This is a genomic window from Actinomadura sp. NBRC 104425 (assembly GCF_030269545.1).
In the GTDB taxonomy this organism is placed as follows: domain Bacteria; phylum Actinomycetota; class Actinomycetes; order Streptosporangiales; family Streptosporangiaceae; genus Spirillospora; species Spirillospora keratinilytica.
Genome location: NZ_BSTN01000031.1, coordinates 1 through 57,671 on the forward strand (window position 1 = coordinate 1; position 57,671 = coordinate 57,671).

A 57,671-nucleotide genomic window follows, 5' to 3' on the forward strand; every position below is an offset into this window, starting at 1 on the left:
CGAGAGCGAACGCCGCGCCGCGCTTGCGCCCTGGCTGCACATGTACAACCATCACCGCGGCCACACCGCACTCGGCGGCCTCCCACCCGCCAGCCGCGTCACCAACCTGTCAGGACAGAACAGCTAGGCCGCCGACCGTCCCGCCGCCGACCGTCCCGCCGCCGGCCTGGGCGCGCCGGCGGCGGATCGAACCGGCGGGCGGCGCGTCTCGTACTGCCCACCGTCGCTCACCCCCACTGGAGGCACGCGTTGGCTGGTCATTTCGATCCGAGTCTGCTGCGGCGGAAGGCGCACAGCCCGTCGTTCTTCGCGCTGAGCCGAGCGAGCGGGACGGACCAGGCCGACCTGGTCGATTTCTGCATACCGTGCAACCCGTACTTCCCGACGCCGGAGATGTTCGGGCGGCTGGGCGGCATGCTGGAGACGATCCTCAAGTACTACCCCAGCGACGCCGACACGATCACCGCGGAGCTGTGCGGCACGCTCGGCCTGAACCCGCAGACCGTCGCGATGGGCAACGGGTCGACCGAGCTGATCACCTGGATCGACCACCTGCTGGTGCGCGAGAGCCTGGCCGTCCCGATCCCCACCTTCGGCCGCTGGACCGACCAGCCGCTGGAGACCGGCAAGCGCGTCGACATGTACCCGCTGCAGGAGAGCCGCGACTTCGCCCTGGACGTCGACGACTTCGCCGCGTTCGTGCGCGCCCGCGGCTCCCGCACGGCGGTGATCTGCAATCCGAACAACCCCGACGGCGGCTACGTGCACCGCCGCGACGTGCTGCGGCTGCTGGACCGGCTGGTCGACCTGGACCTGGTGGTGGTGGACGAGTCGTTCATCGACTTCGTCGACGCCGAGCCCGCGCCCAGCGTCGCCGGCGAGGCCGCCATCCGCCCGAACGTCATCGTGCTCAAGAGCCTCGGCAAGAACTTCGGCCTGCACGGCGTCCGGTTCGGCTACCTGGTGGCCAACCCCGCGCTGGCGGGCCGGGTCCGCGCGGCCCTGCCGAAGTGGAACCTCAACTCCTTCGCCGAGGTCATGGTGTTCCTGCTGAAGGAGTACCAGGCCGAGTACCGCACCAGCCTGGCGCGGCTGGCCGCCGACCGCCGCGCGATGACCGAGCAGCTGGACTCGCTGCTGCCCGGGCTGAAGGTGTTCTCCTCCCAGGGCAACTTCGTCCTGGCCAAGCTGCCGGACGGCAAGGACGGCGTCCAGCTTCGCGACTACCTGCTGTCCGAGCACGGGGTGTTCGTCCGCGAGTGCGGCAACAAGCTCGGCTCCGACAGCAGCTTCCTGCGCCTGGTCGTGCGGCCCGCGCCGGACGTGCGGCGTCTGCTGACCGGCATCGGCGCCTTCCTGTACGGCACCGACAAGCCCCGGGCGGCGGTGCCGCCGGCGATACCGACGCCGGTCCCGGCGCAGTCCCCGGCGCCGCGCCCCGACGCGCCGCCGCTCAGGGCGGGCGCGGACATGCCGTCCCCGTCCCACCGGGCCGAGCCGCAGTCCACGCCCGCGCCGCGTCCGGAGGCGCCGGCCCGCCTGTACGGGGCGCCCGGGCCGGTTCCGCAGGCTCAGCCCGCCGGCCCGCCGGTGCTGCGTTCGTCCTCCCTGGAGGATGTCTACAGCACCCGGTCCACCTAGGCGCGGGGGCGGCGGGGTCAGCCGGTGAAGTGCCGGGCCTTCCAGGCGTCGAGCTCGGCGCGGGCCGCGGCGAGCCGCTCGGACGTGGCCGACGCGTCGGCGACGACCAGCGCGTAGTGCACCGCCCCGGGGGTGCGGGCCGACGGTGCGATGACCAGCCGGCGCGCGGTGGCCGAGCCGGTCTCCGGCTCGGCCCGGATCACGCCGCCGGACGGCAGGCCGTCCAGGACGCCGAGGTCGCTGACGACGGCCGTGCCCGCCGGCGCGAAGGACTGCGGCAGGTGCAGCTCGGTGGGGGCGCCGGCGGACTCGCGCCACACCAGCACCCCGTACCGGCGGTCCTTCACCAGGGCGGCGACTTCTGGCATGGACGGCGGGACGGTCAGCCACGCCTGCTGCCGCCCGGCGCCGCCGTAGCCGGAGCGCGCCAGGTCCTCGTAGGCGAAGGCGAGGGTGTGCCCGGCCACGGCCTCCGGGTACAACCGGTCCAGCACCCGCTGGTCGAGCCGCAGCGCGACCCGCCCGGCGTCGTCGGTCCGCACGACCGAGTGGTCCTCGTCGTTCCAGGCGTCGCCCTCGGTCTGCACCTTGCCGGGGTTGCCGTTCATGGGCTCGCGGTGGCGTCCGCTGTAGACGTCCCAGTGCCACTGGAGCGCCGACAGCACGCCGCCGCCGGACGCGGGGCGGTCCCACCAGTCCCCGCCGGGGACGCCGTAGTCCATCGCCTGGTACATGCCGCGCACCATCCAGGGGGTGCGGTCGCTGGAGGCGCCGGTCAGCCGGTTGCCGAACTCCGAGACGATGGCGGCGGTGCCCAGTGCCGCGGCCCGGTCGCGGATCCTGTTCATGGCCGCGTCGTAGGAGCCGTCGGACGCCGAGGACGGGTCGAGCGTCATGCGGGCGCCGTCGTAGTAGTGGGCGTTGAACACCATGCGGGGCCCGAGCGTCCCGGCCGACGACAGGCCGCCCTGCTCGAAGAACCCGGTGTTCCAGAACACCAGCGGCTCGACGAACGCGGGTTTGGCCGCCCAGCCCGCGGCGTCCATCGCGGCGCGGAACCGCCGGTAGAACGGCATGAGGTAGGTCTTCTCCCACTCCAGGCCGCTGGCACCGCCCAGGCCGCCGTCGAACGGCTCGTTGAACGGGTCGAAGCCGATGATCCGGTCGAAGGCCTGTGCGGGGAGCTTCCGCTTGAGGTGGGTCATCGTCGCCGTCGCCTGCCGGATGAAGGCGTCCTGCACGCCGACCGGCCCGGCGGAGGTGGTGAGCACGCGGTTGCGCCAGAAGTCGCGGGCGGCCTGGCGGACGGCGGCGTTGGTCATCATGTTCTGCCCCCACAGCAGGCAGATGCCGCAGAACTCCTTGGGGTAGCCGCCCGCGTCGACGACCCACTCGGGCGCGCCGTCGCCGGTGTACCAGCTGTCCTGGTGGAACAGATGGGCCGAGTACAGGTCCTGGTGGTAGTCGAGCAGGACGCGGACGCCCCGGTCGGTGAACGCGCGGATCTGCTCGGCGGCCCGGTCGAGGTAGGCGTGGTCGATGCGGTCGGGGGCGGGCTGCACCCCTTCCCAGCTGATCAGGAACCGGACGGCGTTGGCACCGGTCAGGTCCCGCATGGCCTGCGCCGACGCGGCCGCGTCGGCGGTGCTGCGGAACGGCAGCAGTCCGTTCTCGTAGAGCTTGGTGCTGCCGGAGACGTTGAAGCCGCGCAGTGTCACCTCGCGGCCGTCGGCGTCCCGGAAGACCCAGGACCGCTGCGCGGGCGCGACGGTGATCGCGGCGGACGCGTCGGCGCGTGCCCTCGGCGCGGGCGACAGCGCCGCGGCGACGAGGGCCGCAACGGCCGCGGCGATGAGGGGGCGGGGGCGCGCGTTCGGGGTTCGCATGGCGGGGGCCTTTCGCAAGGGTGGACCACGAACGGGCCCTCCACTGTGCAAGAACCCTCTTGCAGAAGCAAGAGCTATCTTGCAGGCGTGCCTTCTTCCACGCCCTCCCCCACCCGCGAACGCATCATGGACGCAACGCTGGAGCTGGTCCTGGAGCGCGGGTTCGGCGGCACCGCCGTCACCGACATCGAGGCGGCCGCCGGGCTGTCCCCCGGCAGCGGCAGCTTCTACCGGCACTTCCGGTCCAAGCGGGAGGTGTTCGAGGCGGTCTTCGAGCGCGAGCTGGACCGCGCGCGGCGGCACCGGACGGGGTTCGAGCGCGGCCCGGTCGGGGGCGCCGCCGAGGCGGCGCTGACCCGCCGCCTGCTGGAGCAGCTCGACTACCTGGCCGCGATCCGGCCGCTGATCATGCTGCTGGCGCGCGAGCACGGCCGGTTCCCCGAGCTGACCGCCCGGGTGCGCGAGGCGCTGCTGGACGGCGGCATCGCCGACGAGGCCGCGCACCTGGCCCGCGACCTGGACGGCGCGCCCGGCGACGAACCGCTCAGGGACGACCCGCACGCCGTGACGGCCGTCGTGGTGTCCGCGCTGACCGGCTACCACCTGTCCCGCGAGTTCTTCGGCCGACCGCCCGCGGGCGTCGCCCCCGAACGGTTCGCCGCCGCCCTGGCCGCCCTCCTCGCCGCCCGGAACGACTGACCGCCCCGAACGCGGATCACCGTCACCGCGGGGGCCAGCGGGGGTCGCGGCCCGAGAGCGCCAGCGCCCGCTCGAACGCCGGGGCGCCCGCGTCCACCGGCACCGGGTCGGCGAATCCGTCGTACCGCCGGTACATGTCGGCGTGCTCGTCGACGACCCGCAGCAGGAACTCCCCCGCCTCGGGGGTCACGGCGTAGTCCTGCCCGGTGGACACGGCCACGTCCCACCCGTGCACGGCCATCTCCTTGATGATGATCGAGGCGACCTCGGGTGCCGGGCCGACGGCGAAGCCGAGGTCGATCTCGCCCTCCCACACCGCCGGGTCCGCCCAGGCGGCCACGGCCCGGTCGAGCTGCGCCGCGTACGCCTCGCGCCCAGTGCGGATCGGCCGTGAAGTCTCGAGGAGCCCGGGCCGCAGGTGTACGGGGTGAACCGCGGCCTGTTCGTCCGCCGCCTGGAGGGACGCGGGCAGGTGCTGGGGGTGAAGTTCCGGCCCGGCTGCTTCCGCCCGTTCACCGGCGTGCGGGTCGCCGACCTGGCCGACCGCAGGGTCCCGGCGGCGCGGTTCTTCGGGCCGGCGGTGCTGGAGACCTGCCGCGCCGTCCTGCGCGCCGGCGGCCCCGCCGAGATGGTCGCCCGAACGGAGGACTTCCTGCTGCCGCGCCTGCCCGCCCCGGACCCGGTCGCCGAGGAGGTCGCGGGCATGGTGGAGCGCATCACCGCCAGCCCCGCGCTGTTCCGCGTCGACCAGGCCGCCGAGGCGCTGCACGTCTCCGTCCGCACCCTGCAGCGGTTGTTCGCCGAGTACGTGGGCGCCGGCCCGAAGCGGGTGATGCGGCGGGCCCGGCTGCACGAGGCCGCCGCTCGCGCCGACCGGGGCGACGACGTCGACTGGGCCGCCCTCGCCGACGACCTCGGCTACTGCGACCAGTCGCATCTGATCCGCGACTTCACCGCCGCCGTGGGCGTGCCTCCGGCCAGGTACGCCCGCTCGTGAGGGGTCGGCCGGGCGGGTCCTCGTCGCGCAGGTAGTGGTGCAGGTGGCCGGCGCCCTCCAGCATCGCCGTGGCGCACTGCGCCCCGCAGCGCGGACGAGCGGACGCCCAGCCGGGCGGCCACCTCCCCGATGCACAGCTGCGACCGCGACGGCACGGAAGCCGCCGCGTCCGGGCGGGGCGGGCCGTCAGCGCGGGCAGCGCGGCGCGCAGTGTCGCAGTGCGGCGACCGGGTCGCGCCCGCCGTCGCGGGCCTGCGGGGCCGGCCGCGGTTTGAATCCGGGGGCGATCCCCGGGGCGAGGACGCCGGTCGCGCCGCGCGATCCGGCCCATGCGGGGGCGAGCAGAGCGATGACGAGACCGCAGATCACCAGAAAGCGTGTCATACGAACCCCGCAATGACAGTCAGACGACACCTGGTCACTCATCGTAATGCAGCGGTGATCCTGGGTGACGTCGGCGGGGGCGCGGCGCGCCCGCCGTCCCCGGGGTGGGGGCGGCGGGCGCGGGTGCCGCGGCTACATGGCCGTGGCGGCCGGGCGCCGTCCGGCGTGTTCGGCGAGGACGGCCAGGTCGAGGTCGCCGTCGCCGCGGTCGACCGCGCGCCGCACCAGGTCGAGGGCGCACTCGGCGAGCGGCAGCGAGGTCCCGGCGGCCTCGGCCAGCTCGATGGCGTGCCGCAGGTCCTTGGCCATCAGCCGGGTGCGGAACGCGGCGGGCTCGTACCGGCGCTCGCGCATGAACGCCGCGCGGAACGACATCACGGCCGAGCCGACGCCGCTGGAGGCCACGCAGTCCAGCACGGCCTGGCGGTCCAGCCCGGCCGAGCGGGCCAGCTGCACCGCCTCGGCCATCGCCGCGATCTGCGCGCCGATCAGCATGTTCAGCGCGAGCTTCATGGCGGCGGCGGCGCCGGGCGGGCCGAAGTGCCGCAGCTCGCGGCCGACGGTCTCCAGCAGGTCGCGGGCCGCGTCCACGTCGGCGGGCTCCCCGGCGGTCAGCACGCGCAGGTCGCCGGAACGGGCCTGCTGCGGATTGCCGAACACGCACGCCTCGACCCGGCGGGCGCCCAGGCCGGCCAGCCGGCGCGCGGCGTCGCGTGCGAAGTCCGGCGAGACGGTGGAGGTGTCGATCACCAGCGTGCCGGGGGCCAGCCGGTGCGCGGCGTCGCCGAACAGCACCTGCTCGACCGCGGGTTCGTCGGCCAGGCTGACCACCACCGCGTCGGCCCCGTCGACCGCGTCGGCCGCCGTCCGCGCCTGCCGCGCCCCCGCCGCGACGACCGGCGCGGCCTTGGCCGCGGTGCGGTTGTAGACGGTCACCGTGTGGCCCGCCTCCACGAGCCGTGTGGCCATGCCGGTTCCCATCGCGCCAAGCCCGAGAAAGCCGATGACGCGTTTTCGGGTCGTGTCCTTCATTCATGCCCCCCGTCTGCGATGTCCTACTGCCGCGGTCCTACTGCCGCGGTCCTACTGCCGCGTCGCATGCCGCGGCCGGCGGGCAGGGGCCCGTCACGGCGCGAAAGACCGGCCGGGATCGGCACCACGCCCGCCACGTCCTGGGCTGAACGGCGAACGCGCGCGGGCCAGGCGGCCGAGCGCCGTCACACCGACGGCCGGGCGCGGAGCCGGGGCTGGCGGCACCGTCCGTTTCACCGGCCATGTCGACAATGCCCGCGGACACGGCCTTCACACCGGGACCCGGGCGGGACCGGCCGACGATCTCCACGCTGTTTTCCGCCCGGGCCGGCCGGCACACGGCGGCGCGGCCGGAGCGCCGTCCGTCCGGCGGTCCGGCCGCGCCGCGGCATGCCAGGCCGCTAGCCCGCGGTGCCCTCGGCGGCGGTGCTGCGAGCCGGCGCGGCCGGGGAATCCTCCGGTTCCCCGGCCAGGTCCGCCCGGTGGCTCTCCCTGGTCACCAGGACGCACAGGACGGTCACCGCGCAGGACAGGGCGATCAGCAGGGACACGCCGAGCGTGCCGCCGCCCGAGGCGCCGGTCATGCTCGCGAAGAGCACGGGCGCGAAGCCCGCACCGGTCGCGGAGATCTGGTAGCCGAGCGACGCGCCGGTGTAGCGGGTGCGGGTGCCGAACATCTCGCTGTAGAGGGCGGCCAGCGGGCCGAACATGGCCGGGTGCATGACCGCCTGGCCCAGCACGACGGCCAGTGTCAGCAGGGCGGCCGATCCGCTGTCGACCATCGGGAACAGCGGGAAGGCGACCACCGCCATGCCGACCGCCCCGGCCAGCACCACCGGCCGCCGGCCGATCCGGTCGGACAGCGCCGAGTAGCCGACGATCGCGACCGCGCCCAGGGCCGATGACAGCGTCAGCGCGTTGAGCACCGTCTGCCGGGGGAAGCCGGCGTCCACCGCGTAGGAGATCAGGAAGGTGGTGAGGGTGGCCTGGGCGACGAACGCGCCGAACCCGACGCCGACCGCCAGCAGCAGGTTCCTGGGGTGGCGGCGCAGCACCTGCAGCAGCGGCGGCGCCTCGGCGGCCCGGGACCCGGAGGCCTCGGCGAACACCGGTGTCTCCTCGACCTTCAGCCGCACGAACAGGCCGAGCGCCAGCAGCAGCACGCTGAGCAGGAACGGCACTCGCCAGCCCCATGCCAGGAACTGGTCCTCGGTGGTGATGGACGCCGACAGCGTCAGCACGAGGGTGGACACCACCATGCCGCTCGGGGCGCCCGCGTTGGTGAAGCCGGCCCACAGGCCGCGCCGCGACGTGGCGTGCTCGGCGGACATCAGCACCGCGCCGCCCCATTCGCCGCCGACCGCGACGCCCTGCAGCACGCGCAGCAGCACCAGCAGGATCGGCGCCCACACGCCGATGCCGTCGTAGGTGGGCAGCAGGCCGATGAGCGTGCTGGCCGCGCCCATCAGCACCATGGTGACGACGAGCATGCGCTTGCGGCCGAGCCGGTCGCCGAAGTGCCCGAAGACGATGCCGCCGAGGGGGCGGGCCAGGTAACCGGTGGTGAACGTGCCGAGGCTGGCGACGGTGCCGGCCAGCGGGTCGAGGCTGGAGAAGAAGACCTTGTTGAACACCAGCGCCGACGCCGTGGCGTACAGCAGGAAGTCGTAGTACTCGATGACGCTGCCCAGATAGCTGGACAGCACCGCGCGGCGCAGTTGGACGGCTGAGGGCCGCGGCCGGCCGCCCGGCCGCGGTGCCGGCGGGCGCTCTGGGGTGGTGCCTGACATGGCGTGACCTGTCTGCTCGGTGACCGCTGGGAATGACTGTGGCCTGGGCCACACTTGCCGACGAAGGTAAGCATTCATCTCACCGTCGTCAAGACTCTGCCCAATATCACCCCCGGCTACCCTGGCTCCCGTGCGCGACGACGATCTCTACGAGGAGGGGCCCGCCGGGGGCGGCGAGGGCGAGCCCGACGCGACGCCCCGGCCGCAGACGCTGCTGCTGACCTTCTTCGGCGGGCACGTGCTCGGGCGCGACGTGCGCGTGGCCACCTCCAGCGTGCTGGACGTGCTGCGCCGCGTCGGCGTCTCCGAGCACGCGACCCGCTCCACGCTCAGCCGGATGGCGCGGCGCGGCCTGCTGCACCGCACCCGCCGGGGCCGCAACGTCTACCTGGGCCTGACCCCGCGCTCGCGGGAGATCCTGCGCGACGGCGAGCACCGGATCTGGCGCATCGGCGCGGTCAACGCCCGCTGGGACGGCACCTGGACGCTGCTGGGCTTCTCCCTGCCCGAGTCGTGGCAGCGGCAGCGGCACGTGCTGCGGTCGCGGCTGCTGTGGGCGGGGTTCGGCGCCCTGCAGGGCGGACTGTGGATCGCTCCATCCGCGGTCGACGTCTGCGCGCTGCTGGACGGGCTGGAAGCCGCCGAGCACGTCAAGGTGTTCCGGGCGCGGGCACTGCCGCCGACGAACGTCGCCGAGCTGGTGCGCGACGCGTGGGACCTGGCCGCCGTGGCCGCCCGCTACGACCGCTTCCTGCGCCGCTGGGACGCCGCGTCCCCGCCCGGCGTGCCGGACGACAGCCTGGCCCGGCAGCTGCTGCTGGAGACCGAGTGGCTGCAGGTCATCCGGCAGGACCCGCGGCTGCCGCGGGAGCACCTGCCCGCCGCCTGGCCCGCCGAGCGCGCCCAGCGCCTGTTCCGCGGGCTGCACGCCGAGCTCGACCCCGCCGCCCGCGCGATCGCGGCCGAGGTGCTCGACACGATCGCCGAGGAGGAGCCGCAGCCCGCCGGCGCACATTGAGCACTTCCTTGCCATGAACGAGCGCCTGGACGGGGGTTGCCGGGGCTCGGCCGCCGCGGCCGAACGGCTGGACGCCGCCGCCGAGCGGACCGGCCTGGACGGCGGCGGCTACGTCCGCTACCGTCCCGGCGAGTTCCTCGGCGACGAAGGCCGCTGACCTTCCCGGCGGCGGCCGGCCACCGCCGTCCTCGCACCCGACCCCCCGCCCGCGACCTCGGCAGGCGAGAAGCTTTAGGTTAGCCTTGCCTTATTTCATCGCGAGGGACGCGGAGGGGCTGTGTACGCGACTCGGACTGAGGTGGAGGTCGCCGCCGGGCGGTCCGCCGAGGAGGCGCTGGCCCCGCTGGCACGGCGGCTGCGCGCCGCCGTGGACAGCGGGATCACGCTGGGACTGTCGCCCGACCTGGGCGCGTCGGGGGACGGCTGGACGACCGTGGCCGAGCTGGCGACGCCGCCCTACGAGCGGCTCGCCGTGCACATCGCCGACGCCGGCCGCCGCTGGGACGCCCCGCCGCACATCGCGGCCGCCCTGTGGTGGAAGGGCGTGGCGTACTGGACCACGCTTCCGGTCGCGGTCGGCTGGGCGCTGAACCGGCGCGTCCCGCTGCTGACCGCCGACACCACGCTGCTGCGGGCGGCCGAGCCGACGGTCACCGAGATCGCCGCGCGGGAGCTGCGCGCCGCGAGCGGCGACGACCTCGGCGAGACCATCCGCGACACCCTCCTGCGCGGCCTGCACGCCCCGCTGATCGACGCGCTGCACGCGCTCACCCGGGTGGGGCGCCGCGGGCTGTGGGGGTCGGTGGCCGAGGCGCTGGCCGATCCGATCGTGTCGTACGGGCACGACCTGCTCGACGACCCGGCCGACGCCGCGGCCGGCCTGCTGCGCTCTGTCGGCGCGCCGGTGGACGGGCTGATGGAGATCCCGGCGATGCGGCGGCGCACCTGCTGCCTGTGGGTGGCGCTGCCGGGCAAGGACGCCTGCCCCTCCTGCTGCGTGAACAACCGCCCGGGGGACAAGGAGCGCCGCGCCGGTGCGCGGGGGTGAGGTCCTGCGCGACGCGCTCATCGGCCAGTGGCGGTACGCGCTGCCCGGCGCGGTGCTGGCCGCCGGGCACCAGGCCGGCGAGGCGCTGGTGCCGGTCGTGGTCGGCGTGGTGATCGACGAGGCGATCGCACCGGGCGACGGCGGCGCGCTGCTGACCTGGATCGCCGTGCTCGCCGCGGTGTTCGCCGTCCTGTCCTACAGCTACCGGTTCAGCTACCGGCACGCCGAGCGGGCGTCCGAGCGGGCCGCGCACGAACTGCGGCTGCGCATCACCCGCCGGACGCTGGACCCGCGCGGCGGCGCGGAGACCGGGCGGCTGCCGGGCGAGCTGGTGAACATCGCCACCGGCGACGCCAAGCGGGTGGGTGCCGTGCACCTGTCGCTGACCGCCGGGATCGCGGCGCTGGCCGGGCTGCTGTTCGGCGGCGTGGCGCTGCTGCGCGTGTCGGTGCCGCTGGGGCTGCTCGTCCTGCTGGGCGTCCCGCCGCTGCTCGGGCTGGCGCATCTGCTGGGCAAGCCGCTGGAGCGCCGCAGCGCCGCCGAGCAGGAACGCGCCGCGCACGCCTCCGGCGTGGCCGCCGATCTGATCGCCGGGTTGCGGGTGCTCAAGGGCATCGGCGCCGAACGCGCGGCGGTCGACCGCTACCGGCGCACCAGTCGCGACTCGCTGGCGGCGACGGTGCGGGCGGCGCGGGCGCAGGCGTGGCACGACGGCGGCATGCTGATGCTGACCGGCGTGTTCATCGCCGTGGTCGCGCTCGTCGGCGGGCGCCTGGCGGCGTCCGGGGACATCACCGTCGGGCAGCTGGTGACGGCGGTCGGCCTGGCGCAGTTCCTGCTGACGCCGCTGTCGATCCTGTCGTGGGCCAACGGCGAGCTCGCCCAGGGCCGGGCCTCGGCCGCCCGCATCGCCTCGGTGCTGGGCGCCCCGCCCGCCGTGGCGGGCGGCGACGGCGTGCTGCCGCGGCCGGTGCCGGGCGCGGTGCGGCTGCGCGGCGTGTCGTGCGGCGGCGGCGCGCTGCGCGGGCTGGACCTGGACGTCGCGCCCGGGGAGCTGCTCGGCGTCGTCACCACCGACCCGAAGGCCGCCACCTGGCTGCTGCGCCTGCTGGGCCGGTCCGCCGACCCCGACGGCGGCTCGGTGGAGCTGGACGGCGTGCCGCTGGCGACGCTCGACCCGGCCGAGGTCCGCCGCGCCGTCGTGGTCGCCGAGCACGACGCCGACCTGTTCGAGGGCGCTCTGCTCGACAACATCGCCGCGGCCGCGGCAAAAGACAGCGCCGCGGCCGGAGACAGCGCCGCGGCCGGAGACAGCGCCGCGGCCGGGGGCGGTGGCGCGGCGGAGAAGGCCGTGCACAGGGCGATGGCCGCGGCGGCGGCCGACGAGGTCGCCGCGAACCTGCCGCACGGCACCGCGACGGTGCTGGCCGAGCGGGGGCGGTCGCTGTCGGGCGGGCAGCGGCAGCGCGTGGCGCTGGCCCGCGCGCTGGCCTCCGGCGCCCCGGTGCTGGTGCTGCACGACCCGACCACCGCCGTCGACGCGGTCACCGAGGCGCGGATCGCCGAGGGCCTGCGCGAGACCCGGCAGGGGCTCACCACGATCGTGGTCGCGACCAGCCCGGCGCTGCTGGCCGCCGCCGACCGGGTGGTGTTCCTGGACGGCGGCGCCGTGGCCGCCGAGGGCGCGCACGCCGAGCTCGTGCACCGGCCGGACTACCGCGCGGCCGTGCTGTACTGACCCCGAACACCGGCTGAGACCTGCGAGGAGAGCTCTTGCGATGACGGCCACGGACCAACGCGCCGCGGGCGAGCCGAAGGGCGCCGAGCGCGGCGGCGGCGCCGTACGGGAGCTGCTGCCGACCGCGTCCGGGCCGCGCGTCCGCGCGGCGGTGCGGCGGCTGGCGCGCCCGCACCGCCGCACGTTCCTGGCCGGGTTCGCGGCGCTGGTCGCCGCGACCGCCGTCGGACTGCTCACCGCGCCGGTGCTCGGCCGCGTCATCGACCTGGTCGCCGGGGGCCGGCCCGCGTCCGCGCTGACCGCTCCGGCCGTCTGGCTGGCGGTGATCGCGGTCGCGCAGGGGGTGCTGACCGCCTACGGGCTGGGGCTGGTCGCCCGCGCCGGGGAGGGCGTGCTGGCGGCGCTGCGCGAGCGGTTCGTCGAGCGGGCGCTGGCGCTGCCGCTGGAACGGGTGGAGCGCGCCGGGTCCGGCGATCTGACCTCCCGGGTCACCAACGACGTGTCAGTGATCACCGCGGTGGTGCGGGAGGCGGTGCCCGCTCTGGCCCGGTCGCTGCTGACCATCGGGCTGACCCTGGTGGCCATGGCGGTCCTGGACTGGCGCTTCCTGCTGGTGGCGCTGCTGGCCGTCCCCATCCAGGCCCACACGGTCCGCTGGTACGCGCGCCGGGCCGTCCCGCTGTACGCGGCGCAGCGGGTCGCGGTCGGGGCCCAGCAGCAGGAGCTGCTCGGCACGGTGGGCGGCGCGGCCACGGTGCGGGCGTTCCGGATGGAGGACGAGCACGCCGAGCGCGTCGCCGCCCGGTCCCTGACGGCGGTCGAGCTGATGCTGCGCGGGGCGCGCCTGTCCACCCGGTTCTACTCGCGGCTGAACCTGGCCGAGTTCGTCGGGCTGGCGGCGGTGCTGGCGACCGGGTTCTGGCTGGTGCGGGGCGGCAGCGTGAGCATCGGCACGGCCAGTGCCGCGGCGCTGTACTTCCACAACCTGTTCAGCCCGATCAACGTCGCGCTCGGGCTCGTCGACGACGCGCAGAGCGCCCTGGCGGGCCTGACGCGGCTGGTGGGCGTCGCGGACGCCGCTCCGCCCTCCCCCGACCGGGACGCCGCCGGGCGCACCGGTCGGGGGTGCGAGGACGGTTCGGCTGAGTCGGACGGTTCGGTGCTGGTCAGCGGCGTCGGCTACGCCTACCGGCCCGGTCGTCCGGTGCTGCATGACATCGACCTCCATATCGCGGGCGGGGAGAAGGTGGCGCTGGTGGGGGCCAGCGGCGCGGGCAAGACGACGCTGGCCCGGCTGATCGCGGGCGTGCACCGCCCGGACCGCGGCCGGATCGCCGTCGGCGCGGACGGCGCCGGGCCCGGCCGGGGCGTGGCCCTGGTGACGCAGGAGGTGCACGTGTTCGCCGGGACGCTCGCCGACGACCTGCGGCTGGTACGGCCGGACGCGACCGGCGCCGAGCTGCGCGACGCGCTGGCCCGCGTCGGCGCCCTGGAGTGGGCGCTGGCGCTGCCGCAGGGCCTGGACACGGTGGTGGGCGACGGCGGGCACCGGCTGACCGCCGCGCAGGCGCAGCAGCTTGCGCTGGCCCGCCTGGTGCTGGCCGATCCCCCCGTGGCGGTGCTGGACGAGGCGACGGCCGAGGCGGGCAGCGCGGGCGCGCGGGCGCTGGAGGCGTCGGCGGCCGCCGCGGTCGAGGGGCGCACCGCGCTCGTCGTGGCCCACCGCCTCACCCAGGCGGCCTCGGCCGACCGGATCGTGGTGCTGGACGGCGGGCGCGTGGTGGAGACCGGCACGCACGGCGAGCTGGTGCGGGCCGGCGGCCGGTACGCCGAGCTGTGGCGGGCCTGGTCCGACGGCCGCGACGGCTGACCCGGCCGGTCCTCCGGGACCGCCGCCCCGCGGGGCCGCCCACAAGGACCGCGCCGCGGGGCCCGTGCCGCAAAGCCGCGCCGGTCAGCCCTCCATGGCCTCGACGAGGCTGCGGGGCCGCAGGTCGGTCCAGTTCTCCTCCACGTAGGCCAGGCAGGCGTCCCGGGAGTCCTCGCCGAACACGACCGTCCAGCCGGCGGGCACGTCGGCGAACGACGGCCACAGCGAGTGCTGGCCCTCGTCGTTGACCAGGACGTAGAAGCGGCCCTCGGGGTCCTCGAACGGGTTGGTGCTCATCGGGTGCTCCTCCTCAGAATGTCGATCAGTTCGTCGGCCAAGGCCTGGACGGTCGCGCGGTCGAACAGCCCCGCGTCGTAGCGCAGCAGGCAGTCCACCGGGCCGGGGCCGTGCGGTTCGTAGAGGGCCAGCGTCAGCTCGGCGGTGAGCGCGCCGGTCGGGACGTGCTGGAACGCGGTCACCCGCTCGTCGGCGGGCGCCTCGTGGTGCACCACCATCACCTGGGGCGCCGCCAGGCCGAGCGCGGCCGCCACGCGGGCGAACGGCACGTCCTGCCGGTCGAACGCGGCCAGGTCGGTGTCGCGCACCCGCGCCAGCAGCTCGGTGAACTCCGGGTCGCCGCCCGTGCGGGTGCGCAGCACGACGATGTTGGCGAAGCAGCCGACCAGGTCGGCCAGGGCGGCCTCGTCGCGGCCCGCGACCTGGGCGGCGATCGGCAGGTCCGTGCCCGCGCCGTGCCGGGTGAGCAGCGCGGCGAACGCGGCCTGGATCACCATGAACATGCCGGTCCGGGTGCGCGCGGCGAGCGCGTCGACCGCCTCGTGCAGGTCGGGGTCGAGTGCGAACTCCAGGTGGTCGCCGCGGGGGCGGTGGTCGGCGGCCGGCTGCCGGTCGTAGGGCAGCGGGACGCGGCGCGGCATGCCGTCCAGGGCGTCGCACCAGTACGCCAGCTGCCGTTGCTCGACCCGTGCGACGATGTGATGCGCCCACTGCGTGTAGTCGCTGTAGCCGACGGGCAGGGGCGTCCAGGCCGGGGCGTCGCCGCGCAGCCGCGCCCGGTAGGCGATGGTGAAGTCGCGGAACAGCGGCACGAGCGACCACTCGTCCACGCCGATGTGGTGCATCGCCAGCAGCAGCGCCCGCGCGCCCGCGGGGCCGGTGACCAGGCAGGCCCGCAGCGGCGGCCGCCCGTCCAGGTCGGCCTCCTCGGCGGCCAGCGCCCGAAGGCCCGCGTCCAGGTCGGCGACCTGGTGCTCCTGCAGTTCCAGGGCGGCGCCGCGGTGGCCGTGCTCGGCGGCGACGGTGCGCAGCGGCTCGTGCCGCTCGGCGAGGTCGGCGAGCGCCGCGGCGACGGCCGCGCGGTCGAGCCCGTCGGCGGGCCGGTACGCGAACGCCATGTCGTACGCGGTGCCGGTGCCCTGCCGGTGGCGGGCGCGGTGCCACTCCTGCGGCGGGGCGAGCGGGACGGCCTCCGGGCGCGGCTCGGCGGGCACCAGCGGCGGCCGCGCGTGCTGCTCGCCGCGGTCGCGGTCGAGGCGTTCGGCCAGAGCGGCGACCGTGGGCGCGTCGAACACCTCGCGCAGGGTGAGGCCGGCGTCCAGCGTCGCGCGGATCCGGCCGAGCAGCCGCATCGCCGACAGAAAGTGGCCGCCCAGCTCGAAGAAGCCGTCGTGGACGCCGACCTCGGGCACGTCCAGGACCTCGGCGAACAGGGCGGCCAGCGTCCGCTGCAGCGCGGTCGCCGGCCGGGCCGCCCCGGTCGGCACCGGCCGGTCGGGGGCGGGCAGCGCGCGGCGGTCGAGCTTGCCGTTCGGGGTGAGCGGCAGCGGCCCGTCCAGCACCACCACGGCCGCCGGGACCATGTCGTCGGGCAGCAGCGTCGCGACGTGGGCGCGGAGCGCGGCCGGGTCGAGGGGCGGCGCGCCGTCCTCCGGCACCGCGTAGCCGATCAGGCGGGTGTCCCGGCCGCCGCGGTCGGCGACGACGGCGGCCTGCCGCACGTCCGGGTGGCGGGTCAGGGCCGCGGCGACCTCGCCGGGTTCGATGCGGTACCCGCGGATCTTCACCTGGTCGTCGGCGCGGCCGAGGAGGTCGAGGGTGCCGTCCCGGCGCCAGCGGGCGCGGTCGCCGGTGCGGTACATGCGGGCGCCGGGCAGCCCGAACGGGCACGCCACGAACCGCTCCGCGGTGAGGCCGGGGCGCCCCAGGTAGCCGCGGGCGAGCCCGCGTCCGCTGATGTACAGCTCGCCGGGCACGCCGGGCGGCACCGGACGCAGCCGCTCGTCCAGGACGAACACCTGGGTGTTGGGGTCGGGCGCGCCGATCGGCACCGCGCCGCCCGACCAGCCGGGCTCGGCCGGCCACAGCGTGGAGTTCACCGTGGCCTCGGTCAGCCCGTAGGCCGCCAGCAGCCGCAGATGCCCGGCCCAGCGCGCGACCACGTCCGGCGGGACGGTCTCGGTGCCGACCAGCACGGTGGCGCCCTCGGGCGGGACGCAATCGGGGGGCAGGGCGGCGACCAGCGACGGCGGCAGGATGGCATGGGTGATGCCCTGCTCGGTCATGAAGTCGGTCAGCTCGCGGCCCGGGGCGCGGGCGGCGTCCGGGACGAGCACCAGCCGCCCGCCGTGGCACAGCGCCATCGTCAGCTCGAAGACCGCCACGTCGAAGCCGGTGGAGGCGAACTGCAGCACGCGGCTGTCGCGGGTCAGGCCCAAGCGGTCCACGGCGGTGGCCACCAGGCTGCCGATGCCCTCGTGCGGGACGACGACGCCCTTGGGCCGCCCCGTCGACCCGGACGTGTAGATCACGTAGGCGGCCTGGTCGAGCGCCACCCACGGCAGGTCGTCCCCGCCGGGTTCGATCTCCGCCAGTTCGGCGGCGACCTCGGGATCGTCCAGCACCACCGGCCGCACGCCGTCGACCTGCGGCACCTTGCCCGCGACCTGCTCGGTCACCACGACGGCCGCGGCGCGCGCGTCGGCCAGCATGCAGGCGAGGCGGTCGGCCGGGTGGGCCAGGTCGAGCGGCAGGAACGCCGCGCCGAGCTTGTTGGCGGCCAGCATCACCGCGACCGTCTCCACCGAGCGCGGCACCGCCACCCCGACGACGCTCTCGGCGCCCACTCCGTACAGGGACAGCAGCCGGGCCATGCGGTCCGACAGCGCGTCGAGTTCGGCGTAGGTGACGGTGCGGGCGCCGTCGACGACGGCGACGGCGCCGGGCCGCTCGGCGGCGCACCGCTGGAACATCTCGGGGAGGGTCAGCTCCGGCACCATCCGGTCGGTGCGGTTGAAGCCGGCGAGGACGTGTTCGCGTTCGCCGCCGGTCAGCAGGTCGATGTCGGCGACGCGCACCGACGGGTCGGCGGCCGCGGCCGCCAGCAGGCGGGTGAGCCGCTCCCCCAGCGTCGCGACGGTCGCCCGGTCGAACAGGTCGCAGCGGTACTCCAGCACGCACGCCAGGCCGCCGTCCGGGCCGTGCTCGGCGAAGCCGAACACCAGGTCGAACTCGGCCGTGCGGGCCCGGACCGGCTCGGGCCGCGTGTCCAGCCCGGCAAGGGCGAACCCGGCGGACGGGCGGTTGCGGTAGCCGACCATGACCTGGAACAGCGGGTTGCGGTCGGCCGAGCGGACCGGGTTCAGCTCCTCCACCACGGCCTCGAACGGCACGTCCTGGTGGGAGAACGCGGCCAGGTCCGTCTCCCGGACGCGGGCGAGCAGCTCGGCGAACGTGGGGTCGCCGGACACGTCGGTGCGCAGCACCAGCGTGTTGCCGAAGATGCCGACCAGGTCGTCCAGGGCCCCGTCGGCGCGTCCGGAGACCGGCGCGCCGAGCGGCAGGTCGTCCCCGGCGCCGAGGCGGTGCAGCAGCGCGGCGACCGCCGCGTGGCACACCATGAACATGGTGGCGCCGCCGCGCCGGGCGATCCGGCGCAGGGCGGCGGTGGTGTCCGGGTCCAGCTCGACGGTCAGTTCACCGCCGGACATGCTCGACCGCGCCGGGTACGGGCGGTCGGTGGGCAGTTCCAGGCGTTCGGGCGCGCCGTCCAGCGTCTCGCGCCAGTAGGCGAGCTGGCGTGCGGCCAGGCTTGCGGGATCGGACCGGTCGCCGAGCATGTCCCGCTGCCACAGCGTGTAGTCGACGTACTGGACGGGCAGCGGCTCCCATCCGGGTGCGCGTCCGGCGGTGCGGGCGGCGTAGGCGGTGGACAGGTCGCGCAGGAACGGCCCCTCGGACCATTCGTCGGTGGTGATGTGGTGCAGCACCAGCGCCACGACGTGCTCGTCGTCGGCCAGCCGGATGACGGTGGCGCGCAGCGGCAGCTCCGACGACAGGTCGAAGCGGCGGCCCAGCACGTCGGCCAGCACCCCGTCGAGCTCCGCCTCGCCGGCGGCCACGACGTCGAACTCGGGTCGGGCGTCCTCGGCCGGCACGATCCGCTGGTACGGGCGGCCCTCGTGTTCGGCGATGAGCGTGCGCAGCGCCTCGTGCCGGGCCGTCACGTCGGTGAGGGCGGCGCGGAAGGCGTCCGCGTCGAATGCGCCGCGCAACCGCATCACCAGCGGGTAGTTGTAGGCGGCCGAGGGCGTGAGCTGCTCGATCATCCACAGTCGGCGCTGCGCGAACGACAGCGGCGGCTCGGCGGGCCGCGTTTCGGCGGGGGCGAGCGCGGGCCGGCCGGTGCCGGAGGAGGCGGCGGCGCGGGCGGCCAGTTCGGCGTAGGTGAGCTCCTCGTCCTCGTAGACCAGCGCCACCGCGTCCGGGTCCAGCCGGACGCGTTCGCAGAACATCTCCGGCAGCGTCGCCGACGGCACCGGGGCGTCGTCTTCCCGCTTCACCAGCACACCTCCGACACGGCCCTCTCCCCCCTGCTCACCGTTGCGACCGGGCCGGCTGGTCAGTTGTGCACGGCGTAGGAGTCGCGGTGCAGGCCGCTGAGCCGCTCGGCCACCGAGTCGGCGATCTCCCCGGCCCGGACGGCGGTGTTGGACAGCAGGGTCGAGCCGATCCCGTGCGTGTGCTCGGTGGCGCCCTGCAGGTACAGGCCGCAGCGCATCGCGGACGTGGTGGCGATGCGGTAGTCGCGTTCCACACGCAGACCGCCCTCGGGGCGCCGCACGCAGTACTCGCCCGCCTCGCCCAGCAGTGTCAGCGGGTCGCAGGGCCGGTATCCGGTCGCGTAGACCAGCGCGTCGGCCTCCAGGACGGTGCGCTCGCCGGTCGGCAGGAACTCGACCGTGACGCGCACCGTCGACGCGTCGGCCTCCACGTCGGTCACGCGGGAGGTGTTCATGATGCGCAGCCGCTCCCTGCCCTGCACCTTCTCCTGGTAGTGCCGCCGGTACAGCTCGTCGATGAGCTCCAGGTCGACGACGGAGTAGTTGGTGGAGCGGTGGTAGTCCATCAGCGTCCGCTTCACCTCCTCGGGGGCGGTGAAGAAGTGGTCGACGGCCCCGGGGTCGAAGATGCGGTTGGCGAACGAGCTGTCGTCGGCGGGCGTGAAGCCGTACCTGGCGAACACCGTGCACACCTCGGCGTCGGTGAACGTGCGGTGCAGGTAGTCGGTGACCTCGGCACCGCTCTGCCCGGCGCCGACCACCACCAGGCGGCGCGGGTCGCGCAGGCCCGACACGCGGTCGAGCAGTTCCCCGCTGTGCCAGATCCGCTCGCCGGTGACGGCGCCGTCGGGCAGCACCGGCTCCAGGCCAGCGGCGACGACCAGGTTGCGGGCGCGCCGCGTGGTGAGCTCGTCGGAGCAGCCGCCCTGCCGGACCACCACGTCGAGGTACTCCACGGCGCCGCCGACGACGACGGGGGTGACGGCGACGACCTCCGAGCCGTACTCGACCTGGTCGGCGAAGGCGGCCGCGGCCCACTCCAGGTAGTCGTGGAACTCCGCGCGGGAGGGGAACAGCGTCTTGTGGTTGATGAAGTCGGCCAGCCGGCCGCGCTCGTGCAGATAGCTGAGGAAGCCGAAGCGGCTGGCCGGGTTGCGCATGGTGACCAGATCCTTCAGGAAGGACACCTGCATGGTCGCGCCCTCGATGAGCATGCCGCGATGCCAGCCGAACGCCGGTTGCTTGTCCAGGAACACCGCGTCGACCGCCTGGCCTGTGCGCTCGTGCCGCTCGCGCAGCGCGATCGCCAGGGCCAGGTTGGACGGGCCGAAGCCGATGCCGACGAGATCGTGGACGTGCGCGTCCGAGGGGGGCATGTAGGGGCACCTTTCCAAGATCCGACAGATGGATTTGCGCGGACTGATTAGGTTAGCCTCACCTAATTGAGGCGAGCCTAACCTTCCCTGATCCCCGGCACAAGGAGGCCACATGCGGGTCGTGATGTTCGGCTACCAGACGTGGGGGCACCGCACGCTCCAGGCGCTGCTGGAGTCCGAGCACGACGTCGTCCTCGTCGTCACCCACCCCAAGAGCGACCACGCCTACGAGAAGATCTGGGACGACTCCGTCGCCGACCTGGCCGCCGAGCACGGCGTCCCGGTGCTGCTGCGCAACCGCCCGGACGACGAGGAGCTGATGACCCGGCTCAAGGAGGCCGACCCCGACCTGATCGTCGCCAACAACTGGCGCACCTGGATCCCGCCGCGGATCTTCACCCTGCCGCGGCACGGCACCCTCAACATCCACGACTCGCTGCTGCCCGCCTACGCGGGCTTCTCCCCCATCATCTGGGCGCTCATCAACGGCGAGAAGGAGGTGGGGGTCACCGCGCACATGATGAACGAGGAGCTGGACGCCGGCGACATCGTGGTGCAGCGGGCCGTCCCGGTCGGCCCCACCGACACCGCCACCGACCTGTTCCACCGCACCGTCGACCTGATCGGCCCCATCGTCGCCGAGGCGCTCGACCTCATCGCCTCCGGGCGCACCGACTTCACCCCGCAGGACCGCTCGAAGGCCAGCTTCTTCCACAAGCGCTCCATCGAGGACAGCCGCATCGACTGGACCTGGCCCGCCGAGGACATCGAACGCCTCGTCCGCGCGCAGTCCGACCCGTACCCCAACGCGTTCACCTACTACAAGGGCGAGCGGGTGCGCGTGCTGAAGGCGTCGGTGTCCAAGGGCATCTACGGCGGCACCCCCGGGCGGGTGTTCATTCGCGAGGGCGACGGCGTGGTCATCGTCGCGGGGGCGGAGGCGCGCCGCGGCCGCAGCCGCGGCCTGGTCATCGAGCGGGTCCGCACCGACGACGGCACCGAGCTGCCCGCCACCGAGTACTTCCGCACCATGGGCGGCTACCTCACCGCGCAGCCGTGACCGGCGCCGTCGAGGCGCTGCGCGGCGAGACCGGCGCCATGGCCGAGCTGCTGGCCGGGCTCGTCCGGATCCCCAGCGTCGGCGGGTCGGCCGCCGAGGTCGAGATCCAGCAGTTCCTGGCCGGGTGGATGCGCGACGAGGGCCTGGAGGTCGACCACTGGCCGATCGACGTGGCCGCGGTCACCGACGAGGACGCCTTCCCCGGCGCCGAGGTGCCGCGCACCCGGGCGTCCGGGCTGGTCGGCCGCCTGCCCGGCACCGGCGGCGGACGCTCGCTGATGCTCAACGCCCACGTCGACGTCGTCCCGCCCGGCGACCCCGGCGCGTGGAGTGAGGACCCGTTCGGCGGCCGCGTCGCAGGGGACCTGCTGTACGGGCGCGGCGCCTGCGACATGAAGGGCGGGCTGGTCGCCGCGCTGTTCGCGGTGCGGGCGCTGCGCCGCGCCCGGCCGCGCGGCGACGTGCTCGTCGCGTGCGTGGCCGGCGAGGAGGACGGCGGCCTCGGCTCCTACGCCCTGCTGCGCCGCGGCTGGCGCGCCGACGCGTGCGTCATCCCCGAGCCGACCGGGCTGGACGTCGTGCCCGCCAACGCCGGCGCGCTGACGTTCCGGCTGCGCGTTCGGGGCCGCGCCGCGCACGCCGCCCGCCGCGGCAGCGGGGTCAGCGCGGTGGAGCGGTTCTGGCCGGTCTACGCCGCGCTGCGCGACCTGGAGCGGCGCCGCAACGCCGACGTCGATCCGCTGATGCGGCGCTGGGACCTGCCGTACGCCATCGAGATCGGGACGGTGCGGGCGGGCGACTGGCCGTCCACCGTGCCCGGCGACCTGGTGGCCGAGGGCCGGATGGGCGTCGCCCTCGGCGAATCCGAACGTGCGGCCAGGCAGGCGCTGGAGCAGGCGGTCGCGGACGCCTGCGCCGCCGACGACTGGCTGTCGGAGCACCCGGTGCAGGTCGAGTGGTGGGGCGGCCGGTTCGCCTCCGCGCGCCTGCCCGCCGACGACGGCGGGCTGCTGGACCGGCTGGGCGCCGCGCACACCCGCGTGACCGGCGGCGCCCCGCAGGTGTGGGGCGCCCCCTACGGCAGCGACCTGCGGCTGATCACCGGGCTCGGCGGCATCCCGGCCGTGCAGTACGGGCCCGGTGACGTGGCCCGCATGCACGGCCCGGACGAATGCGTGTCCCTGGACGAGGTCGCCGTCGCCGCGCAGACGCTGGCGGCCTTCGCGCTCGACCACTGCGGCGCGGCCGGGTAGCCGCGCCGCGTCAGGTCCTCTCGCGGATCGAGGCCGCCATGCCGGACGGGAGGCCGGTGACGCAGGCGCGGCCGTCACCGGCCACCCGGACCGACAGCGCGGACCGGCCCACGCGGATGTTGTCGGCCGACAGTTCCCCGAACCCGGGCACGGGCGCCAGCGCGATGCGTCCGGCCGGGACGTCGACGTCCAGGCCGAGCAGCGCCGTGACCAGCGCCGGCGACACGGCGGCCGCCCACGCCTGCGGGCTGCACGCCGTCGGGTACGGCACCGGCGGCGCAGTGGAGTCCTGCCCGCCGAACAGCTCGGGCAGCCGGTGGCCGAACGCGGGGGCGGCGCCGATCAGGCCGCGCGCCAGCCGCACCGCGACCTCGGGATGCCCGGAGCGCACCAGGCCGAGGATCGCGATGGCGGTGTCGTGCGGCCACACCGACCCCAGGTGGTAGGACAGCGGGTCGAACCCGGCGGCGTCCGGGGTCAGCGTCCGCAGGCCCCACCCGGAGTCCAGCTCGGGCAGCCGCGCCGCGACCTTCGCCTCCTCGGCGGCGGTGAGCAGGCCGGTGCCGAGCAGGTGGCCGAGGTTGGACGCCACGCCGTCGACGGGGCGGCCGTCGCCGTCCAGCGCGATCGCCGGGTAGCCGCCCGCGGCGTCGTCCACCCAGAACCGGGCGCGGAACCGTTCGGCCAGGTCGGCGGCCCAGCGGCGCCAGCGGTCCGCGCCGGGCCGGCCGAAGGCGTCCAGCAGGTCGGCGCCGAGCACGGCGGCCTGGTAGGAGTACGCCTGCACCTCCGACAGCGCGACCGGCGGCCGGGCAAGACGCCCGTCGGCGTGCTGGATGCCGTCGCCGGAGTCCTTCCACCCCTGGTTGGACAGCCGGTCGGCAGACCCCACATAGGAGACGAACCCGCCGTCGAACGTGCCGAGCCATTCCAGTGCGCGTTCCGCGGCGGGCAGCAGGGCGGCGACCTCGTCGTCGGGCATGCCCCAGCGGCGGGCCTCGGCGAGCGTGACGACGAACAGGGGCGTCGCGTCGACCGAGCCGTAGTAGACCGGCGGTAGCCAGGTGGTGGCGTCGGCGGGACGCAGCTCGTGCGGGATCTTGCCGGGCGCCTCCTCGGTGACCGGGTCGCGGCGCACGCCCTGGTGGCGGGCCAGCACGCGCAGCGTCCCGGCGGCCAGCTCGTAGCCGAGCGGGAGCGCCAGCCGCGCCGTCCACAGCGCGTCGCGGCCGAAGAGGGTCAGGTACCAGGGGCTTCCGGCGGCGCAGTAGATGTCGCCGTCGTGGGCCAGCAGCAGCGCGCCCAGGTCGGCGACGCCCTGGGCGACGAGCCGATCGAGGCGTTCGTCGCCCGACCGGACGGCCAGCGGCGCGTCCGCCCACGGTGCCGGGCCGGGCGGCGGCGCCGGGCGGAACCCGGGCGTGTCCGGGGGCGTGGCGCGGACGGTGACGGTGGCGGTGAACGACTCCCCCGGCGCGAGCGTCACGTCGGCGTGCGTGCGGCCGTCCAGGCGGACCCGGTGGCCGTCCGGCCCGGTCCAGTCGGTGCCGTCCTCCAGCGGCGTCTCCGGCAGGCCGGGGTCGCCGCCGGACCGCACGGCGCTGATGGACGCCAGGTCCCCGGCCGCCGCGATCCGCAGGGACGCGGCGGCCGGGGCGTCCCCGGTGTTGCGCAGGGTGATCCGTTCCGTGCCGCCGTCGGGGGCGGCGGCACGGACCCGTTCGACGGACAGCGCCCCGGCGGACGCGGTGAACCGGGCGCCGTTCGCGCCGTGCGGCCTCGCCTCGACCGGCTCGGGCTCGCGTCCGTTCACGGTCACCACGAGGCGCGACAGCACGCGGCGCTCGGCGACGTACAGGCCGTCGACGCCGCCGGCGACCTGGCCGCTCGGCGGCGACAGCCAGATCGCCGGGGCCGCCACGCAGGTGATGTGCTCATGGACGGCGGGCTGGGCGGACTGGGGCAAGGGGACCTCCCGTCGGTCAGCGCAGGGTGATCACAAGGGTGGCGGTGCCGCGCCGCGCCCCGGCGTCCACGACGACCTCGTCGCCGCGCGCGGTGCGGCGCACGGTGGCGGAGACGCGGCGGCCGTCGAGGGTGACGGACGCGACCTTTGCTCCGGACGGCAGCACCTGGCCGATCCGCAGGGCGGCGCCGCCGAGCCGCGCCGTGTTCACCACGGTGCGCAGCGTCCGGCCGCGGGACTCGGCGGTGACGTCGACCGAGCCGGAGCCGACCCGGATGGAGCGGCCCGAGATCCGGGACTGGCCCGGCGGGATCTGCGGGACGACCTCCAGCCGCGCCCGCCCCATGTCGGGGTCGACGCCGAGCTGCTGCCGCACGACCGGCCACAGCGTCCCGTACGCGCCCCACGCCTGCAGCACCATGGAGCGGTCGGTGAGCTTGCGGTCGATGTTGGCCGGGCTGAAGTCGGGGCTGGCCGCGATCTCCGGCATGGCACCCGGCATCTCCCACAGGTCCGGGTCGAGCTGGATGCGGGCGTTGGCGTCGGTGTAGCGGCGCTGCTGGGCGAGCCGTCCGTAGTTGCCCTCGGCGGTGGCCATGATGCCGTTGCCGAGCGAGTAGACGACGCGTTCGCTCTGCACGCCGGAGACCGCGCTGTCGCAGGACGGGCCCTTGTTGCCGCCGTCCGCCGAGGTCGGGCCCGTGCCGGTGTGGTACAGGCCGTTGTCGCCGGTGTAGCAGGGCTCCTCGCGCTTGGCCAGGGCGGTGCGGGCGCGTTCGTCGCCGGCGAGCGGCCGGGTGACCTGGCCGGGGCGGACGAGCATGGCGTCCATCGGGGTCACGCCGATCCAGTGCCGCTGGAACAGCTTGGTGTTGTCGTCGGCCGGGTCGTCCGGGTCGTCGATGGAGTCGGCGTACTGGCCGGTGTCGCCGCCCTTCCACCAGGTGCTGTCGAACTCCTTCTCCATGCGGGCGGCGCGTTCGTCGGCCCACCGCGCCGTGGCGGTGTCGTTCTCGGCGCGGGCCATGTCGGCCAGGTCGCGCAGGCCGCGGATGGTGTAGACGGCGTTGTCGAGCTTTTCGACGCCCATGCCGCTGCGCTCGACGTTGCCGAGCCCCTCCGGCCAGCCGTCGCCGTCCTCGTCCAGCCTGCCGACGACGTACCGCATGTTGCGGACGGTGAAGTCGTACAGGTCGTCCAGGAAGCGGCGGTCTCCCGTCCACCGCCACACCAGGGCCACGGCGCTGGGGAACTTGGCGGTCTCGTCGGTGTTGCCCGCGTCGCCGTCGGCACCGAAGTACACCGACCCGTCGGAGACCACCTCGTGCACCACCTTGCCGCTGCGGTCGTTGGCGATCTCGCTGGTGTCGCGCAGCGCGCGCAGGTGCGCCTTGACGGCGTCGAACTGCCCGGCGGCGACGGACGCGAACGCGGTGTACTCGCCGTCGGTGCCGAACAGCCAGGGGTAGTCGGGCCATCCGGCGCCCAGCCAGCGGGCCGTGGCGACCGTCCCCTTGGCCGCCGGGTACTGCTTGCCCTCGCGGGTGACGCGGACGCGCAGGTCGCGCGCCTCCTGCACGGAGTCGGCCAGGTTCTGCTTGCTCCATTCGACGCTGCGCTGCAGCAGCCGGTCGCCGGGCAGGTCGACGACGGTGTTGGCGGCGACGGCGCGGCGGGCGGCCTTCTTGCGGGCCAGCAGGCCGGCGGGGTCGCGCAGCGCCGACCGCAGCGCCGCACGGGCCTGTCCGTCGCCGCGGTCGGATCCGGCGACGGCCACCCACACGGTGACGTCGCGTCCGGCGGGCACCCGCACGTCGTAGGTCAGCCGCCCGCCGGTGCCCTTGCCGAACTCCGAGTCGTCGCACCGGTCCGGCGCGGTGCCGTTGGCGGGGCAGACGACGGCCGGGTCCTGCGGGCCGCGGTACCCGGACCCGAGCCGGTGCGAGGCGGGGCTGCGGTCGGCGGCGACGAGCGCGGCGAAGTCGTGTTCGGACGCGTCGGGCACCTGCGGCTTGCCGCGTTCGCGGAAGACGAGGGCGCCGTCCTCGTAGGCGCCGGTGTCCGGCAGGTTGTACGCGCTCTGGTTCGGGGTGGTGCCGCCCCACGGGTAGGCGGTCATCAGCTCGGAGTGGGCGTCGACGTCGAGCCGGACGGTGCGGTCCTCGTCGGCGCGGAACGTCAGGCCGATCAGGCCGGCGCGCAGCCCGTCGGGCACCACGTCGGTGCGTTCGACGCGCACCCCGCCGGTCGCGGCGTAGCGGGTGCGGGTGTAGCCGTATCCGACGGTGTGGCCTTCCGCGCGGGCCTGCTTGCCGAGCCAGGCGCCGTCCACGCCGAACCACACGCCGTCGAGCAGTTTGATGGGCGGCGTCCAGAACCCGCCCATCTCTCCGGTGATGTGCCATCCGGACGCCGGGTAGAGCCCGTCGGCGGTGGACATGGCGTAGAACCGGTCGCCGATGACGACGGAGCGCCGGTCCGCCAGCCTGGTCGTCGTGGTCAGTTCCTCCCCGGGCGCCCGTTCCCGCGCCTGGGCGGACGGCACGGCGACCGTCCCGGCGGCCAGGACGGCGGCGGCCGCAAGCGCGGTGCCGCGCCTCAATCCGCGTCCGATGTCGCCTTTCAACGTTGCTGTCTCCCCTCGATCAACCCCCGATGTGCCGAATCGGTCCGGCTTCCGGACCGGTGGACGGGGCGCGGGACCCGGGGCGGCCGGGCCCCGCGCCGGACGTGTGTCAGGACGTGGCGAGCCAGACGGCGGTGTCGGCGGGCAGCCGTCCGCCGTCCAGGTCGCCGCTGGCGAGCAGGACCTCGGCGCCGGCGGGCAGCTCGTACGGCTCGCCGGACACGTTCACCACGCAGGTGAAGCCGGGGTCGCGGGAGAAGCCGAGGACGCCGTCGGGGGTGTCGTTCCACCGCATCGCGCCGTCGCCCAGCGCCGGGTTCTCGCGCCGCAGCCGCAGCGCCGACCGGTACAGCTCCAGCATCGAGGCGGGGTCGCCGGACTGCCGTTCGACGGACAGGGTCTTCCACAGCTCCGGCTGCGGCAGCCACGGCTCGGCGTCCTCGGCGGCGCTGAACCCGTACGGCGGCGCGTCCCCCGACCACGGGATGGGGACGCGGCAGCCGTCGCGGCCCCGGTTGGTGTGCCCGGACCGCTCCCACACCGGGTCCTGGAGGCGGTCCTCGGGGATGTCCTCCACCTCGGGCAGGCCCAGCTCCTCGCCCTGGTAGATGTACGCGCCGCCGGGCAGCGCCAGCATGAGCAGCGCCGCCGCCCGCGCGCGCCTGGTGCCCTGCTCCAGGTCGAGGGGTTCGCTCACGTCGTGGCGCGGGCCCCGGCCCTCGGTGTGCGGCCTGCCGTACCGGGTGACGTGCCGCACCACGTCGTGGTTGGACAGCACCCAGGTGGCGGGGGCGCCGACGTCGCCGAGCGCGCCGAGGGTCGTGTCGACGACGTCGCGCAGCCGCGCCGCGTCCCACGGGGCCCGCAGGAAGTCGAAGTTGAACGCGGTGTGCAGTTCGTCGGGACGCAGGTAGCGGGCCAGGCGCTGCGGGTTGGCCACCCACGCCTCGGCCACGAAGACGCGCTGTCCGGGGTAGCGGTCGGAGACACCGCGCCACGCCCGGTAGATTTCGTGGACGCCGTCGCGGTCCCAGTGGGGGTGGTCGATGCGGTCGGTGGGCTCCAGCACGTCCTCGCCGTCGGGGCCCAGGTCGGGCAGGCCGGGCGCCTTGATCAGGCCGTGTGCGACGTCGATGCGGAACCCGTCGACGCCCAGGTCCAGCCAGAACCCGAGCACGCGCTCGAAGTCGGCGCGCACCTGGGGGTTCTCCCAGTTCAGGTCGGGCTGCTCGGGCGCGAACAGGTGCAGGTACCACTGGCCGTCCGGCACGCGGGTCCAGGCAGGGCCGCCGAAGGTGCTGCGCCAGTCGTTGGGCGGCAGCTCCCCGCCCTCGCCGCGCCCGTCGCGGAAGACGTACCGGTCGCGGGCGGGGGAGCCCGGCCCGGCCGCCAGCGCCTCCTGGAACCAGGGATGCCGGTCGGAGGAGTGGTTGGGCACCACGTCGACGATCACGCGGATGCCGTGGCCGTGCGCCTCGCGGATCAGCTCCTCGGCGTCGGCCAGGGTGCCGAACAGCGGGTCGATGTCGGTGTAGTCGGCCACGTCGTAGCCCGCGTCCACCATCGGCGAGGTGTACCACGGCGTGATCCAGATGGCGTCGATGCCCAGGTCCCGCAGGTACGGCAGCCGCGAGCGGATGCCCGCGATGTCGCCCACGCCGTCGCCGTTGCCGTCGGCGAAGCTGCGGATGTAGACCTGGTAGATCACCGCGCTGCGCCACCAGGGCGCGTTGTCCGTGTACTGCACGACGTCCTTTCGATCGGGGAGGGGGGCCGGACCGCCCGGGGCCGTCACTTGACGCCCCCGGCGGTCAGGCCCGCGATGATGCGCCGCTGGAAGATCAGCACCACGATCACCAGCGGCACGGTGACGATCACTCCGGCCGCCATCTGGGTGCCGAACGGCTGGTCGAACCCGTACGCGCCGGTGAACTTGGAGATCGCCACGGTGGCGGTCTGCATCTCCTTCTTGTTCACCATCGACAGGGCGATGATGAACTCGTTCCACGCGGCGATGAACGTGATGATCGCGGTGGTGAACACCCCGGGCGCGGCCAGCGGGACGATGATGCGCCGGAACGCCTGGCCGCGGGTGCAGCCGTCCACCATGGCGGCCTGCTCCAGCTCGAACGGCAGCTGGCGGAAGAACGTCGTCAGGTTCCACACCGCCAGCGGCAGCGCGAACGACAGGCTCGGCAGCACCATCGCCTGGTAGGTGTTGATCCAGCCGATGTCGGTGAACAGCTTCAGCAGCGGGACGATCAGCGAGATGCCGGGGAACATCGAGGTGGTGATCACCATCCCCAGCACCAGGTTCTTGCCGCGGAAGGTCAGCCGGGCCAGGGCGTAGGAGGCGAACGTGCCGACCAGCAGGGTCAGCAGCGTGGTCGTGCCCGCCACGACCAGGCTGTTGACCAGCGCCCGCTGGAACCCCACGTCCGGCTCGAACACCGCACGGAAGTTCTCCAGCGACCACGGCGACGGCAGCGGCGCGTTGTCGAACTGGTCCTGCGGGCGCCGGAACGCCGACACGATCATCCAGTAGAACGGCGCCAGGCAGTACACCACCACGGCCGCCACGCCGGCGAACCGCAGCACGGTCGCCGCCGGGAGGCGGCGCCGCGCGGGCGCCGCGGCCGACGGTGCGCTCATGAGCTCACCCCTTTGCGGAACGGCAGGCGCAGACGGGCGCGGCGGTCGCCCGCGGCGCGCGCCTGGCGCATCTCGCCGATCACGTCGGCGCCCAGCAGCTTGACGAAGGCGTAGGCGACGACGGCGACGTAGAGGAACAGGATGGTGGAGTAGGCCGCGGCGGCGCCGTAGCGCAGGTTGGACGCCTCGTCGTAGGCCAGCATCGACAGCGTCTGCACCGACTCCTTCTGCGCGCCGATCAGCACGAACGGCAGGTCGAACATGCGCAGCACGTCCAGCAGCCGGAACAGCACGGCGACCAGCAGCACCGGCTTGACCAGCGGCAGGGTGATCCGCCAGAACTGGTGCCAGGCGTTCGCGCCGTCCACCCGCGCGGCCTCGTGCACGTCGCGCGGGATCATCTGCAGCCCGGCCAGCACCAGCAGCCCGACGAACGGGGCGGTCTTCCAGGTGTCGGCGATGATCACGGCGAACTTGGCCTGGACGCCCTCGGTGGTCCACAGCACCTCGTGGCCGATGATGGCGTTGGCGACGCCGTCGGCCTGGAACACCCAGCGCCACAGCAGCGCCGACACGGCGGTCGGGATCGCCCACGGCACCAGGACGCTGGCCCGCACCAGCGCCCGGCCGCGGAACGCCCAATGCATGATCAGCGCCATGCACATCCCGAGGACGGTCTCGATGGCGACGGTGGTGACGGTGAAGAACGAGGTGTTCCACAGCGCGCCCCAGAACACCGAGGCGCTCTGGCCGGTGAAGATGTCGAGGTAGTTCGACAGGCCGACGAACTGGTCGCCCTGCACGACGAACCCGTCGGCGTCCAGGCCCTGCCCGCGCCGGTACAGCGACTCGCGCAGCGCCGCCAGGATCGGGTAGCCGACGACCAGCGCGAGCACGAGGAACGTCGGGGACAGCAGGACCGCGGCCAGCCGGCCGGAACGCTGCACGTCGCCCCGGCGCCGGGCGGGCTTGGCGGCGGCCCCGTCGGAGGGCGGCCGCTCGGGTGCGGCGGTGATGGTGGTCATGGAAGCCTCCCTGGATCCCCCGCCGGGACGCGGGCGCCCCGGCGGGGAGTCGCCGCTACTGCTGGGTCAGCTTTCCGAGCTGGGCCTGCATGTCGGCCAGCGCCTGGTCGGAGGACTTGGCGCCGGTGAGGGCGGCGTAGGCGTTCTCCTGGATCGCCTTGGTGACGTCGCCGTAGCGCACCGCTTCGGGCCGGGGCCTGGCCTTCAGCAGGGACTCCTTCAGCACGCCGAGGTAGGGGTACTTCTTCTTCAGCTCGGCGTCGTCGTAGAGGGAGGCGAGGGTGGGCGCCTCGGAGGTGGCGAGCATGTTGGCGCGCTCCTGCTCGGCGCCGGTGAGGTACTTGATGAAGTCGAGGGCGGTCGCCTTGTTCTTGGCGAACGCGGAGATGGCCAGGTTGTGGCCGCCGAGCGTGGGCGAGCCGGGGCCGTTCGGTCCGGGCAGCGGCGCCACGTCGAACTTGTCCTTGACGCCGGACTTGGTGGACAGCGCGTACTGGTAGGGCCACTGGCGCAGGAACACCAGGCTGCCCTTCTCGAAGGCGCGGCGCGCCTCCTCCTCCTTGTAGGTGATGGCCTGCTTGGGGATGAACCCGCTCTTGAAGCCCTGCACCAGGAACTCCAGGCCCTGCTTGGCCTGCGGGGTGTTGACGGTCGGCTTGCCCTGGTCGTCGACGACGGCGCCGCCGGCGCTGTGCACCGCCTCGGAGAAGTTGACCGTGAGGCCCTCGTACTTCTCGAACTGGCCGCCGTAGCAGGAGACGCCGTCCTTGGCGACCTTGTCGCAGATCTGCTTCATCTCGTCCCAGGTCTTGGGCGGCTCGGACGCCCCGGCCTTCTTCAGCAGATCGGTGCGGTAGTACAGCAGCCCGGCGTCGGTCTTCCACGGCGCGGCGTACAGGCGGCCGCGGTACTGGCCGGTGCGGACGGTGGGCTGCAGGAACTTCGACAGGTCGAACTGGTCCTGGGGCAGCGGCGCGATCCACCGGTTGGCCGCGAACTCGGCGGTCCACACCACGTCGAGGTTGAGCACGGTGTAGGCGTCGGACTTGGCCTGGGCGTTCTGCACCATCTGCTGGCGCTGGGCGTCGGCGTCCTCGGGCAGCTCGATCAGCCGCACCCGCTCGTTGGGGTGCTGGGCGTTCCAGGCGTCGATCTGCCGCTGGACGTTGCCGGAGGTGTCCTTGCCCTGGACCAGAGTGATCGGGCCGCGTCCGGTGAGTTCGCCGGACGCCGCGTCCGAGCCGGAGCCGGAGTCGTCGCCGCCGCAGGCCGCGGTCAGCGCCGCCACGGTGCCCGCCGCGATCATGCAGCGGATGGTCGTTCTCAGAGGGGTTGCCACGATCGTTCCCTTCTCTCGGGGGTTGCGCGCGTCAGTCGCCCCCGTCCGCCCCTCCGCGTCCCGGCCGGTTGCGAGACGCGCCGCTCGGGCTAGCGGGGGTCTTCGCCGGGCCGCTCCCGGGCCACCAGTTCCGGTCGCAACATCACCCCCTCCGGCGGGACGCCAGGCTCGCGGAACTGCCGGACCAGCAGGTCGACGACGTGGTGGGCCACCTTGTCGAGCGGCTGGCGCACGCTTGACAGCGGCGGTGTCATCAGCGCCGCCGACGGGGAGTCGTCGTAACCGACGGCCTCCACGCGGGGACGGCCGGCGGAGTCGGCGCCGATCGCCTGGCGGGCGGCGACGGCGAAGGTGTCGCTGCCGCAGGCGAATGCGGTGGGCGGGTCCGGCTGCTCCATCATCCGGCGCGCCACCGCCGCGATCTCGGCGGGATCCTCGGCGCCGGCGCCAGACAGCCCTTCGGTGGCCAGGCCGTGCCGGCGCATGGCCGCCCGCCATCCGGCGCGCCGCTCGTCGCCGACCCGCTGGCCCTCGGGCCAGCCCAGGTAGGCGATGCGGCGGTGGCCGCGGGCGACCAGGTGGTCGACCGACTGCGCCAGGCCGTCGGCGCCGTCGACGTCCACCCACGAGCACCGCCCGGGGTCGGCCGGACGGCCGAAGCTGACGCAGGGGATGCCGCGTTCGGCGCACCAGTCCGGCCGCTTGTCGGCGGTGTCGATGTCGGCCAGCACGAACCCGTCGACGGTGCCGGTGCCGGTCAGCTCGGCGTAGGCGGCCAGCTCCTCGTCCGCCGTGGCGGCGCTGAACAGCAGCAGGTGGTATCCGACGCCGCCGGCCGACTCGGCCAGCGCGTGCAGGAACCGGTCCAGCAGGTTGTTCAGCCCGCTCGGCGCGGCGATCTTGAAGCCGATGCAGCGGCTGGTGCGCTCGCGCAGGTTGCGCGCGGCCCGGTTGGGCAGGTAGCCCAGCTCGTCGATCGCCCGGCGGACCCGTTCGGCGGTGGCGGGGGCGACCCGGTCGGGTGCGTTCAGCACGTTCGACACGGTCTGGCGCGAGACTCCGGCGGCCGCCGCGACCTCGGAGATGGTCACGCCGCTGCGCTCGCGCATGAGTCCCGTCACCCCCATTGGTTCGTCGGACACCATGCGATTTGATCGTTCAAACCGCCGTGTGAGCGTTCAAATTGGCACTGTTTCGGGCACGTGTCAAGAGGGTGACGGCCGTGTGTCCGCCCGTGGACGGGCGGGTGCGGCGGACGCGCCCGCGCGGGCGCCGGTTCGGTCGTGCTCGCGCCAGGCCGCCGGCTCCCGGCGCTCGTAGCGCTCGAAGGCCGCCTCCAGGCCGGTGCACACCTCGGCGGTCGTCTCCAGGAGCGCCTGCGCCCCGGGGTCGTCGACCTTGCCGAGCTCCTCCCGGGCGACGCGGACGACGGTGGTGAGCACGTCGTGCAGCCTGCCGGTGTGGTGGCGCGGATCGTCCTCCGGGTACCACGAGTAGTGCGGCATCTCGATCATCCCCCGGTGACGGCATGATCCGCCTGCACGTACCCGGGCATCCGGTCCCGACACCCGGGGGCCGCGTCACCGGGCGGCGGCGCCCGCCCCGGCCGCCTCGGCGGGCACCGCGACCGACCGGCGCGGAAGCGTCCGCGCCAGGTGGGCGGCGACCCTGCGCGCGGCGAACGCGGTGCCCTGGACGAACCGCATGCCCGGCCCGAACGTCTGCTCGGCCATCAGCCCGACCGCGTACAGGCCCGGCATGGACGTCTCGAAGTGCGCCGACAGCCAGGGCGCCGGGCCGTCCCGCCGCAGCCCGTCGGCCAGGACCGGGTCCAGCAGCGACAGCCGGCGCAGGTCGACCGCGAAGCCGGTGCCGCACACGACGTGGTCGGTGTCGATGCGGTGGGTCCGCCCGTCGGCGCCGGCCAGCGACAGCCGGACCCGGTCGCCGTCGGCGGCGGCGTCGGTGATCCGGTAGCCCAGCAGCGCGGGCACGCGGTCGACGAACCGGTCGCGCAGCCACCAGGTGCCGGCCGGGCCGAGCGCGGTCCGGGCGATGTGCCGGCGGGCGGCGGCCGGCAGGTGCCGCACCGCGTGCGGCGCGTTCGCGTACACCCAGGTCCGCCAGCCCGTGCCGAGCCCCGACTCGGGGGCGAGGAGCCGGTCGCGCAGCGAGCGGCGCGGCACGGGCACGCCGCTCCAGCGCAGCCGGTCGGCGCGGGCCACCAGCCGCACCCGGGCGCCCGCCTCGTCGAGCAGCACCGCGGTCTCCAGCGCGGCCTGCCCCGCGCCGACGACGGTCACGTCCCGTCCGGCGAAGCCGCCGAAGTCGTTGTGGTCGATGGTGTGGCTGGCCAGCGCGGAGGGGAAGGCGGCCAGCTGCTCGGGGCGGCGGGCGAACGGCACGAAGCCCACCGCGAGCACGACCGCCCGCGCCCGCGCCTGGTCGCCGTTCGCCAGCTCCAGCACGAACCCGCCGCCGGCGGTCCGCACCGCGGTCACCATCGACCGGTCCAGGTCGGGCACGGCCCGCCGCTGGAACCAGCGGCCGTAGTCGATGAAGCGTTCCGCCGGAATCGGCAGGCTCCGCGCGCACGGCAGGTTGTTGATCTCGCAGAAGGCGACGTAATCGTGGGAGTTCCCGGGCGCGGCCAGCCCGGAATTCTGCGGTTCGGATTTCAGCAGCATTCCGCGCGGCATGTTGTGCGCCCAGGTCCCCATGGGTTCGCCGAAGACGACCACGTCCATTCCGAGGGCGGCGGCGTGCGCCGCCACGGAAAGCCCGTAGGGTCCGGCGCCCACCACCGCCACGTCTGCCATGGAAGCGTTCACTGCCGTGCCCCTCCCAGCGTCGGACCGAATCGCGCCCAACCATCCGGACGATCCTGCGGCAGGGATGGCGGAACACGCCAGTGTCCGCGGCCGCCCGCGCATGAAGATTGGCCGCGGTTTTAGTCGATCAGGAGAATCGTCCGCGCATTCCGGAACGCCGCCTCAGAATCCCCCAGGCCGGGCAGTTCAGACATCACCCTGCATCCCGAAAGCCCGCTTTTCCGCAGCAGGTGCGCATTCTCCCGCGGCCGTCGGCGGCCGCCTCGACCAGGTGCTCGACGGGCCGTCCGGGCGGCGTGTTATCCGAATCGCATGGAGGAAGTCACCGAGGGGTGACGGGTGCCCGGCCTCCGGCGGGTGAATGCAGTGCTCCCGCAGTAGACGGGGAATGAACCGTGCCGGAGGCCGAGCGCCTCGCACTCTACCGACATCCCGGGGCCGCCGCGGAATGACCGATCCGCCGCCGGGCGGGCCGTCGGCCGCGCCATCCCCGGGCGAGCGGCGATGGCGGTGATCGCGCAAGTGCCGAGCCCGCGGCGCTCCGGCGGGACCGGGTTTCCGGCGCCGCCGGTGCGGGCGCATTGTCCGCCACCCCGGACCGGACGGCCCGGCCCGGCGGCTCGCGCGGGTCAAGCACGGCGGCCGCCCCTTCGCGTCCGACCGGCCGGACGGCGGCCCCGCCGGGAGAGAACGGGCCGACAAAACGGGTAAGAACGGCTGGTCGATAGGGGGTCGGACATGTCGGACGCAGGCCTGTCGATGGGGGTCGAGGAGGAGTTCCTCCTGGTGGACCCGGTGACCGGGGCGACGGTCGCGCGCGCCGAGCCGGTGCTGGCACGCGCCCGCGCCGCCCCCTCGCCCGCCCCCGACACCGGGCTGCAGGCGGAGCTGCTGCGGACGCAGGTGGAGGCGGCCACGGGGGTGTGCACCCGGCTGGCGGAGGTGCGCCGCCAGCTGCGCGAGTCCCGGGCCCTGCTGGCGGACGCGGCCCGCGCGGAGGACGCGCGCCTGGTGTCGACGGGGACGCCGGTCACCGCGGCCGCCGCGCCGGCGTTCGCGTTCTCCCCCGGGGAGCGGTTCCAGCGGATCGCCGAGATGGGCGGCGGGGTGTTCGCCGACTACGAGGTGTGCGGCTGCCACGTCCACGTCGGCGTCCCGGACCGGGAGACCGCGCTCGCGGTGGTCAACCATCTGCGCCCCTGGCTGCCGACGCTGGTGGCGCTGGCGGTCAACTCGCCGATCGACCGGGGCCGCGACCGCGGGTTCGCCAGCTGCCGGGTGACCGAGAAGATGGGCCGGTTCCCCTGCTCGGGGGTGCCGCCGTGGTTCGAGTCGGTCGCCGCGTACGAGCGCGAGCTGGCCCGGCTGGTCGACTGCGGGGCGATGGTGGACACCGCCATGACGTTCTGGTTGGCGCGTCCGTCCCCGCGGCTGCCGACCGTGGAGCTGCGCGGGGCGGACGCCGTGGCCACCGTCGAGGACGCCACGCTGCAGGCGGGCCTGTCGCGGGCGCTGGTGCGCACGGCGCTGGCCGACCTGGCGGCGGGGCGGGAGGCGCCGCGCGTGTCGCAGCAGGTGTGCGCGGTGGCGCTGTGGGCGGCCGCCCGGTACGGCATGACCGGCCCCGGGGTGCATCCGCTGCGGGAGCGCCGGGTGCCCGCCGCCGAGCTGGCCGCCGAGCTGATCGACCACGTCACGCCGGCGCTGGAGGAGACCGGCGACCTGGCGGAGGTCCGCGCGCTGCTGGCGGGGGTGCTGCGGGACGGGACGGGCGCCGAGCGGCAGCGGCTCGCCGACGCGCGCGGCGGCCCCCGGGCGGTGCTGGACCTGCTGGTGCGGCTGACGGCGGGCGACCTGCAGGCGGAGCGGCAGGCGGGACCGACGCGGAGCATGGACCCGTCATGAGCGGGTACCGGTGCGCGGACGTCCCCAGGCGATGGGAGAGAGCATGACCCTGACCCCGACCGGTTCCCCCTTCCCCCCGGCCACCCGCGAGCCGGCCCCGCCGCTGCCCGAGCCGCGCGGGCCGCTGTCGGAGGCCGTGGTGGCGGCGCTGCGCCGGCCGGCGTCCGAACCCGCGCCGCCGCGGCTCGCGGCCGCGCAGCCGCTTGTGCACCGGTCCGCCGACCCGTACGGGGAGGACCTGCAGCTCGCCCTCTACACCTGCTACGAGCTGCACTACCGCGGGTTCGACGGGGTGGACGCGGCCTGGGAGTGGTCACCGGACCTGCTGCGGCTGCGGGGCGGGATGGAGCGCGTGTTCCTCGAAGCGCTGCGCGACGACGCGCCCGGCGGCGACGACGTCGAGGGGACGCTGGGCGCGCTGCTGGAGGAGCCGGCGGACGCCTGCGGCGTCTCCCACCACCTGTGCGACCGGGGGGAGCGGTGGCAGCTGCGCGAGTTCGTGGCGCACCGCTCGGCCTACCACCTCAAGGAGGCCGATCCGCACGCCTGGGTGATCCCGCGGCTGCGCGGGCGGGCCAAGGCCTCCCTGGTCGCGGTGGAGTTCGACGAGTTCGGCGGCGGGCGGGCCGAGGCGGTGCACGCCGTGCTGTTCGCCGATCTGATGGACGACCTCGGCCTGGACTCCCGCTACGGCCGATATCTGGACCTGGTCCCGGCGCCGATGCTGGCGATCGTGTCGATGATGTCGCTGTTCGGGCTGCACCGGGGGCTGCGCGGCGCGATGGTCGGGCACTTCGCCGCCGCCGAGATCACCACGCCGCCCGCGGCGCGGCGGATGGTGCGGGCGCTGCGGCGGCTCGGGGCGGGCCCGCGGTGTACCCGTTTCTACACCGAGCACGTCGAGGCCGACGCCGTCCACGAGCAGGTGCTGCGGCACGAGGTCGTCGGGGACCTGCTCGCCCGCGAGCCGGAGCTGGCCGCCGACGTGGCGTTCGGCGCGCAGGCGACCGGGCTGCTGGAGGACCGGTTCGACGAGCACGTGCTGGCGTGCTGGCGGGCGGGCCGCAGTTCCCTGCGGCACCCGCTTCCCTCCTCCCCCGGCTCCGCGGCGCCACAAGGCTGACGGCGCCACAAGGCTGACGGCGCGCTGAGCGGTGTCACGGGGCCGATGTCACAGGGCCGATGTCACAGGGTTGATGCCGCAAAGGTGTCATCACGAGGCCGGCGCGGTGTCAGGAGCCGGTGTCGCGCCGGCCGCGGAGCCTGCGGCACCGGCGGTGGCTGGTGTCGCAGAACGGGTAGCTGCCGCTGGCGCCGCAGGCGCACAGCGCGACCATGAAGCGGTCCGAGGCGACCGAGGTCCCGTCGGGCAGCACCACCTCGACGGGGCCCTCGACCAGGATGGGCCCGCCGCGTTCGGCAAGGACCCGGCGGCGCGGCGGGGCCGCCGCCTCATCGCCGGGGCCGGGTGTGGTCGGCACGGATCACCACCAGTTCCTCGTCGTCCTGCCCGGGCCGGATCGCGCCCCGGGCCAGCAGGTCGGCCGTCCGGGACCGCATGACCGGCCCGAACGGCTCGCGCCTGCGCGCCGCCACCGACGTCTTGAGCCCGGCGGCCCGCAGGGCGCGCAGCGTGTCGCCCACCCCGCACAGCGACGACTGGGCGAGCAGCAGCATCCCGCCCGGCGCCAGGTGCCGGGGCGCCTGGTCGCAGATCCGGTCGAGCAGCGCACGCCCGTCGGGGCCCGCGTCCCAGCAGCGGGACCGTCCGTGCCGCGGCGGCGGGAACCGCCTCGACGGGACGTACGGCGGGTTGGCCAGGATGACGTCGAACAGCTCGCCCCGCGACCGGTGCGAGGAGGTCGCCGCGATGCGCGCGCACGCGCACTCCCCGAAGGCGCGCGTTGACCCGGGTGGCCAGCACGGCCCGGGCGGACAGGTCCACCGCGACGACCGTCCCGGCCGTCTCGCGCGCCGCCGCCAGCGCGACCGCGCCCGTGCCGGTGCACAGGTCCAACACCCGGACGCCGCGCGGCAGGGCGGCCTGCCGCAGGGCCTCGGTGAGCAGGGCCGTATCCGCCTGTGGGCGGTACACCCCCGGCAGCCTCAGCATCCACATCTCTCCCCGAATACCCCGTACACATCCGGCAAACGTGATTGACCTCGATAGACGGACAAACAAGGTCAGGCGCGCTCGCCGAGCCGGTAGACCCGGCGGGCGTTGCCCGACGCGATCATCTCGGCGACGCGCACGGCGTCGCGCTCCGTCCAGGAGCCCTCGGCCACGCCCTCGGCGAGGACACGCCCCAGGCCGCGGCGGAACAGCAGCGCCCCCAGGTGGTACAGCTCGGGCAGGCCGTAGGCGTCGGAAGCGAACAGCACCTTGCCGAACGGCGCCAGTTCCATCAGCTCGGCGAGGAGGACCGGGGCCCGGTCGCCGAGGTTGTGGACGGCCAGGCTGACGTCGACGAAGACGTTGGGGAACACCTGCGCCAGGTAGCCGGCGTTGCGGTGGAACGGGTAGTTGTGCAGCAGCATGACCGGGACGTCCCTGCGGGCCAGCTCCCGGAGCAGGCCGGTGAGCAGCAGCGGGTCGCCGCGGCGCAGGTCGGCGTCGGCGTCGCCGTAGCCGACGTGGAACTGGACCGGCAGCCCGACGTCGCACGCGCACCACACCAGGAAGCGGTGCAGCACCTCGTCCCGGACGCGGGGCGGCGCGTCGCATCCGGCCAGCCTCCGCTCGGTGTCCCGGAGCAGGCGCCCGGCCGCCTTGGCCACCTGTTCGCCCGACGGCCGCTCCCCCGCAAGGTCCAGCCCGGCCCGGTAGGCGGCGATCGACTTGACGCCGGCCGCCCGCGGCGCGCGGGCCTCCAGCCGGGCGCGCACCTCTGCGGCGAACGCCGACGCGCTCACACCGTCGGAGGCGACCTCCTCGGCCAGCGCCTCCAGCCGCAGGATTTCGTGCGCGGGCGCGCCCGCCAGGTCGCCCAGCTCGGCGGGCTCCAGCAGCGGCTCGGGGGTGTAGCCGGTGTCCACGCACAATGCCTCCAGGCCCGCCGCCCGCAGGAACCGGCGGTTCACCTCGTCCGCGCCCAGCTCGGCGCGGCGCGCGAGGTAGTCGTCCGGGTCGGCGTGGGCGGGCAGGTCGAGCACCGGCGCGCACCAGCGCCGCACCGCGAACCCGATCCGCGAGTCGAACAGGCCGCCGCCCGCTCCCCCGGCCGCGTCGGCCTCGGTCAGCAGCGACTCGAACGCGGCGCGGTCGAGGTCGCGGCGGACGACGCCGTGGCAGTGGTGGTCCACCAGCGGCAGCGACTCGATCTTCTCTTCGAACACGGCGGCCCTCCATCGGCGCGTGGTCGTGGCCTCGGCCCGGCCCGGCTTCTACGATGCCCGTACCACCAGCCTTCGCACCCGGTGCGAACTGCGACCAGGGGGGCCGTCATGGCAGCAGTCCTGGAAGACGTGTGGCCGCCGCTGGACCGCGCGGCACGCGACCGGCTCGGCAGACGCGCCGCCGAGGCGGCCCGGGCCCTGGGCGGTCAGGACATCGTGGCGGTGGCCCTGACGTGGGTCGACACCAGCGGCATCACCCGCGCCAAGGCGGTGCCGACGGCGCGCCTCGGGCACGCGGCGCAGTGGGGCGTCGGCATGTCCCCCGTGTTCGACGTCTTCCTGCTGGACGACTCGATCACCGGCGGCCGGTACGCCGGCGGGCCCACCGGCGACCTGCGGCTGCATCCCGACCTCGACCGCCTGACGCCGATGGCCGCGCTGCCGGGCTGGGCGTGGGCCCCGGCAGACCGGTACGCCCAGGACGGCACCGTGCATCCGCTGGACGCCCGGGCGCTGCTGCGCCGCGAGACCGCCCGGCTGGCCGCGGACGGCTGGTCGGTGCGCGCGGCGTTCGAGATCGAGTGGGCGGTGTCCAGGGAGCGCGGCGACGGTTTCGTCCCGGCCTGCCGCGGCCCCGCCTACGGCATGGCGCGGATCAGCGAGCTGCCCGACTACCTGCGCGACGTCCTCACGGCCCTGGCCGCGAGCGGCGTGACGGTGGTGCAGATCCACCCCGAGTACTCGGCCGGGCAGTACGAGCTGTCCGTGGCCCCGGAGGACCCGGTGGGCGCGGCCGACACCGCCGTGCTGGTGCGCGAAACGATCCGGGCGGTGACGTTGCGGCACGGGCTGGCGGCGTCGTTCTGCCCGAAGGTGGAGGCCGGCGCGGTCGGCAACGGGCGGCACGTCCACCTGAGCCTGTGGCGGGACGGCGCGCCGGCGTCGGCGCAGGGGCCGGTGAACGCCATGACCGGCGGCGACGGCCCGTTCGGGATGACCGCCGCCGCGGAGTCGTTCGCGGCGGGCGTCCTGCAGCGGCTGCCCGCGCTGCTGGCGGTCGGCGCGCCGTCGGTCGCCAGCTACCTGCGCCTGATCCCGTCGCACTGGGCGGGCGCCTACGCCTGCTGGGGTCTGGAGAACCGCGAGGCGGCGCTGCGGTTCGTCACCGGGCCGGACGACGAACGCGCGCAGGCGGCCAACCTGGAGGTCAAGTGCATCGACGCCGCCGCCAACCCCTACCTGGTGCTGGCGGCGCTGCTGGCCGCGGGCCGCGCCGGGATCGCCGTCGGGGCCGTGCTGCCCGCCCCCGTCGATGTCGATCCGGCCTCCCTGGGGCCGGCGGACCTGGCCGGACGCGGCATCGTCCGGCTGCCCGCCTCGCTCGGCGAGGCGGTGCGGGCGTTCGAGGACGATCCGGTGCTCGGCAACGCGCTGGGCGAGGCCGTGATCGACACCGTCGCCGCCGTCCGGCGCGGCGAGATCGCCCTGCTGGACGGCGCCTCCCCGGAGGAGATCGCCGCCGCCACCCGCTGGCGCCACTGACCCGGCGCGCTCACCGGGCGCGCGGCGGACCGGCCCGCGGGGCCGATGCGGCGCACCCCGAAGGCCTCTCCGGGGTGCGGGCCGACCCATGCCGAGGCTCCGGGCTGCGGAGCGAGTGTCGGGGGCGGGGGTGGGGCCCGCCCTACGGATCTCTAAGCGGGTGCGCCCCCGACTTCCTCGGCTGAATGCATGATGTGTCACCGAGGCGGCGCCGACAACCCCTTTCGGCAGACGAAGTCGGATTTTTTCCCGCGCCGCCTCCAGTGTGCCGGGTTCACGAGCCGGGCGGAGCGGAGTCGTCGCGGGAGGAGCCGCACGAGGCCGCGACCACCCGTCCGACCGCGTACGGCTGTACGCGGACCTGCACTTCACCGCAGGCGCAGCGGGTGTAGGCGACCACTCCCTCGGAGGTCAGGTGCCGTGACAGCACCTGGTAGATCTCGCTTTCCGGCCAGCCGCAGCGCGGGCACTCGTCCACGACGCTCCCGTCCGTCTGTCTCCGGCGTTCCCACCGGACGCCCGTAAGGGTTATAACTAATATGTCGTTTACAGCATGACACGGGAGCGGGAGCCGGGGCAACGATGCGGATCACGGGATACAAAAGCCACGGGGTCGCCGCCGCCGTGGCCCTGGTGAACGCGGTCACCACGCGCGACGGCGACGACAGCGAGGACGCGCTGCGGGCGGTGCTGCGCGACAACGGCTTCTTCTGGCACCACTTCGAGCCGCGCGACGCCGAGCCGTTCCGCCGCTGGGGGCGGACGCTGCGGCCGTTCTTCGAGGCCACCGAGCTGGAGCAGGCGGTGGCGCTGCTCAACGAGCTGATGATGGAGGTGCCCATGCACCCCCATCTGGCCGACCACGACCCGCACGGCCTGCACATCCACTACGCGCCGCCGTCGGCGCGCCTGCCGCACCGCTTCCGCGCGACGACGCTGATGAACCTGTCGGAGCTGGTGGTCGAGCACGGGCTGAGCCGCACGGGCGTGTGCGCCGCGCCCGGCTGCGACCGCGTCTACGCCGACACCTCGCGCGCCGGGCGGCGCCGGTTCTGCTCGGAGAACTGCGCCAACCGCACCAACGTCGCCGCCTTCCGCGCCCGCCGTCGCGCCCCCCGCGACGCCTCCCCCGAGGCACCGGGCCCCGGCGCCCCAGGGAACTGAGCCGGCGGACGGCTTGGACCCGCCGCGCGTGCCGGGTCAGCGGAAGGTGGTCTTCAGGACGTCGATGCCGCGGGCGTGGTCGGCCACGTACACGTAGCCGCCGTGGTAGTAGGCCGCCCAGGCGCGGGCGTCGTCGGGCCGGTAGTACGCGATCTGGCGCGGGTCGGTGGGGTCGCGCACGTCGATGAACCGGGTGCCCTGCGCGTAGAACGCCTGGGCCAGCACGCCGTCCTTGACGTCGAAGTAGTGCGCCGAGCAGTCGTCGGTGTCGGGGCGGCTGCCCTCCTGGCCCGCCACGCCCCAGGTGCCGAGGGTCTGCAGCCGGAACGGGTTGTCGGGCGTGGACCGCCAGGCCTGGCCCCCGTAGGAGCCCTTCAGCGACGCGAGGACGAGCAGCCCGTCGTTGGCGCAGCCGTCGTTGAAGGTCTCCTCGGTGACGGCGAGCACCTGCCCGTCGCCCCACTTGCGGGGGTCGGGCCCCTGGTCGCGGGTGCGGCCCACAGCGCGGTAGCTGTTGTGCATGAACGAGGAGTTGGTGGTGGCCTCGTCCAGACCGCCGCCCGCGTACGGCACCGGGTCCCACGCGGTGGCGGTGCGGTGGCGCTTCTGCACCGGGTCCCAGTGCCGTCCGCTCGTGTAGTAGCCGCGCACGCCGCCCCGGCCGGAGGCCCAGGCGATCCCGGCCGAGTCGACCTGGATGTCGTGGGTGTAGTCGGTCTTGCCGTCGTTGCGGCCGATGTCGATGGGGTCTTTGAAGACCTTGGGCTTGCGGGGGTTGCGCACGTCCGTCACCCACACGGGGCGGCCGCCCCAATCCTCGGGCATCCAGCTCGCCCTGGCGGGGCCGCTCGTCCACAGGTACCGGCAGTCGTTGATGCACGAGGTGGTGTGCCCGGCGGGGACCGCCTGGTAGGCGATCTGCCGCGGATTCTCGGGCCTGGCCACATCGATGACGTAGACGCCCGACTCGCCGGTGTCGGTGGTGCCGCCGAAGGCCCGCGGGTCCCGAGACAGGTAGATGATCTTGCGTTGGTGGTCGGCCTCGGTGTCCTCGCCCTCCCAGAATCCGGGCAGGTCGAACTCGCCGACCAGTCTGGGGCTGCGCGGGTCGGCGCTGACGTCGTAGGCCTTCAGGCCGAACCGGCCGGTCACGTACATGATCGTGCGTTTGCGCGGGCCCGAGCCGTAGTCCATGAAGACCAGGGACGTGGCCTCCTTGGCGTCGGGCACGTTGCCGACCCGCTGCACGCCCTTGACCGCCTCGGACACCCGGGAGGACGTCTTGCCGACCGGCCCGGTGCCGTGGCCGACGTGCGCGCCGAGGTCGCGTCCCCCGCCCTGGGCCTGCGACACGGCGGTCTGCTGGTTGCCGGGCTCGGGCGGGCAGGCCCACGCCGTGCCGGCCATGGCGAGCGCGGAGGCCGCCGCCGCGGCGGCGCCGGCGAGGAGGCGCCTGGACTGTCGCTGGGGTCGGGTTCGCATCGCGCCTCCACGCCGAGGGGATGAGGGCCTAGGCAAGTGTGGACACGGAGATCGCCGCGCTCCATCGGCGAGTGGTCACCAAAAAACCGGGCCCGGTTAGTGATCAGATGATCGCCGGGCAGGTGAGCGCCCGTGATCCGGCCCGGGCGGCCGGCCACGGACGTTCCGAGGCGGCCCGCGTGCCCTTCCCGTGCCGGGGGACGGTGCCGTACGCTCGCCCGCGTCGTCCGCCGCCGTCGTCGGAAGGGTCCGGTTGAGCTCTGGGAAGGCCCCGGGGAGGGGCGGGTGAGGAGCCTCACGCGCACGGCCGCGCTGGTGGCCGGCGCGATGGCGATGCTGGTCGCGCCGGTGGCGGCCATGCGGGTGTGGCACGATCCCGCCGACCCGCGGATCTCGGTGGGCGCGGCGCCGCCCGCCACGCTGCTGCCGGGCGACGTCCGCGATCCCGCAGGCCGCATGATCGCCGGTGCGGTGTGGACCGGACTGACCGCCCACGACGGCCGGGGCGGCACGCCGGTCAATGCCGCCGCCGAGTCGATCACGAGCCCGGACCGGCGGGTGTGGACCGTCCGGCTGCGTGCCGGCGGGCGGTTCCACGACGGTTCGCCGGTGACGGCGCGGTCGTTCGTCGACGCCTGGCGCGCCGTGCTGCGCGAGGGCTGGCACGGCGCCCGCCTGCTCACCGAGGTGGCCCGGGTGAAGGGCGCGGGCGGCCGGGACGACGACGTGGCGGGGCTGAAGGTGCGCGACGAGCGCACGTTCGAGGTGACGCTCGACCGTCCGCTGGCCGGGTTTCCCGCGCTGCTGGCCGATCCGGCGTTCCTGCCGATGCCCGAGGCCGTGCTGCGGTCCCGCGACTGGGCCTCCTACGCGCGCAAGCCCATGGGGAACGGCCCGTTCCGGGTGCGCTCTCACGACGCCCGCGCAACGGTGCTGGAACCGCGGGACGGCCGCGGCCGCACGGTCGTGGTGCGGGCGATGCCGGACGCCGCCGCCCAGTACCGCGCCGTCCAGGCAGGCGACCTGGACGTGGCCACCGCCGTCCCGCCGCAGCGGCACGCGTCGATGGACACCGACTTCCCCCGCCATCACCTGATGGTGCCCGGCCGGGCCATGACGTACCTGGTGATCCCCGAGTGGGACGAGCGGTTCGCCGGCCCGACCGTGCGGCACGCGCTGTCGATGGCGGTGGACCGGCGCGCGGTGACCGAGGGGCCGCTCGGGCATCAGGCCAGCCCGGCCAACTCGCTGGTCCCTCCGGGCATCGCGCTGGGCCGCCGCGAGGGCCAGTGCCGGGTGTGCGTGCACGACACGGCGGCCGCGTCCGCGGCGCTCGCCGACGCGGGCGGCCTCGACGGCCCCGTGCCGATCTGGTACGAGGCGGGCGCCGGCGACGACGCGTGGGTCAAGGCGGTCGCCGACCAGTGGCGTGCGACGCTGCGGCTGGACGCGCGCCCCAAGCCGGTGCCCGCCGCCGAGCTGCGCGCGGCCGTCGCCGACCGGAGGACCGACGGCCCTTACGTGCTGCACTCGGCCGCCGACTACCCCGCGCCCGTCGCCGCGCTGGCCCCGCTGCCGCGGCCCGGCGGCGCCGCGTCCGACCTCATCGAGCAGGCCGAACGCGCCGCCGACCCGGACGACGGCGTGCTCCCGGCACGGCTGGCCGAGTCGTCGCTGCTGCGCGACACGCCGGTGATCCCGCTGTGGTACGGGCACGACCACCTGGTGTGGTCGGAACGCATCCGCGGGGTGACCGCCGACGCCTTCACCGGGCCGGTGCTCGCCCGCCTCAGGGTGGCGGACTGACCTCGGCCGGCGCCGGCCGCTCGGCCTTGCCCCTCGCCGGCGCGCCGGCTCACCGGGTCATTCGGTCTCCTTCGAGGTCACCTGGATGTAGCCGTGCGCGCCGGCCTCGCCGTGCCGCATGTTGTGGTCGACGAACGAGTACCGTCCGGGTTCGGGGAAGGCCGTTTCGATGAAGCCGCCTTGGGCGGCGGCCAGGTCCAGGACCTGCGCGCCGCCTCGACCGCGGCCCGGCCGCAGGAGGTAGGCGCCTTCCTTGTACACGGTGTCGAACCTGGTGCCGATGATGTGGAAGGCCGTGCCGGACGAGGGGCCCGCGGCGACCACCCAGAACCGGACCCGTTCACCGGTGCGGGCCGTCAGCGGCGCGTGGTCGTAGCCGGCGGCGGTGCCGTTGAACATCCAGGCGTCCGCGTCGCCTCGGCGCAGCCGGGCGGAGCGCGCCGTGTCGCCGATCTGCCCGGTGTACAGCTCGCCCTGCACGAGGATGTACTCGCGGTCGACGCGGGGCAGGTCCGGCGGGTCGATGACGACCGCGCCGTACATGCCGTTGGCCATGTGCTCGGTCATCGGCATCGTCGAGCAGTGGTACAGCCAGGCCCCCGCCTGGTCGGCGCGGAACCGGTAGGTCAGGCGCTCTCCGGGCTGGATCGTGCGCATCGGCCGGTCGGGGGCGAGCGCACCGGCGTGGAAATCGATGCCGTGGCCCATCGTCCCGGCGTTGACGAAGGTGACGGTGAACACGTCGCCGACGCTGCCGCGCAGGGTGGGACCGGGGACGGTCCCGTTGAACGTCCACATGCGCTGCCGGACGCCCGGGGCGACCTCCAGGTCCTTTTCCTCGACGCGTATCTCGACGCGGTGCTCGCGGCCGCCGGGCGCGGGCTTCAGTGCGGCGTCATAGGGGCGCCATCCCCGGCTCGGCGACGCGGTCAGGTCGAGTGGGGCGGGTGACGTCTGCGAACTCGCCGATCCGGTCGAGGCCGTGGCCGTGCCGGTGGGGGTGATGCGCAGGGTCATCCCGGCGGCCCGGTGCCCGGGCACGGTGCACCAGCCGTCCACGGGATCCCGCAGCGGGTCCAGGCGCAGCGCCGCGGTCTCGCCGGTGCGGAGCATGGGCGTGCGCTGCCCGGTGTCCAGCCGCAGGTCGTGCTCTTGCGTGTCGACGTTGGTCACGCGCAGCACGAGGCGGGTGCCGGGTGCGGCTTCGATCGTCCCGGGGCGGACGCGCATGCCTTGCAGGGTGACGTTCACGGTCTGCGTGGCCGTGCCGGCCGCCATCTGCCCGGCGTGCCCGGTGTGCTCGGTGGCGTCGGTGCCGGACGTGCCGCCGCCCCGTCCGCTCACCGCGATGACCACCACGACGGCGGTGAGCACGGCCCCGACCGCCAGACCCGCGACGGGCGGCTTGGGCACCAGGCCGAAGGAGCGGGCGACGGCGACGGCCGCGAGCACCACGAAGGCGGCGAGCGCCGCCAGGAGCACCCCCCAGGCCGCGCGCGACAGCCAGGTCGGCACGGGCAGGACGGTCAGCGGGAGCGCCGCGTTGGCCAGGATAAGACGGGTCTTCCACCCGTACTCCAGCAGGGCCGAGTTGCGCTTGACCGCGGCCGGACCGCCGCCGAGCACCACCGGCAGCAGGAACATCATCGAGCCCACGAGTATCTGGCCGACGAAGCCCGCCATGACCAGCGGCAGCAGGGGGTCGACGACCCCGGCCACCTCGTCCGCGGGATGGACCGCCACCATGACCAGGTCGGCGGCCACCGCGGCGACGAACCAGCCGGTCGCGGCCGTCAGCATCCAGGACGCGGCCGAGTGCGGCCGCCGCCGCCGGAACGTGCGGACGGACGGGGTCAGGGCCAGCGCCGTCCCGGCCCCGTACAGCGCAAGCCCCGCCGCCGCGGCCCAGCGCGTGCCCGTCACGAGCGCGCCCACGGTCACGGCGAGACCGGTCACGGCCGGCACAAGGGAGCGGCGGGCGAGCTTGCCGGTGTCCTCGTGCGCCCGGGTGCGCAGGACGGCCGGCCACAGGATGAACAGGGTGCCGAGCACGGACAGCCCGACCCAGCCGAGCAGGTTGGCGTGGATGTGCGCGGCCTCCACCCGCAGGCGCAGCGAGCCGGTGACCTGCCCGGACACCATCAGCGCGCCCAGCGTCCCCCCGGCGACCAGCGCGGCCCCCGAGCACATGTACCAGGCCACCAGATGGGCGAACCGGCCGCCGAGCGATCGCCGCGACCGTGCGATCAGCGTGCCGACGTGGATGGCGGCGACGCCGCAGACCAGGACGGCCCCGGCGGTGCCCAGGATCGCGTCGCCGCCGCTGGAACCGTGCAGCACGGCCACCACCCCGGCGTTCAGCACGGCGAGGCGGAGCACCTGCCACCACCGCGCGGGCGGCGGCAGGTGCAGCAGCGCGGTGCTGAAGTGCTCGGTCCAGGTGACGATGGCGTTGGTGACCGCGCCGAGCAGGAAAGTGTGCACCGGCACCCAGTCGGCGCCGGGAAGGCGGTCCCGCGCGAACGCGGTGATCACGGTCACCGCGAACCAGGCCAGCACCACCGCGTTGGCGATGGCGTGCCAGGTGGCACGCGAACCGGTATGGTACGGCGGCCTCGGCCGCGGTCGTTCGATCTTGTCATCGACCGATGTCATCCAGGCTCCATCCTGGGGTCGGCTGGGGAGGGACGGGACAGGCGCGAGGCGGCAACGGCGCAGCAGGCGAACCCCATCAGCGCCACCTCGCCGAGCACGCCGCCCGCCGCGCGCACGGCGCCCGCGTCGGCGAGGTCGCCCGTGACGCGGATCAGCACCGCGGCGTGCAGCAGGGCGAGCGGCCCGTACAGCAGCGGGTGGTAGGGAAGCCGGACGCGCAGCACCCCGGGCAGGATCACCGGAGCGTGCCCGAACACCATGGATATGACGAACCCAAGGAACACCGAGTGCAGGGCCGCGTCGTAGGCCCCTTGGTCCTCGGGTCTACCGACGATGGTCCATAGCGTCCCGGCCACCGCGAGCCAGGCGTATCCGGTCAGCAGGCACGCGGCGGCGTAACGCGGCAGGCCGGTGCCGCGGACGGTCCGGCGGGCGATGTCGTACACGGCCAGCCAGGCGGCCAGCGCGAGCATGCCCAGGCCGGCCAGCCGCCAGCCCGCATCCGGTGTCGCAACGGACACGGCGGCGCCGGCGCCGATCAGCGCGCAGGCCGCGATCAGTCCGTCCCCCGCCCGGCGCCGCAGGAACGCCACGTGCGCCAGCTCCAGCCGTTCCCCGGCGATCGTCAGCACGAGGAACGCCGTCAGCCAGGGCACCAGGTCGCCGGTCGGGGCGTCCCGAATCCACAGGGTGCCCGCGACGTACCAGGCGACCGCGCCGGACGTCTGGAGGAGGATGTCGCGGCGGGGGCGGCGCCCCGGCCGCCGGCCGATCAGGGCGACGTACACCCCGACGAGCCAGCCGGCCGCCGCCGTCAGCAGCGGACGGCCGATCCAGGCGAGCCCGACCGCGGTGGCGACCCCGCCCAGGCCGGCGAGGGCGGGCGCGGCATAGCCCCACGGCCGTCCCAGCGCGACGGCGCGTTCGAGGCTGATCAGCGTGCCGAGGAAGCCGAGGGTCATCAGCGTCCCGTGGTGCTGCGCGACGCTCGGGCGGGGCGCCGGCACCTGCAGACCGAGCAGCACCAGGCCGCCCCACAGCCCGGCGACCAGCGACAACGCGGCAAGGGCCGGCAACGGCAACCGCCGCACGGCCGGGGAACGGGTGCTGGTGCGCGCCGCCGTGGCGTGCCGGCCGACGGTCATCGCAGCTCCTCGGTCATCTCGCGCCATCGCTTGAGTTTTTCATAGCTATGTTAGTAAATATCAATCTCGCACTGTAAACCGGTCCGAGGGTGTCCGGGGTGTCCCGTGGCGTCCGGAGAGGAGTCCCCATGACCGCGCAGGCCACCGAGTCGCAGCGGGCGACCGTCCAGGCCATCCGGGACCATCACGGCCGACTCGGCCGAACGATGGCCGACCACGCCCTCACCGTCCGGCGCGGCGCCGACCGGCTGGCCGAGCTGAGCGGGCCGCGGACGCGGATGGTGGAGTTCAGCCGCGCGGAGGTCCTTCCGCACGCGGCCGCCGAGAATGAGACGCTGTACCGGGCGGCGCGGGACGTACCGGCGGCCCGCCTGCTGGTGCAGGCGATGATCCGCGAGCACGAACTGCTGCGCGACCTGGTCGAAGACCTGGAACGGGCGCGGACGACGGGGGAGACCGCCGGTGCCGCGGCCGCGCTGAACGCGATGTTCCAGGCGCACCTGGAGAAGGAGAACGAGCTGCTGCTGCCCGCCCTGGTGGAGGCCGGCGTCGACCTCGCCGGGGCACTGGGGGGAAGGCACGAGATCCTCGGGGACTCCGCCGCGGTGGGCGAGGGGGGCTGCACCTGCGGCGGCTGCACCTGCGGCGGACACGACGCCCCCGGCACCCCCGGGGCCACCGCCGAGCTGATCGACGGTGAGCTGGACGTGCGCGCCCTGGCCCCGGCCCAGCGCCACGAGCAGATCTTCGCCGCCTTCCGGGCCCTGCCGCCCGGCGGGGCCTTCGTGCTGGTCAACGACCACGACCCCAAGCCGCTGTCCTACCAGTTCGCCGCCGAGTACCCCGGCCGCTACACCTGGGACTACCTCGAGGCGGGCCCGCGGGTCTGGCGAGTGCGCATCGGACGGCCGTGACCGCCGCCCGGGGCGGCGCCCGGCGGGCGGCGCCCCGGGCGTGCGCCGGCGGCCCGAGCGCGGGACGAGGCGCCTGGCCGCGAGAGGCCGGGGCGCCCGGCCGGACCGTGCGCCCTACTCGCCCGTCTCGTGGCAGCGCAGATGGGCCAGGCACAGCTTGGGTTCGACGAACGGGTCCAGCTGCTCGGCGGTCACGGGGGCGTTCATTTCGGCGAGGGCTCCCTGCATGAGGCCGAGATGCAGCGGGCAGATGACGTCCCGGTGCTCCTCGGCGATCTCCCGGAACGGGCAGTGCACCAGCCGGACCAGCGCGGTGCCGGCGTCCGCCTCGACCTGCGTTCCGAAACCGATGTCGGTGAGCAGACCGGCCAGTTTCTCCAGGGCCTGCTGCGAGTCGACCCGCTCGAAGGGCGCGGGCCGGTCGGCCAGGTAGCGGCCCCAGGCCCGGCCCGCTTCGGTCGCCGCCTTCGTCGGTTCCGGCATGGTCCCGGAGACCAGGCTGGTGAGGATCTGCGCGAGCAGCCGGTAGCTGCGCACGCCCTGATCGGAGTCGGAGGCACGGTACAGGGTGCGGGGCCGTCCGGGCTGGTCGCGTTCCTCGGTGGTGCGTTCGGCCAGGCCGGACTCGACCAGCCCGTCGAGGTGGAACCGGACGGTGTTGGGATGCAGCCCGGTCCGTTCCGCCGCCTCCCGCACGCCCAGTGGCCCGAACGCGCGCAGCACGTCCAGCACGCTGGAGCGGCTGTCGCCGAGCGCGGCCCGCGGCTCGGCGTCGACGAGATGACGCTTACCCATGGCGCCATTTTACACGAAAAAAACTCGTAAAAAAGGGCCGACTTTCGGCGCACACCGTTCTCACCGACGCACGCCGCCTCTCGTCGGCGGCCGGCGCGCAAGCGAACACACCGTCCCGCGCCGACCCGGTCGGCAGCGCCACGACGAGCCGAGATCCATGGTGTGCGCAGTCGACGATAGCGCGCTGCGGCCGACGCGGGGCGGCGGCGTGTCCGCCGGTCGCGTCCCCTCACCTGGCCGGATCCGGTGAAGGCGGGGGTGGTCACACGGTTCTTCACGGTTGCTGATATAAAAACTATCACACTCGTAAAAATAGTCGCTTCCCTGGAGGTCCCCTGTGACACCACCAGCGGCGACGTCTCCCAGCAGGCGTGACCGGCTCATCGGCCGGGGCTGGGTACAGGCCGCCGTCCTGATCACTCTCTTCGGCTTCTTCGTCCTGGTGCTGATGGGGTACCAGACCTACCGGTCGAGCCCGCCGATCCCGGAGCGCGCGGTCACCGCCGCCGGTCAGACCGTCTACACCGGCGCCGACGTCAGGGCCGGCCAGGACGTCTTCCTCAAGAACGGACTGATGCAGTACGGCTCGGTCTTCGGGCACGGCGCCTACCTCGGCCCCGACTTCACCGCCGCCTACCTGCACCGCTCCGCCGAGATCGTCAACAGGTCCTACGGCGGGTCCGACACCGCGACCCGGCGCACGGTGGACGACTTCAAGCGGAACACCTACGACGACAAGTCCGGCACCCTCACCGTGTCGGACGCACAGGCGCAGGCCTTCGCCGCCTTGACGCGGCACTACGCGGAGTTCTTCGCCGCACCCGAGGGCAAGACCGGGCTGCGCCCCAAGGCCATCACCGACCCGGTCCAGATCAAGCAGCTCACCAGCTACTTCGCCTGGAGCGCCTGGGCGGCGTCCACGGAGCGTCCGGGGAAGAAGTACAGCTACACCAACAACTGGCCGTCCGAGCCGCTGGTCGGCAACACGCCGACCGCCGACACCGTCGTGTGGAGCGTGCTCAGCCTCGTGGCGCTGATCGGGGGCACCGGAGCGCTGTTCGCCGCGTTCGGCCGGTGGAACTGGCTCGGCTGGCACGGTCGCGACCAGCGGGAGCTGCGGTTCCGGGAACCCCGGTCGGTGCCTTTGACACCGAGCCAGCGCGCGACGGCCTGGTTCTTCTTCGCCATGGCGGGGCTGTTCCTGGTGCAGACGTTCGTCGGTGCGGCGGGGCAGCACTACCGGGCCGACCTGGAGAGCTTCTTCGGCATCCCGCTGGACCGCTGGTTGCCGTACAACCTGGTGCGGACCTGGCACGTCCAGCTCTCGCTGTTCTGGGTGTCGGTCAGCTTCCTGGCCGCCGGGATCTTCCTCGTTCCCATGATCACCCGCCGTCGGGATCCCAAGGGCCAGTCCGTGCTGACCCACCTGCTGCTCGGCGCGCTGGTCGTCGTGGTGCTGGGGTCGCTGCTCGGCGAGCTCGCGGGCATGCGCGGCGCGTTCGGCAAGCTGTGGAGCTGGTTCGGCATGCAGGGGTTCGAGTATCTCGACCTCGGCAAGTTCTGGCAGATCCTGATGACCGTCGGCATGGCCGTCTGGGTGGCGATGCTGTGGCGCGGCATGCGGCACAAGCTGGCGGGCGAAAGCCGGAGCAACCTGCCGTGGCTGTTCTTCTTCGCGGCGCTGGCGCTGCCCGTCGTGTACGCGACCGGCCTGTTGACCGACCACGGGGACACCTACACCATCACCGACTTCTGGCGGTTCATGGTGGTGCACCTGTGGGTCGAGGACTTCCTCGAACTGTTCACCACGGTGATGGTGGCCTACATCTTCGTGCTGCTCGGCGTGGTCCGGGAGAAGGTCGCGCTGCGCGTGGTGTACCTCGACATCGTCCTCTACAGCGCGGGCGGCGTCATCGGCACCGCCCACCACTGGTACTTCAACGGCGAGCCGGCCGAGGTGCTGGCCCTGGGCGCCTTCTTCTCGGCGCTCGAGGTCATCCCGCTGACCTTCCTCACCGTGGAGGCGTGGTCGTTCATCCGGCTCGGCGCGCGGCAGGAGTCCAGGAGCCCGACGCCGTTCCCGCACCGGTGGGCGGTCATGTTCCTGGTCGCGGTCGGCTTCTGGAACTTCCTCGGCGCCGGCGTGTTCGGCTTCCTGATCAACCTGCCGATCGTCTCCTACTACGAGATGGGGACGATGCTGACCGCCAACCACGGGCACGCGGCGATGATGGGCGTCTACGGCATGCTCGCGTGCGGTTTCGCGGTCTTCGCGCTGCGCTATCTGGTGCCGCGCAAGTACTGGTCGGACCGGCTGGTCTCGATCAGCTTCTGGTCGCTGAACGCGGGACTGGCGTGGATGGTGTTCGTCACGCTGATGCCGATCGGGCTGCTGCAGCTGTACCACGCGGTCGACGTCGGCTACTGGGACGCGCGCAGCCTCGCCTATGTCGGCAACCCGACGAACGCGGTGTTCGAGTGGCTGCGGCTGCCGGGCGACGTGGTGTTCATCGTCGGCGGGGTGGCCCCGCTGCTGTGGCTGGCCTGGAACGCCGTCATCCACCGCCGCCGGGACGGCGCGGGCGGGCGCGACGGCCTCGCCACGCAGCCGCAGTCCGCCGAGTCCGCGGACGCCGCCGACTCGCGGGAACCGGAGCTGGCGCTGTTCACCGAGGTCACGGATCCGGGCGGTCGGGACGCCTGAAACGGGAAGGGTGGTTCGACCATGCGGTTCGAGGCTGTCTTCCTCGCCTGCTACGCGCTGCTGCTGGTCGCTGCGGCGGGCGGGCTCCACCGGCTCGGCAAGATGAACACCTCGCCGTGGCGGAGCCGGGTGCTGGCCGGCCATCGTCGACAGGTGCCCGGCCCGCCGCCGACGGACGGCACCGACTGGCCGCACTCGGAGGCGGGGCGGCTCAACACCCTCGTCGCCCTGGTGACAGCCCTGTCCGCCGTCACCCTGGCGATCGTCGGACTGGCCCGCAACCACCGTCCGATCGAGATCGCGGTGCTGGGCGTGGTCGCGTTCGCCGCCGCCGCGGCGGCGCTCGGCCTGGCCCGCGCGTTCACCGGCGGGTCCCGCGCCCGCTCGTGACGCACTGAACTCGCGACGCACTGAAAGCGATGCCTCCTCACCTCGCACGGCCGGGGTGAGGAGGCATCGCTTCGGCAGCGCCGGTCTTCTTCTCTCGCCTCCCGGCGCATCCGGTGAAGAACCGGTCCGACGCGGCGGGCGGCGATCCATACGGGAAAGTCGGGCCGGCTGGCCGGCCCGCACCTCCCCTCCCGCCCCCGTCGCCGCGCCGGCCCCGCTGCCACGGCCCGGCGGCGGCGCGTCCGACCCCATCGAGCAGGCCGAACGCGCCGCCGACCCGGACGACGGCGTGCTCCCGGCACGGCTGGCCGAGTCATCGCTCCTGCACGACAGGCCGGTCATCCCGCTCCGGTACCGGCGCGACCACCTGGTGCGGTCCGAACGCATCCGCGACGTCACCGCCGACGCCTTCACCGGGCCGGCACTGGCCCGCCTCAAGGTGACGGACTGACCCCGGCCAGCGCCGACCACTCGGCCTTCACGCTCGCCGACTCCTCCTCGCGGCCGAGGATGGCCAGCCCGCGCCACAGCCGGTTCAGCACCTCGGCGAGCCGCCTGCGGTGGAACCGCGAGCCGTCCCGGGCCGCCGGACGATACAGCTCGGCCGACTCGGTGAGCGCGGCCACCGCCTCGGCGTCCCGGTCCAGCTGGATCAGGCACACGGCCAGGTCGCGCAGGGAGCCCGCCAGCTCGTCGCGGACCTCGGGGTCGGCCGCGTCGCGGCGGCGGTGCTGCCGAACCGCCTCTTCGAAGTACGGCACGGCCTCGCCGTCGCGTTCCCGCATCGACAGGGCGACGCCCAGCCGGTTGGCGGCGACGGCCAGGTTGGCGCGGGCGTCGGGGCGGCCGGGGTCCTCGGCGTGGTCGCGGTAGGCTTCGACGGCCTGCCTCAGCCGCTCAGCGGCGTCGTCCAGGCGGTCCTGGGCGAGCAGCCGCAGGCCCAGGTCCAGGGCGGCGTCGGCGAGCTGGACGGTGTCGTCGCACAGCCGGGCGTGCGCGGCGGCGCTCTCCCCCACCCGGATGCTCTCCTCGACGCGCCCGGCGTCCTCCAGGAGCCGGCCCAGCAGCAGCTCGCACGCCACCAGCCGTTCGACCTTGGCGGCGTCGCCCGGCACGGGCGGGTCGGCGGGCCGGGGCGACTCGTCGCGGGCCGTGGTGGCGGCGGCGATGGCGCCGTCGAGGTCGCCGGCGGCGCGCAGCCGCCGCGCCAGCCGCGTCAGCGCTCCGATGCGGTGGCTCTGCAGCGCGTCCCGGGTGCCGTTGGCGACCTCCTCGTCGCGGTAGCCGGCGGTGGCCTCGACGATCTCCCTGAGCAGCGGCACGGTCTCCTCGGCCCGTCCGGTCGCCGCCAGCCGCCCCTCCAGGTTCCGCAGCGCGACCACCAGCACGGTGCGGTGGCGCACCGGGTCGCGTGCGAACAGCCGCCGCGCGGCGGGCACGGCCCGGCGCAGGTCGCGGACGGCCTCGTCCATGCGGCCGTCCGCCGCCAGGTCGTGCGACCCGTTCACCAGCGCGGCGACGGCCTCGGCGTCGAGCTCACCGGCATCGGGCGGGGAGGCGCTGCGGGACACCTCGGACAAGACGGAAACCCCCCTTACAGGACGCGACGTTGCGGATGATCACCGTAACGGGCGGTTCCGCCGGGCGGTCGGTTCCGTGCGCGCCGTCACGCGGGGGCGGCCAGGCGGTGCGCCAGGGCGGTGTGGCGGCGTCCGGCCCCCGCGGTGCGGACGGCGGCGGCCAGCGCGCGGCGCGACCCCACCAGCACCACCAGCTTCTTGGCGCGGGTGATGCCGGTGTAGAGCAGGTTGCGGCGCAGCATCATCCAGGAGGCGGTGGTCAGCGGCATGACCACGGCCGGGTACTCGCTGCCCTGCGAGCGGTGGATGGTGATCGCGTACGCGTGGGTGATCTCGTCCAGCTCGTCGAAGCCGTAGTCGATGTCCTCGTCTTCGTCGGTGCGGACGGTGAGGGTGTGCTCCTCCGGCGAGACCTTGGTGACGACGCCGACAGTGCCGTTGAACACCCCTGCCTCGCCCTTGTCGTAGTTGTTGCGCAGCTGCGTGACCTTGTCGCCGGGCCGGTACACGCGGCCGCCGTAGCGGCGTTCGGGCTGCCCCTCGCGGTGCGGCGTGAGGGCCTCCTGCAGCAGCGTGTTGAGGGCCCCGGCGCCCGCCGCGCCCCGGTGCATCGGGGTGAGGACCTGCACGTCGCGGCGCGGGTCGAGGCCGAACTTGCGGGGGATCCGGTTGGCGACCACGTCCACGGTCAGCTCGGCGGTCTGCTCCGGGTCGTCGCAGGGGAACAGGAAGAAGTCGGGGTAGCCGCGGGTGTGCGGGTGCTCGCCGGAGTTGACGCGGTGGGCGTTGACGACGATCCCGGACTGCTGCGCCTGCCGGAAGATCCGGGTGAGCCGCACTCGCGGGATCACCTCGGCGTTCAGCAGGTCGGCCAGCACCTCCCCGGCGCCCACCGACGGGAGCTGGTCGACGTCGCCGACCAGCAGCAGGTGCGCGCCGCGCGGCACCGCCCGGACCAGCTTGTTGGCCAGGATCAGGTCGACCATCGAGCTCTCGTCGACCACCACCAGGTCGGCGTCCAGCGGGTTGTCCAGGTCGTACTTGGGGTCGCCGCCGGGCTGCAGCTGCAGCAGCCGGTGCACGGTGGCGGCCTCGTGCCCGGTCAGCTCGGCCAGCCGCTTGGCGGCGCGCCCGGTCGGCGCCACCAGCACGATCTTGGCCTT

46 protein-coding genes and 1 pseudogene (1 of these 47 running past the window's edge) are annotated in these 57,671 nt (G+C 74.5%); 20 read left to right on the forward strand and 27 right to left on the reverse strand.

The features are described from left to right. Together QSK22_RS29210 and QSK22_RS29215 are read left to right on the forward strand one after the other, a co-directional pair. On the forward strand, positions 1–127 hold a 127-nt coding region (locus tag QSK22_RS29210), incomplete at its 5' end, for an integrase core domain-containing protein (protein ID WP_285497719.1). A 122-nt stretch (positions 128–249) separates the two neighbouring features. Next, positions 250–1,641: a pyridoxal phosphate-dependent aminotransferase gene (locus QSK22_RS29215; RefSeq protein ID WP_285497656.1), complete on the forward strand. Its 1,392-nt coding sequence runs from the start codon at positions 250–252 to the stop codon at positions 1,639–1,641. A gap of 17 nt (positions 1,642–1,658) precedes the next feature. Here QSK22_RS29215 and QSK22_RS29220 read toward each other — a convergent pair whose 3' ends face one another. Beyond that, positions 1,659–3,527: a cellulase family glycosylhydrolase gene (locus QSK22_RS29220; protein WP_285497657.1), complete on the reverse strand. Its 1,869-nt coding sequence runs from the start codon at positions 3,525–3,527 to the stop codon at positions 1,659–1,661. Between the two features lie 87 nt (positions 3,528–3,614). Between QSK22_RS29220 and QSK22_RS29225 the strand changes: the two genes are divergently transcribed. After that, positions 3,615–4,226, forward strand: coding sequence for a TetR/AcrR family transcriptional regulator (locus QSK22_RS29225; protein WP_285497658.1), 612 nt, complete (start codon positions 3,615–3,617; stop codon positions 4,224–4,226). Between the two features lie 22 nt (positions 4,227–4,248). Here QSK22_RS29225 and QSK22_RS29230 read toward each other — a convergent pair whose 3' ends face one another. Next, positions 4,249–4,566 (reverse strand): TIGR03086 family metal-binding protein, encoded by a 318-nt coding sequence (locus tag QSK22_RS29230; RefSeq protein ID WP_285497659.1) that lies wholly within the window; start codon positions 4,564–4,566, stop codon positions 4,249–4,251. Between the two features lie 78 nt (positions 4,567–4,644). Between QSK22_RS29230 and QSK22_RS29235 the strand changes: the two genes are divergently transcribed. After that, positions 4,645–5,223: a helix-turn-helix domain-containing protein gene (locus QSK22_RS29235; protein WP_285497660.1), complete on the forward strand. Its 579-nt coding sequence runs from the start codon at positions 4,645–4,647 to the stop codon at positions 5,221–5,223. Between the two features lie 516 nt (positions 5,224–5,739). Here the strand turns inward: QSK22_RS29235 and QSK22_RS29240 are convergent. Both QSK22_RS29240 and QSK22_RS29245 read right to left on the reverse strand, forming a co-directional pair. Then, on the reverse strand, positions 5,740–6,639 hold the full coding sequence (locus QSK22_RS29240) for an NAD(P)-dependent oxidoreductase (RefSeq protein ID WP_285497661.1): 900 nt from the start codon (positions 6,637–6,639) through the stop codon (positions 5,740–5,742). Between the two features lie 401 nt (positions 6,640–7,040). After that, positions 7,041–8,345, reverse strand: a complete 1,305-nt coding sequence (locus tag QSK22_RS29245) for an MFS transporter (RefSeq protein WP_285497662.1) — start codon at positions 8,343–8,345, stop codon at positions 7,041–7,043. A 214-nt stretch (positions 8,346–8,559) separates the two neighbouring features. Between QSK22_RS29245 and QSK22_RS29250 the strand changes: the two genes are divergently transcribed. From QSK22_RS29250 to QSK22_RS29270, 5 genes are all read left to right on the forward strand, one after another. Beyond that, positions 8,560–9,447 carry a PaaX family transcriptional regulator gene (locus tag QSK22_RS29250; protein WP_285497663.1) on the forward strand — a complete coding sequence of 296 codons (888 nt, stop codon included), beginning with the start codon at positions 8,560–8,562 and terminating at the stop codon, positions 9,445–9,447. Between the two features lie 13 nt (positions 9,448–9,460). Beyond that, positions 9,461–9,604 (forward strand): hypothetical protein, encoded by a 144-nt coding sequence (locus QSK22_RS29255; RefSeq protein WP_285497664.1) that lies wholly within the window; start codon positions 9,461–9,463, stop codon positions 9,602–9,604. Between the two features lie 120 nt (positions 9,605–9,724). Further along, the gene (locus QSK22_RS29260) at positions 9,725–10,495 is read left to right on the forward strand and encodes a (2Fe-2S)-binding protein (protein ID WP_285497665.1); all 771 of its coding nucleotides are present in this window, start codon (positions 9,725–9,727) and stop codon (positions 10,493–10,495) included. Beyond that, on the forward strand, positions 10,482–12,233 hold the full coding sequence (locus QSK22_RS29265; RefSeq protein WP_285497666.1) for an ABC transporter ATP-binding protein: 1,752 nt from the start codon (positions 10,482–10,484) through the stop codon (positions 12,231–12,233). Before QSK22_RS29260 ends, QSK22_RS29265 begins: the two co-directional genes overlap by 14 nt. Positions 12,234–12,273: 40 nt before the next feature. Further along, on the forward strand, positions 12,274–14,103 hold the full coding sequence (locus tag QSK22_RS29270) for an ABC transporter ATP-binding protein (RefSeq protein WP_285497667.1): 1,830 nt from the start codon (positions 12,274–12,276) through the stop codon (positions 14,101–14,103). A gap of 84 nt (positions 14,104–14,187) precedes the next feature. Here the strand turns inward: QSK22_RS29270 and QSK22_RS29275 are convergent, their stop codons facing one another. Genes QSK22_RS29275 through QSK22_RS29285 form a run of 3 tightly spaced genes read right to left on the reverse strand, consistent with a single transcriptional unit; the run spans position 14,188 to position 20,338 of the window. Further along, positions 14,188–14,400 carry an MbtH family protein gene (locus tag QSK22_RS29275; protein ID WP_285497668.1) on the reverse strand — a complete coding sequence of 71 codons (213 nt, stop codon included), beginning with the start codon at positions 14,398–14,400 and terminating at the stop codon, positions 14,188–14,190. After that, a complete protein-coding gene (locus tag QSK22_RS29280) occupies positions 14,397–18,962 on the reverse strand; it encodes a non-ribosomal peptide synthetase (RefSeq protein WP_285497669.1) in 4,566 nt (1,521 codons plus the stop codon). The genes QSK22_RS29275 and QSK22_RS29280 overlap by 4 nt, the downstream gene beginning before the upstream one ends. 59 nt (positions 18,963–19,021) lie before the next feature. Continuing rightward, positions 19,022–20,338 carry a lysine N(6)-hydroxylase/L-ornithine N(5)-oxygenase family protein gene (locus QSK22_RS29285; protein WP_285497670.1) on the reverse strand — a complete coding sequence of 439 codons (1,317 nt, stop codon included), beginning with the start codon at positions 20,336–20,338 and terminating at the stop codon, positions 19,022–19,024. 112 nt (positions 20,339–20,450) lie between these two features. On the opposite strand from QSK22_RS29285, the gene QSK22_RS29290 reads away from it, so the two are divergent. Both QSK22_RS29290 and QSK22_RS29295 read left to right on the forward strand, forming a co-directional pair. Further along, the gene (locus tag QSK22_RS29290; RefSeq protein WP_285497671.1) at positions 20,451–21,398 is read left to right on the forward strand and encodes a methionyl-tRNA formyltransferase; all 948 of its coding nucleotides are present in this window, start codon (positions 20,451–20,453) and stop codon (positions 21,396–21,398) included. Further along, positions 21,395–22,651: an ArgE/DapE family deacylase gene (locus tag QSK22_RS29295; RefSeq protein ID WP_285497674.1), complete on the forward strand. Its 1,257-nt coding sequence runs from the start codon at positions 21,395–21,397 to the stop codon at positions 22,649–22,651. The genes QSK22_RS29290 and QSK22_RS29295 overlap by 4 nt, the downstream gene beginning before the upstream one ends. Positions 22,652–22,661: 10 nt before the next feature. Here the strand turns inward: QSK22_RS29295 and QSK22_RS29300 are convergent, their stop codons facing one another. The 9 genes from QSK22_RS29300 to QSK22_RS29340 form a co-directional block, all read right to left on the reverse strand. After that, the gene (locus tag QSK22_RS29300; RefSeq protein ID WP_285497675.1) at positions 22,662–24,617 is read right to left on the reverse strand and encodes a glycogen debranching N-terminal domain-containing protein; all 1,956 of its coding nucleotides are present in this window, start codon (positions 24,615–24,617) and stop codon (positions 22,662–22,664) included. A 16-nt stretch (positions 24,618–24,633) separates the two neighbouring features. Continuing rightward, complete coding sequence (locus QSK22_RS29305) at positions 24,634–27,243, reverse strand: glucosidase family protein (RefSeq protein WP_285497676.1); 2,610 nt, start codon at positions 27,241–27,243, stop codon at positions 24,634–24,636. Between the two features lie 109 nt (positions 27,244–27,352). After that, positions 27,353–28,990 carry a glycoside hydrolase family 13 protein gene (locus tag QSK22_RS29310; RefSeq protein WP_285497677.1) on the reverse strand — a complete coding sequence of 546 codons (1,638 nt, stop codon included), beginning with the start codon at positions 28,988–28,990 and terminating at the stop codon, positions 27,353–27,355. Between the two features lie 44 nt (positions 28,991–29,034). Continuing rightward, complete coding sequence (locus QSK22_RS29315; RefSeq protein ID WP_285497679.1) at positions 29,035–29,895, reverse strand: carbohydrate ABC transporter permease; 861 nt, start codon at positions 29,893–29,895, stop codon at positions 29,035–29,037. After that, positions 29,892–30,920, reverse strand: coding sequence for a carbohydrate ABC transporter permease (locus tag QSK22_RS29320; protein ID WP_285497681.1), 1,029 nt, complete (start codon positions 30,918–30,920; stop codon positions 29,892–29,894). The genes QSK22_RS29315 and QSK22_RS29320 overlap by 4 nt, the downstream gene beginning before the upstream one ends. Before the next feature lie 55 nt (positions 30,921–30,975). Next, positions 30,976–32,226: an ABC transporter substrate-binding protein gene (locus tag QSK22_RS29325; protein ID WP_285497682.1), complete on the reverse strand. Its 1,251-nt coding sequence runs from the start codon at positions 32,224–32,226 to the stop codon at positions 30,976–30,978. A 122-nt stretch (positions 32,227–32,348) separates the two neighbouring features. Next, the gene (locus QSK22_RS29330; RefSeq protein ID WP_285497684.1) at positions 32,349–33,401 is read right to left on the reverse strand and encodes a LacI family DNA-binding transcriptional regulator; all 1,053 of its coding nucleotides are present in this window, start codon (positions 33,399–33,401) and stop codon (positions 32,349–32,351) included. A gap of 63 nt (positions 33,402–33,464) precedes the next feature. Continuing rightward, positions 33,465–33,764, reverse strand: coding sequence for a hypothetical protein (locus tag QSK22_RS29335; RefSeq protein WP_285497685.1), 300 nt, complete (start codon positions 33,762–33,764; stop codon positions 33,465–33,467). 75 nt (positions 33,765–33,839) lie between these two features. Continuing rightward, the gene (locus QSK22_RS29340) at positions 33,840–35,078 is read right to left on the reverse strand and encodes an FAD-dependent oxidoreductase (protein ID WP_285497686.1); all 1,239 of its coding nucleotides are present in this window, start codon (positions 35,076–35,078) and stop codon (positions 33,840–33,842) included. Between the two features lie 750 nt (positions 35,079–35,828). Between QSK22_RS29340 and QSK22_RS29345 the strand changes: the two genes are divergently transcribed. Beyond that, positions 35,829–36,995 carry a carboxylate-amine ligase gene (locus QSK22_RS29345; RefSeq protein ID WP_285497687.1) on the forward strand — a complete coding sequence of 389 codons (1,167 nt, stop codon included), beginning with the start codon at positions 35,829–35,831 and terminating at the stop codon, positions 36,993–36,995. 43 nt (positions 36,996–37,038) lie between these two features. Then, positions 37,039–38,118, forward strand: a complete 1,080-nt coding sequence (locus QSK22_RS29350) for an iron-containing redox enzyme family protein (protein WP_285497689.1) — start codon at positions 37,039–37,041, stop codon at positions 38,116–38,118. Positions 38,119–38,227: 109 nt separating this feature from the next. On the opposite strand, the gene QSK22_RS29355 is transcribed toward QSK22_RS29350, so the two are convergent. From QSK22_RS29355 to QSK22_RS29365, 4 genes and pseudogenes are all read right to left on the reverse strand, one after another. After that, positions 38,228–38,476, reverse strand: coding sequence for a CDGSH iron-sulfur domain-containing protein (locus tag QSK22_RS29355; protein WP_285497690.1), 249 nt, complete (start codon positions 38,474–38,476; stop codon positions 38,228–38,230). Next, positions 38,448–38,672: a class I SAM-dependent methyltransferase gene (locus QSK22_RS33880; RefSeq protein WP_352231499.1), complete on the reverse strand. Its 225-nt coding sequence runs from the start codon at positions 38,670–38,672 to the stop codon at positions 38,448–38,450. The genes QSK22_RS29355 and QSK22_RS33880 overlap by 29 nt, the downstream gene beginning before the upstream one ends. A gap of 226 nt (positions 38,673–38,898) precedes the next feature. Next, positions 38,899–39,114 (reverse strand): annotated as a pseudogene (locus QSK22_RS33885) (methyltransferase); the annotation flags it as partial. A gap of 65 nt (positions 39,115–39,179) precedes the next feature. Beyond that, complete coding sequence (locus tag QSK22_RS29365; protein ID WP_285497691.1) at positions 39,180–40,331, reverse strand: amidohydrolase family protein; 1,152 nt, start codon at positions 40,329–40,331, stop codon at positions 39,180–39,182. Between the two features lie 108 nt (positions 40,332–40,439). Here QSK22_RS29365 and QSK22_RS29370 point away from each other — a divergent pair, with 108 nt between their 5' ends. Beyond that, positions 40,440–41,873, forward strand: coding sequence for a type I glutamate--ammonia ligase (locus QSK22_RS29370; RefSeq protein WP_285497692.1), 1,434 nt, complete (start codon positions 40,440–40,442; stop codon positions 41,871–41,873). A gap of 274 nt (positions 41,874–42,147) precedes the next feature. On the opposite strand, the gene QSK22_RS29375 is transcribed toward QSK22_RS29370, so the two are convergent. Beyond that, a complete protein-coding gene (locus QSK22_RS29375; protein ID WP_285497693.1) occupies positions 42,148–42,351 on the reverse strand; it encodes a hypothetical protein in 204 nt (67 codons plus the stop codon). Positions 42,352–42,455: 104 nt separating this feature from the next. On the opposite strand from QSK22_RS29375, the gene QSK22_RS29380 reads away from it, so the two are divergent. Continuing rightward, complete coding sequence (locus QSK22_RS29380) at positions 42,456–43,037, forward strand: CGNR zinc finger domain-containing protein (RefSeq protein ID WP_285497694.1); 582 nt, start codon at positions 42,456–42,458, stop codon at positions 43,035–43,037. Positions 43,038–43,073: 36 nt separating this feature from the next. Here QSK22_RS29380 and QSK22_RS29385 read toward each other — a convergent pair whose 3' ends face one another. Next, positions 43,074–44,519 carry an LVIVD repeat-containing protein gene (locus QSK22_RS29385; protein WP_285497695.1) on the reverse strand — a complete coding sequence of 482 codons (1,446 nt, stop codon included), beginning with the start codon at positions 44,517–44,519 and terminating at the stop codon, positions 43,074–43,076. Between the two features lie 285 nt (positions 44,520–44,804). Between QSK22_RS29385 and QSK22_RS29390 the strand changes: the two genes are divergently transcribed. Beyond that, positions 44,805–46,325 carry a peptide ABC transporter substrate-binding protein gene (locus QSK22_RS29390; RefSeq protein ID WP_285497696.1) on the forward strand — a complete coding sequence of 507 codons (1,521 nt, stop codon included), beginning with the start codon at positions 44,805–44,807 and terminating at the stop codon, positions 46,323–46,325. 57 nt (positions 46,326–46,382) lie between these two features. Here QSK22_RS29390 and QSK22_RS29395 read toward each other — a convergent pair whose 3' ends face one another. Both QSK22_RS29395 and QSK22_RS29400 read right to left on the reverse strand, forming a co-directional pair. After that, positions 46,383–48,980 (reverse strand): multicopper oxidase domain-containing protein, encoded by a 2,598-nt coding sequence (locus QSK22_RS29395; RefSeq protein WP_285497697.1) that lies wholly within the window; start codon positions 48,978–48,980, stop codon positions 46,383–46,385. Beyond that, on the reverse strand, positions 48,977–50,125 hold the full coding sequence (locus tag QSK22_RS29400) for a DUF8744 domain-containing protein (RefSeq protein WP_285497698.1): 1,149 nt from the start codon (positions 50,123–50,125) through the stop codon (positions 48,977–48,979). Before QSK22_RS29400 ends, QSK22_RS29395 begins: the two co-directional genes overlap by 4 nt. 128 nt (positions 50,126–50,253) lie before the next feature. Between QSK22_RS29400 and QSK22_RS29405 the strand changes: the two genes are divergently transcribed. Then, positions 50,254–51,039, forward strand: coding sequence for a DUF2249 domain-containing protein (locus QSK22_RS29405; protein WP_285497699.1), 786 nt, complete (start codon positions 50,254–50,256; stop codon positions 51,037–51,039). A gap of 114 nt (positions 51,040–51,153) precedes the next feature. On the opposite strand, the gene QSK22_RS29410 is transcribed toward QSK22_RS29405, so the two are convergent. Further along, positions 51,154–51,834, reverse strand: a complete 681-nt coding sequence (locus QSK22_RS29410; RefSeq protein WP_285497700.1) for a helix-turn-helix transcriptional regulator — start codon at positions 51,832–51,834, stop codon at positions 51,154–51,156. 337 nt (positions 51,835–52,171) lie between these two features. On the opposite strand from QSK22_RS29410, the gene QSK22_RS29415 reads away from it, so the two are divergent. The 3 genes from QSK22_RS29415 to QSK22_RS29425 all read left to right on the forward strand — a co-directional run bounded on the left by QSK22_RS29415 (position 52,172) and on the right by QSK22_RS29425 (position 55,379). Continuing rightward, positions 52,172–54,538 carry a nitric-oxide reductase large subunit gene (locus tag QSK22_RS29415; protein ID WP_285497701.1) on the forward strand — a complete coding sequence of 789 codons (2,367 nt, stop codon included), beginning with the start codon at positions 52,172–52,174 and terminating at the stop codon, positions 54,536–54,538. Between the two features lie 21 nt (positions 54,539–54,559). Continuing rightward, positions 54,560–54,928 carry a hypothetical protein gene (locus QSK22_RS29420; RefSeq protein WP_285497702.1) on the forward strand — a complete coding sequence of 123 codons (369 nt, stop codon included), beginning with the start codon at positions 54,560–54,562 and terminating at the stop codon, positions 54,926–54,928. Between the two features lie 289 nt (positions 54,929–55,217). After that, complete coding sequence (locus QSK22_RS29425; protein ID WP_285497703.1) at positions 55,218–55,379, forward strand: hypothetical protein; 162 nt, start codon at positions 55,218–55,220, stop codon at positions 55,377–55,379. On the opposite strand, the gene QSK22_RS29430 is transcribed toward QSK22_RS29425, so the two are convergent. Together QSK22_RS29430 and recD2 are read right to left on the reverse strand one after the other, a co-directional pair. Beyond that, positions 55,363–56,499: a tetratricopeptide repeat protein gene (locus tag QSK22_RS29430; protein ID WP_285497720.1), complete on the reverse strand. Its 1,137-nt coding sequence runs from the start codon at positions 56,497–56,499 to the stop codon at positions 55,363–55,365. The genes QSK22_RS29425 and QSK22_RS29430 overlap by 17 nt on opposite strands. A gap of 95 nt (positions 56,500–56,594) precedes the next feature. Beyond that, positions 56,595–57,671, reverse strand: the end of a protein-coding gene (gene recD2, locus QSK22_RS29435) for an SF1B family DNA helicase RecD2 (RefSeq protein WP_285497721.1). The gene runs 1,119 nt beyond the window's last position; 1,077 of the gene's 2,196 nt are visible here — the last part of the coding sequence; the start codon falls outside the window, past its right edge; its stop codon occupies positions 56,595–56,597.

Coding starts and splice junctions, on each gene's coding strand:
- QSK22_RS29220 (WP_285497657.1), bottom strand. CDS start 3,527: ATGCGAACCCCGAACGCGCGCCCCCGCCCCCTCATCGCCGCGGCCGTT.
- QSK22_RS29240 (WP_285497661.1), bottom strand. CDS start 6,639: ATGAAGGACACGACCCGAAAACGCGTCATCGGCTTTCTCGGGCTTGGC.
- QSK22_RS29255 (WP_285497664.1), top strand. CDS start 9,461: ATGAACGAGCGCCTGGACGGGGGTTGCCGGGGCTCGGCCGCCGCGGCC.
- QSK22_RS29270 (WP_285497667.1), top strand. CDS start 12,274: ATGACGGCCACGGACCAACGCGCCGCGGGCGAGCCGAAGGGCGCCGAG.
- QSK22_RS29275 (WP_285497668.1), bottom strand. CDS start 14,400: ATGAGCACCAACCCGTTCGAGGACCCCGAGGGCCGCTTCTACGTCCTG.
- QSK22_RS29285 (WP_285497670.1), bottom strand. CDS start 20,338: ATGCCCCCCTCGGACGCGCACGTCCACGATCTCGTCGGCATCGGCTTC.
- QSK22_RS29290 (WP_285497671.1), top strand. CDS start 20,451: ATGCGGGTCGTGATGTTCGGCTACCAGACGTGGGGGCACCGCACGCTC.
- QSK22_RS29315 (WP_285497679.1), bottom strand. CDS start 29,895: ATGAGCGCACCGTCGGCCGCGGCGCCCGCGCGGCGCCGCCTCCCGGCG.
- QSK22_RS29320 (WP_285497681.1), bottom strand. CDS start 30,920: ATGACCACCATCACCGCCGCACCCGAGCGGCCGCCCTCCGACGGGGCC.
- QSK22_RS29325 (WP_285497682.1), bottom strand. CDS start 32,226: ATGATCGCGGCGGGCACCGTGGCGGCGCTGACCGCGGCCTGCGGCGGC.
- QSK22_RS29335 (WP_285497685.1), bottom strand. CDS start 33,764: ATGCCGCACTACTCGTGGTACCCGGAGGACGATCCGCGCCACCACACC.
- QSK22_RS29340 (WP_285497686.1), bottom strand. CDS start 35,078: ATGGCAGACGTGGCGGTGGTGGGCGCCGGACCCTACGGGCTTTCCGTG.
- QSK22_RS29345 (WP_285497687.1), top strand. CDS start 35,829: ATGTCGGACGCAGGCCTGTCGATGGGGGTCGAGGAGGAGTTCCTCCTG.
- QSK22_RS29350 (WP_285497689.1), top strand. CDS start 37,039: ATGACCCTGACCCCGACCGGTTCCCCCTTCCCCCCGGCCACCCGCGAG.
- QSK22_RS33880 (WP_352231499.1), bottom strand. CDS start 38,672: ATGCTGCTGCTCGCCCAGTCGTCGCTGTGCGGGGTGGGCGACACGCTG.
- QSK22_RS29370 (WP_285497692.1), top strand. CDS start 40,440: ATGGCAGCAGTCCTGGAAGACGTGTGGCCGCCGCTGGACCGCGCGGCA.
- QSK22_RS29380 (WP_285497694.1), top strand. CDS start 42,456: ATGCGGATCACGGGATACAAAAGCCACGGGGTCGCCGCCGCCGTGGCC.
- QSK22_RS29385 (WP_285497695.1), bottom strand. CDS start 44,519: ATGCGAACCCGACCCCAGCGACAGTCCAGGCGCCTCCTCGCCGGCGCC.
- QSK22_RS29395 (WP_285497697.1), bottom strand. CDS start 48,980: ATGACATCGGTCGATGACAAGATCGAACGACCGCGGCCGAGGCCGCCG.
- QSK22_RS29400 (WP_285497698.1), bottom strand. CDS start 50,125: ATGACCGTCGGCCGGCACGCCACGGCGGCGCGCACCAGCACCCGTTCC.
- QSK22_RS29405 (WP_285497699.1), top strand. CDS start 50,254: ATGACCGCGCAGGCCACCGAGTCGCAGCGGGCGACCGTCCAGGCCATC.
- QSK22_RS29410 (WP_285497700.1), bottom strand. CDS start 51,834: ATGGGTAAGCGTCATCTCGTCGACGCCGAGCCGCGGGCCGCGCTCGGC.
- QSK22_RS29420 (WP_285497702.1), top strand. CDS start 54,560: ATGCGGTTCGAGGCTGTCTTCCTCGCCTGCTACGCGCTGCTGCTGGTC.